Here is a 43,076-nt window from a genome sequence, read left to right on the forward strand (position 1 = left end):
ATAATTTAAGGATAGATTTTTTGACTCATAGTAGTCTTTGATTTGTTCTGCAATAAATTTCATATCAAATTGATATGGCAATCCTTGATGATGTTTTGGATGTAATTTCAGTAAGTGCATATAGTTAACATGTTGAGTAACATCACTATCTATATGTGTTTTTCCAAAATCATAAAATGAATTCTCTATCTCTGAATATGAAGCATAGGCGCATTTATATTTTCTATTTTCCAAAAAACCAGAAATATTAAATCGCTTCTCATTATCATCAAATCCGTATATAAATATTGAATGCGGGAATGTGAACTTTTGATAAGCTGGCGAACCAGGAATATAATATTCATTTACGTGTAGCCATATATAATTATCTTGTCGGATTTGATCTTTTAAAAATTCAACTATATCAGGAATGAACTTCAATATCGTTGATCTTAGTAATCTTTGAGTATCCGTAAAGCACGGATGAAAATGATGTTCAGGGGATTGTGCATAATAATCTAAAAAGCAATCTTTCTCGGATTCCATTAAACACATATTTAAATAATTGCTATAAATCCATGGAAGGCAGTTCTCATTATTCGATATAATAGAAAAATAATAAGCATGCTGCGGGTAATTAGAAACCATAGGATAATGTATCGGAAGCTCTTTTTTATTCACAAAATCATTCCTTTTTTTAAGATTTATTAAGTGATATTATATGGGCATTTACACAATTTATATATTGATTAATAATTCCCATAAATAAAACTTATTGCCCTCCAAATTCTAACATCTAAGATATATGTGTTCCATATGATAACGTTAGTCATTCATATGATTATATTAGGATTTAATTCTTATTATGTAAAAATCGAACAAATATTCTCATCATTTTCAATACATTCATTCTGAGAAATAGATATGCCGTGATGAAGACATTTGACCACGGGTTATTATCAGATATTTCTTCACCAAATAAAACAAACCATATTACACTCTGAATCAACGCGTAACATGGTTTGTTTTTTTGTTTGATTGTTGTGCCACGAATGTTTGATGGACTCAAGCTTTTCACGAATCATTTGGACCTCGACAAGCCAAGCGGACTCTTCATCTCATCTCTGTCAGAAATGTCATTTATACAATTATCATCGCTTCGTCTTATAAAACTCATGATACAGCTTCATCAGCGCCCGCTTTTCGATCCGGGACACATAGCTGCGGCTGATGCCCAACTCCTTGGCTATCTCCCGCTGAGTCCGCTCTTCCCCACCTGTATCCAGGCCGAAGAGCCCAACCATCACTTCCTTTTCCCGGTCATCCAAAATGTCGAGATTGCAGTAGATTTTGCTCTTCTCGATTTTCAGATCGACTTCCTTAACAATATCATCTGCGTCGGAGCCAAGGATATCGATCAGCGTGATCTCATTGCCCTCCTTGTTCGTCTCAATCCGGTCATGCAGGTATACATCCTTTTTGGTCTTTTTAAGCGATCTCGAATGCAACAGGATTTCATCTTTTATACAACGGGCGGCAAAACTAACTAACTTTGTTCCTTTATTTGGTTGGTACCTTTCAATAGCCTTGATTAATCCGATTGTCCCTATGGAGATCAAATTCTCCAGATCTCATCATTATTGTCGAATTTTCAGAGGTTGTATATGATGTAGTCTAAATAGTACTATCGCAGTGAACAGTAGACATACAAACAAAAGCAACCGCTTTTCGGTGCAGTCCCTATACTTATACTTTTTGTAGAATACCTTATATAAAGTATTCTTCAGAGCACAATATAATAATTTGCCCTCTCCTCTTCTCATGTATTTTTATGAGTTGGTTTAATACAAAAATTCGCTGAACCATATCTTCTGTAAATAGAAATTGTCTATTAAAATAATTTATTTGATTCTAAGTTTTAAGACACGTTCTAATATGGTCCTTGATACTTTTCGTTCTTTTCGTATATACGGAGCAGTTGAACATGAAAATCAAATATTACTTTATAAGTCGCCAGCATAACGCCCCCTAATTGCAATTCCTGTTATTTCTGAATCCAATTTCTAAAAAAATAAAAGCAACTCGTCCGTAGACAAAGTCGCTTACTAAACGTTCTTTTATTAACGGATGCTACTTTGTAATTTTGAATTTAGCGCTTCGCCTTATAAAACTCATGATACAGCTTCATGAGCGCCCTTTTCTCAATCCGCGACACATAGCTCCGCGAAATCCCCAGCTCCTTCGCAATCTCCCGCTGCGTCCGCTCTTCCCCGCCGGTGTCCAGGCCGAAGCGGCCGACGACTACCTCTTTCTCCCGGTCATCCAGTATGTCGAGATTGCGGTAAATCTTGCTCTTTTCGATCTTCAAATCCACTTCCTTAACGATATCATCTGCGTCAGAACCAAGGATATCGATCAGCGTGATCTCATTGCCTTCCTTGTCCGTCCCGATCGGATCATGCAGGGATACATCCTTTTTGGTCTTTTTAAGCGATCTCAAATGCATGAGGATTTCGTTCTCTATACAACGGGCAGCAAAAGTAGCGAGCTTCGTGCCTTTGTTCGGCCGGTAGCTCTCGATGGCCTTGATCAACCCGATGGTGCCGATGGAGATGAGATCCTCCATGTCTTCCCCTGTGTTGTCGAATTTTTTTACTATGTGGGCGACTAGGCGCAAGTTGTGTTCAATTAACAAGTTACGGGCCTTGGCGTCTCCCTCAGCCATCATCCCTAAGTATTTGCTTTCATCCTGCTCCGAGAGAGGCTGGGGAAAAGCATTATTCCTTACGTAGGATACCAGCAGTGTCAGTTCTTTGATCAGCAGCGCTATCGTGCTTATTATTCCTGGCAACTTGGCGACACCTCCCGTACATGTACAATGAAACCGATCAGTAGTGAAAGCAACGGGTTCATGGTCTTTTTATTGTATGTGGGTAGATGCCCAGAAGTGCATGTACGTTGAAATAGGTACGGGCTGTAAAGGGCTCCCGATCTCAAGCCATATGATTTGTTGTACTCTTTTGTTGACCAAGCTGAGTCCGGACTGTAAAATTCCCCCTCTTCGGCTTGGTGCAGCGGTATTAGCACTTCCATAGATCCCTGCTCAAGTCATTGCTTCGGGTCATCAATAGATATTCATGTGATTATTCCTTAATAGTTTACATAGTTAATTCTTTAAATTAATCCTATCAGCAAAGATCATCTTTATAATTAACTTCACATAAGCAAGCCTTACATACAAACAATGCTGTACTGGAGTATACAATGAATCTTTTAGCTAAGAGGAGAGAAGAACATGTTCAAGAAGAATATTCACCGAAGGTTGTCATTCATATCGAAAAGAGCAACGATGTTCCTGCTGCTCATCACTGTTATCATAAGTACCCTTCAACCCGCAGGCATCATTGCCGCTGACGCCCCCCTCCCCCATTCGATCGTTATCGAAGATTTTGAGAATAACCTAAGTGATAATGTGCTGGTTCAAAAAAGAAATTTCTCAGGTGCCATGAGCCTGGAAGCGGATCCCCGGCATGTCCGTTCAGGGAATAATTCTGTACGATTGGATTATGACTACATAGGTGTTAAGGAAAACCCTTCCTATGTGTATGTTGGACCTAAAGCTCCTTATCCCATTACCGGACTTCCCCAAAAAATTGGGATGTGGGTGTACGGGAACAACGATGGACATCTTATTTTCAGCAAGTTCAGAGATGGCAACGGAAAGTCCTTTGAGGTTGAATATCTGGACGAGAATGTTGGCGTGAACTGGAAGGGCTGGAAATACATCGAGGGAAATATCCCGCAGGACAAAGTTGGACCGATCCAGCTGGAAATATACATGCGGATTGAGCAATCCATTTTCGACAAGAAAAATAAAGGTACCGTATGGGTAGACGATCTACGCTTGGTCTATGAGCAGGACCCTGCTGAAGATATGGGCGTCCCGGTACTCGGCATGGTGTCCCCGGCGAATGAAGCTGTTATTGATACGCGTTCACCACATATTCAGCTTACGGCTACCGATTCTCAATCGGGCATTGACCCCGGCTCTGTTGCCTTAAATCTGGATGGACATCCTGTGAAGAGCGAGTATGAAGCGGCTACAGGCATGATCTCCTATCAGCCTTCCTCTCCATTGGCAGGGGGTTATCACACCGTTCAGTCAGCTGTATATGACAGATCCGGCAATCCCGCCGAGCTTGTGAGCTCCTTTTTCATTCCAGACGGCATTCAATATCATCTGGACGCCCCCTCGGAAGTCATCAGCAACAAAACGTTCCAATTGAAGCTCCAGATCAACAATGCGGCTGACTTATCGGATGCCTATGCCCAGCTTAAATACGATCCGCAGACCCTGGAAATCACCTCTGCTGAACCTAAAGTACAAGCATCACTCGTTACGCAGAATGAGACTGACCCTGTAAAAGGCCAATACCAGCTGTCGCTTGCCGGACTTAGCAAACCATCGTTACCGGCTGACGGTACCGTTGCGCTATTGAATATAGCTGTAAAGCCTAGTGCCAAAATGGAGCGCGGCGAGATATTCAAATCGATCGAGATGAGCGACGGCAGTTTTCGAATGACCGCAGGGGAGGCTGTCTATGCACTGGCTGCACCCCACAAGTATACGATCGGGTTCCCTTATATCCTCACTGTAAAAGGGAGCTCACTCCATACGAAAAGTACGCTTCGTGTCACGGATGATGCAGGCGTGCCGGTCGAAGGGGTCTCGATTATCGCGTCCGATCCGCTTCTTCCCCAGTATTTTGCGGAAGTGCCATCTGTACCGTCTGATGTCTATGCGGATGCTGACCCGGGATCGGCCAAGCTCGCTTCCGCCACTCCGGGTGAACAATTCTTCTCGACTGGAGTGACCCGTGGAGATTATACCGCCATCCGGCTACCGGACGGCAAAGCAACGGGCTGGATTTCAAGTGCAGCGGTTCAAGTGAAGCTCCTGAAGGATGGATGGGGCCTAACCAATGCGAAGGGTGAAGTCCAGACGTCTCTGACTACCTTGGCCTTAACGAACCTTAGTCTCCAGGCAGTGAATGGGGATAAAGTCAGCAAGGTGTTCTCACTTTCTGTTGTGCCACAACTGGGGTCAGAGGAGCCTGAATATGTGCGGACCTATGTTACAGAGGATTTGAAAACCACCCAAAGCATCGTCTGGAGAACCGCCCCGCGAGTGGAGAACGGTGTCATTCAATATGCAAAAGCCAGTGACTTCACAGGTTTTGATCAGCCGAATGTCAAGGAGCAGGCTACTGCACCGCAGCTGCTGTTAGCTCCTGACCGTGTGGGAGAAACGTTGTTCCACAAAGGAATGCTGCAGAGCCTGTCACCGGGTACAAAATACATTTACCGCGTGGGAACTCCGGGGTTGTGGAGTACTCAGCATACCTTTACGACAGAGTCAGCAAACCCGGAAGCCTTTTCCTTCTTGTTTGTAACTGATTCTCACACCAATACCGAAGAAGCCTATCATATTCATCAGAATCTGATGAGCAGTGCCTTTACCCATTATCCGGATACACGGTTTGTCATGCACGGAGGGGATATTGTCGATGATGGCGGGATTATGAACGAATGGGAACAGGATATGAAGGCTTCACAGCTATACAGCAGCAGTATTCCTTCTGCCTACACCATGGGGAATCATGATGTGAAGAATGGCGGAAAGGACGTATTTATTAACGCTTTGGGTCAGCCGGGTAACGGAATGGACGGGCAACAGCATTTGAATTATTCGTACGATTATGAGGATACACATTTTGTAATGCTGAATTCGGAAGCTGATGAAATAGACATGCAGAAGCAAGCAGAATGGCTGCGGAAGAACATAAATGCCAGCTCCGCGAAATGGAAGGTCGCCATGTTCCACCGGCCTGCCTATCATACGGAGGATGGTCGCGGACCGGAACTAGTCACCAAATATCTGGCTCCTGTCCTTGAGGAGCTTGGGGTAGACCTGGTGCTGGTGGGCCACGATCATGCACTCGCTTGGACCTATCCTATGAAGAATGCCCAGCCCAAGAAGGATGGCAGCCCAGGCACCGTGTATCTGTCTGGCGGTTCCTCCGGCTGGAAGTTCTACGATGCGGTCAAGTTTGATTACCTGGAGTATCTATATGATGATAATTTCCCGGTCTACTCCGCCATCTCGATCGACAAAGACCGGATTTTGATTGAAGCAAGAACGACCGATGGCCAAAAGCTGCAAAGCTTGACTATTGAAAAGGCAAGAACCGTTGACCCTAATCCTGAACCGGAACCGGAGCCAAGCACAAAACCAAGCCCGAACCCAACTCCTGCTCCAAGCACAGACCCAAGTCCGGTACCAAGTCCGAACCCTAGCTCAACTCCTGGTACAGGGACAGGGCCAAACCCTGGCACGGTGCCAAGTGCAGTGCCTACAGCAACACCTGCAGTTGTTCCTTCAGATAAACCTGCACCGGTTAAGACGCCACCATCCGCTGTTTTTGCTGAGGGAGTAAGTGCTCAAGCCCTAAAAGAGACACTGAAGAGCATCATTGCTGCGAAAGACAGGGACATTCCCGTACCAGCCCTTAAGGATATAGCTGACCTGTGGAGCACCCGCACAATCACGACTTTCCTTAAGTTGAACATCATCAAAGGGTATGACGATGGCTCTTTCAAACCGAACCAAACCATCACCAGAGGGGAATTTGCCACAATCCTTACCAAAGCCTTTGGTTTGGTGAAGTCGGATACCTCCCTTCCATTAAGTGACGTTAATACCCATTGGGCCCAAGAGGCCATTGCCGTGTTAGCCTCCAATGGTGTCATTGCCGGTTACCCGGATGGAACCTTTAGGCCCGACCGGGAAATCAGCCGTTCCGAGATCGTTACCATCCTGTCCAGGATTGTGAACTTTAATAGCATCACACCGGTAAAAGGGGGCATCGCCTTCAGTGATACGGCAGGTGCATGGAACAAGGAGCAGATTGCCAAAGCTGCCGAAATCGGTCTGATTAGTGGTAGAGGCAACGGCAAATTTGCCCCGGCTCAATCATCGACCAGAGCAGAGGCCTTGACCATTATCATGAATGCCCTGTGCCTGGATCCGGAAATCAAAGCATTGATGGATCAGATCTCGAAATAAATCTGCGTAGAACCTGTATACATGATCAAAAGACCTTTGTCTCCCGAAATCTGGAGATAAAGGTCTTTATTTATTCAGACTTCGGTTACGGTCCATCTACAAATCCGCTATTCATCCGACTCTATTTCCCGGGGACGGAGAGTACTCCACTGTGACGGGTGACAGGCTCGCTTCATCCTTTACTTTTTCCTGTTGAATATTAATGGGTGGCTGTGACTTACCTGTACTGCATGTAGTGAAAAGTTTGTCTAACTTCGCCCAATGTTCCGGTGATGTATCTCCCTCGTAGGACCAATGTGCCTGATGAGCGCTAACCGGGGTCGACGGCTCCTGTTTGCTTGCTGCTTCGCTATTCTGCGTGTTATCACCGCACTCATGCAGATTCTTCTTTCTAATCTTTTGTGGAAATCTATTATATTTCAACCTTGGCCTGGCGGCGCGCCTCATAGGCTTCCGAATACAATGCATATACAGGTCTCATGTACAGCTTGCCGATCACAAAATAAAGAATAGCCAGCACGGCAAGAAATCCATAGACTACGCCCCGTTCCTGCCCGTGCACAAAATACAAGATGTCGAAATTATCCGTCATGTTGAGATTGAACGTTACCTTTAGTGAATCCATCAGCATCATGCCGAACAGCCAGTAAAAACCCGTACAGAGCAGGATATGCACTGCCGTTCCCCACACGCGATAAGCAAAAGAGAGCTTCAGGAATCCCGTGCTGAACAGATAGCTGACGATACTTAATGCAAAGACCAGCAGCATCAGGACCAGACTCTTTTGAGGGTGGAGCGAGTAGACAAGGACACTGGTAAGAATCAAAAAGATCAGGACATCAGCTGTTACTTTTTTCACAAATTCTTTCACACCGTTTACGCGAAGACGGCCATTAACGGGCATCCACACGAACTCCAAAATATAAATAACAAGCATCAAGCCGCCGAACCAGGCCAATACACTGGAAACCGGCAATACGTCCAAATATCCCACGGTTATGATCACCCCAAATTTTTCCTTCATTATAACATGTGTGGATTATTATATACATGATTATCCAATTCATATAGCATCGAACCAGACTAGACAAACATAATATCCACAAAAAAAAGAAGAGTACCCGCTCCTTCCTACAGAGCCAGTGCCTCTTCCGTAATCTGTCTGATATCAATTGAAGATATCGTTTCTTCGTTTACCATGTCAGGCAGAATCTCCGCCAGAAAGTATTCGACACATTTCAAATCGATGTTCTTGATCTTGATCAGGGCATTGCGGTACATCACCACAAATTCCTTCTCCGTGTTCCCTCTTTGCAGTTCGGCAAAAGCCTCATACACCTGGTCCATCTTGTCGGCCACCTCCAGAATCAGCCCTTCGAGCGACTCATCCTTGCCTTCACGCAATTGGTGGTAGAAGATGCTTTTGAACTCCTCCGGAATATGCTCCTTAATGAAATTATCGATCATCCCCTCCTCCACCTGCTGGATTAAGGACCGCAGTTGCAGCGATGAGTGTTTCACCGGGGTTTTGATATCGCCAATAAAAATCTCACCGTAATCATGGCTGCTCGTAATTTCATATAGCTTCTTCCAGTCAATAACTGCACCATTTTTCTCCTCGATGTCGGCCAGTGTTTTGGCGTACTGCACGACCTTCCAGGAATGTGCCGCTACGCTGTGCTCCTCGAATTTGAATTTGCCGGGGCAGCGGATAATACGTTCCAGTTCGTTCAGCGAGCGGAAATATTTATGAATTCCCATGCCAGTCCTCCCTTGTCTTGATGTTGATATGATCCGGTATTGTCTAGCTAGTATAAGCATTCAATGTTAATTCCAAATAAACAAGCTGACAGGTTATGTTAAAAAACGGGATAACTCTGGCCCTATCCTTTCACAGGACACCCCTTCCCCGCCTTACTGCCGATACCATCCCCGACTAAGGTCGAGACTAAAGAACAGTCTTCAGGCTGTTTTGCAGCATCATCAATAGCTATACAATAAACACATAGACAACGGCTAAGACGAACTGCTAACCCGGTTCAACCCATAGGAGAGGAAGAGATTATATTATGAAAAAATTGTATCGTTCCGAAAGAGACAAGAAGATTAGCGGCATCTGCGGAGGTTTAGCCCGTTCCCTGAACATTGACAGTACCATCATCCGGCTGTTCGTTGTCGCCACTGCCCTATTCAGCTTCGGCACTGTAGCGTTCCTGTACATTCTGGCCAGCATCGTGGTACCTAAAGAGAACTATAACAGCTACCCTGAAGGTTATGAGTATTACTAATTCAGAGCCGCCACACCAGCGCCAACATATATGAAAATAAAAGGAGAAATGAACATGAGTATTTTTCAAAGAATTACAACCCTGACCAAAGCAGCCATCCACGAAGGACTGAATAAATTGGAGGACCCGGTACTTTTGACCGGACAGTATTTGCGGGATCTGGAGGAAAAAATAGCCGGTGCCGAAACCAGACAGCGTGAGTTCAAAGCCGCAGCAAATGTTCTGGAGCGCCGCATTTACGAAAACCAGGTATTGGCCGATCGAAGCGAGGCGGAAGCCGTGCAAGCCATGAGCGAAGGGAATGAGCCTGCCGCCAGAGCAGCGGTCATGGCAAAACTGCGCTACGCCGAAAGTATTCAGGAATGCAACGCAGGACTGGAAGAAACCCGCGAAGCCCTCGTAGTTCTGGAGAGCACTCTGCTGAATGCCAAGGAAGAGCATAAACGGCTAAAGGCCAAAAGAGCTGAGCTGGCTGCCCGTGCCCGTAAAGCGGCCGAGCTGAAGCGTTCCGCCGAAAGCACCAGTTATACTGCCCACGCAGGTAACCCTGGACAGATCCTGAATCCCGGCGCTGCCACCCGCGGCTTCGACCGCATGGAGGACAAAATCAGCGAATGGGAAGCATCTGCCGAAAGCTCCGGGCATTATTCCGCAGGCATCGCTGAATCCCCGCTGAACAGCGCCGTTGAAGCCGAGCTGGAACGCCTCCGTAGCCGCAAGGCCGGTGAGAGTAAATAATTCGGGCTTGTTCTAACGGCCCTATGACTGAGACAGCTCTATTCATTCTTATAATCACAAAAAGTAGGCAAAGCAGCGATTCTCCCGTGATAGGAGGATCGCTGCTTTGCATGTTGGGACACCCCATGACTTGCATTCCTCCTGCTCTGCAGTCACACCTGCCGCGCAGGTTCCGAAGCTTTCGCATAGCGGTTGGCCGGAACAGGAAGACCCAGATTTCCCCGCAGGGTGTCACTTTCATATTCGGTACGAAACAATCCTCGTTCCTGAAGAATCGGAACCACATGATCCACGAATTCTTCCACCCCGCTTGGAACTGCAGCAGCGATCATAAATCCATCCGCCGCTCCGCCTTCGAACCAGGCTTGAATCTGATCGGCAACCTGCGCCGGCGTACCGATGAAGCTGCTGCGCGGAGTTGCAGCCTGCAGAGCGACCTCCCGCAGGGTCAGGCCTTTTTCCCTGGCATTTTTCTTGATTTTATCCGTGCCGCTCTGGAAGCTGTTCCTTCCCAAATCTCCAAGCTCCGGAAAAGGCTCATCCAGCGGATATTGCGAGAAATCATGATGCTCGAAGAATCTCCCCAGATAGTTCAGCGCGTTCTCAATCGTTACCAGTCCGGCAACCTCCTGATATTTGCGCTCCGCTTCCTCCGGCGTCTCGCCAAGAATGGGACCAATCCCTGGAAAAATAAGCACCTCATCCGGATTTCGGCCAAATGAGGCTACCCGCTCCTTCACATCCCGGTAGAATTCCCGCGCTTCCTCTAGCGTGTCATGCCCCGTAAAGACAGCGTCCGCCTCCTTCGAGGCGTAATTTTTACCAACCTCCGAAGACCCTGCCTGGAAAATAATCGGCTGCCCTTGTTTGGAGCGGGCGATGTTCAGCGGCCCCTTAACGGAGAAGAATTCTCCTTCATGGTCCAGTGTATGCATTTTTTTCGGATCAAAAAAGACTCCGGTCTCCTTATTGCGGACAAATGCATCCTCCTCCCACGAATCCCACAAGCCCCGCGCCACCTCCAAATATTCGGCAGCAATCCGGTAGCGCTTGCCATGATCCGGATGCTCCTTTTTGCCATAGTTCAAGGCGGAGCCTTCCAGTGGAGAAGTCACCACATTCCACCCTGCACGTCCGCCACTGATCACATCCAGCGATCCGAACTGCCGGGCTACGGTAAATGGCTCACTATAGGAGGTGGACAATGTGCCAACCAGGCCGATTTTGCTGCTGACTCCCGCAAGTGCGCTAAGAATCGTCAACGGTTCAAAACGGTTCAGGAAATGCGGAATGGATTTCTCATTAATATATAATCCGTCCGCTATGAAGATTAGATCCAGCTTGCCTTCCTCAGCCTTCTGTACCCACTGCTTATACAGCTCAAAGTTTACACTGGCATCCGGCTTGGCATCCTGATGGCGCCACATAGAGGTGCTTCCCCCAACCCCGTGCAGCAGCGCACCCAGCTTTAATTGTTTTGGTTTCGTCATGTTCATTCCTCCTAATAGTTTTGTGGAGCATTACTTCATGAGATACTTCGCAATAAAACTGGCATCGGAAGCATACGCTTAGTTTTGTGAGCCTATCTACCAGGTTAATGGAACACGGCAGCTCCCTGCTTGATCCGTTCAATCTGAGCAAGATGAGTCTGCACATGGGCTGTAAAGCTGCGGACAATATCCGTAACGCTGACAACCTCGCCTTTAAAATTAATCCCGCTTTTCTCCCACTCCCCGGCGCTTAGCCGGTTGAACAGCAGGCCATTGTAGTGAAGCAGACTGCGGAACAGCTCCAGACTGTCAGCAGCATGGCCTGAATTGGAGTGCTGCCCGCTAACCCAAGCGTCCTGATGAAATGCCGGGAGCTGCACCTCAGTGCCGGCCAGAATGTCACGGATGCGGAAGGAAACGACAATGCTGTGATCAGCCAAATGTGCCAGCACCTCGGTGACACTCCAACTGGCCGGTGCGGCTTTCCACTGTAGCTGTTCCTCCGTCAGACCTTCCAGTGCTTGTGCCAACTGGTCATACGTATTCAGATAATCCCGGATTTGCTCACTGCTCATTCAATCCCCTCCAAAGGAAGTCCAGACTGCGGCTGGACCGGTGATGAATCAAAGCGGGACAAGGAAAATGGCTTGATATTCACTGTTGAAGCTCCGCCCGTCGCCAGGTCCGCCAATATTTCTCCTACAACGCTGGAAAATTTAAAGCCATGCCCTGAGAATCCCCCGGCCAGCAGCACATTGTCATGAGCCGGATGACGGTCGATGATGAAATCCTCATCGGGTGTATGCTCATATTTGCAGACTGCCCCTTTAAGCAGACGTCCGGCTGCGCCGGGCATATAAGTCTCCAGCACCTGCCGGAGATCCTTTTCATCACTTTCCTCACTGCCAAAAGGCGCAAGCGTCTCTCCCGGCTTCCACTCCCGGCCTGTATCATGGCGGCCAATTTTCAGCCCGGCCCCCCCTATACCGGGAAAGCCGTAATAACTACCTTCCCTGGTACCCAGCGTAAAGCCCGGAAAGTTCCCGGCATCAAAGGCCGGAGTGCTCTGAAACCAGCCGACCACCTTGCGGATCGCATGGATCGGCAAGGCAGCAAATGCCGACAAGGACCCAAACCAGGCTCCGGCGCTGAGAATAGCCGCTGCTCCATAATAATCACCACTGCGGGTGTGCACGGTGACGCTATCTTCACGTGCCGTCACATTCAGCACAGATGTATTTGTCAGCAGTTGCGCTCCATGAACCAGTGCCAGCTTCCGGTAAGCAGCGATACATTTCTCGCTGTAGAGATAACCAGCATCCGGCTCGAACATCGCTTCGAAATGTTCAGGAAGATTCAGAGCGGGCCAGCGGCGGCATATTTCATCAGCATCCATCTGCTCTACCCGAACCTTTCGCTTCTCCGCTTCCGCAAGCCGGCCAGCGAAGGAATATACATTACTGTCTGCCAGATTCAATACCCCTGAGGGTACAAGCAGCGCTGTGCCACTCTCTTCCTCGGCTTCTTTCCACAGCACTTGTGCCCGCAAAGCCATGTCAATATAAGTCGGATCACCACTGTATGCATGTCTGATCAGCCGGGTCTCCCCGTGATGGCTTCCCTCTGTATGCGGCGGATCAAAAGCATCGATCAGCAGCGTTTTTACGCCCCGTCTGGCCAGATGATATCCTGCACTCATGCCCATCGAGCCGGCACCAACGACAATCACGTCATAACTGCGGGAATAGGCTATGATGCTTCACCCTCTTCCGTAGAGAAGCGTTCCAACACCCTAACAGCCAGATCAGCAAAGAATGCGGCTCCCACTGGCAGTGCCGATTCATCCAGATCAAAGGAGGGATGATGCCACTCCCGGCTTCCGGAAGTACCCACGAAGACGAACAATCCGGGAACCACACGCTGATAAAAAGCAAAATCCTCCCCCGCCGGCGAAGGCTGAGGCTTCACACGGTGAAATCCGAGTGCATCGGCTGTTTCTTCTCCGAGCCTGGCCAGACCGGGATCGTTATTCACTGGCGGAGGACCGCCTAGCCACCGCACTGTCGCTTCCGCCCCTAAAGCGGCGGCCACTCCGACCACCACCTGCTCAAACCGTTCAAGAACCCTGCTCCGCACAGCTTCATCAAAAGTGCGAATCGTCCCCTCCAGCACCGCTGTCTCAGGAATAATGTTCCAGGAACTGCCGCTGTGTACTTTCGTAACACTGACCACCGCACTTTGCAGCGCGCTGACATTGCGGCTGACAATGCTCTGGAGCGCGGTAATGATATGCGAAGCGGCTACGATAGGGTCGGTCCCTGCCTCCGGCACCGCCGCGTGTGATCCGGCTCCCCGTATCTCCACCACAAAACCATCTGCTGCAGCCATTAACGGACCACCGGTAATTCCAATCGTTCCTACTGGTAAGTCCGGCTTATTATGCATGCCGATGACTGCACGGATGTTTTCCAACGCTCCGCTGTCTATGATCTGCTGTGCGCCTTTCGCCTTTTCCTCAGCCGGCTGAAACAGAAACCGTACCGTCCCTTTTAGCTGACTTTCCTGCCGCTTCAAGTGTTGGACCGCTCCAATCAGTGCTGCCGTATGAAAGTCATGACCACAGGCATGCATTTTGCCGGGATACAGCGAAGTATAGGGCAGACCGGTTTCTTCCTGAATCGGTAACGCATCAATGTCGGCACGCAGAGCAATCACCGGTCCCCCCTGCTGTCCGCCCACTTCTGCGATAACTCCTGTTTTCAGCCCGTAGTCCGTGATGGTCGCTCCGGCCTGTTCCAGCAGCGCTGCGATATATGCTGTCGTATGATACTCTTCATTCGAAAGCTCCGGGTGCCGGTGCAAATGCCGGCGGATTCCAATCAATGTCTCCTTAAACGCCTCCGGACTGAACTCCACCGTTTGATTCGTCATACCGGACTCCCTCCTCAAAGTGTTGTAAGGACCTCAGCAAATGCTTCCCTTAACAATTCAAAGGAACGGACCCGTTTGTCAAAAGGCTGCACATTGGTTGTGACAATAAACTCTTCGACACCGGAAGCCTTAGCTAACGCCAGCAGCTGCTCGCGGACGGATTCCTTTGTGCCTTTGGTAATCTCCGGCTCCCGCTCTTCCAGCGTATAAGCTTCCTCGCTCTGCCGAGTGAATTCCTCGGCCTGCTCGCGGGTTGCAACCGTCAGCGTCTTGCCGCTGGCCAGATGAATCCGGATCAGCTTGTGCGCTCCAGCCAGCTCCCGGGCCTCCTCTTCCGATTCTGCGACCAGTACGGCAAGTGCAAGTATCGCTTGCGGTTCCTTACCTTGCGAGATGTCAAATCGGCTCTGGTAGACACGAATGGCTTCCACAGCCACTGCCTGATCCCCGCCTATGAACAAAGAGAACACATATGGCAGCCCCAGCTCAGCGGCGATTTCGGCACTCGCTACACTGGCACCTAACACATAAAGCTCAGGCGGAGTACCTGGAATCGGACCCGCCTTCAACCCAAACAGCGGATGATCCGCCTCCAGCCGGTTATGCACATATTTCTCAAGCTCAATAATTTTGTCCGTCAAGGAAGCCGCTTCTTCTCCCCCCTGCCGCAGCGCTTGAGTGCTTCGGGGTAAACCTCCGGGTGCGCGCCCGACCCCGAGATCCACCCGGCCCGGAGCAAGCGTTGCCAGCACGTTGAAATTCTCCGCTACCTTATATGGACTATAGTGCTGTAGCATGATGCCGCCAGAGCCGATTCGGATGCGCTCTGTCTTGGCCAGCAGATGCGAGATCAGCACCTCCGGGGAGGAACCCGCCACCTGTTCGGAGTCATGATGCTCCGAAACCCAGAATCGGTGGAAGCCTAGACGCTCGGATAACTGCGCCAGCTTGACCGTATGCTGAAAGGCTTCTTCCGGCGTTTCACCGGGATAAATTGGACTTTGATCCAGTACGCTTATTGTAATAGCCATAGGGTTGCCTCCTAAATGGAATAGTTCAGCTCCGGCGTGATCCGCTTCAGAAACTGCTTGGTTCGTTCTTCCCGTGGATGGTTGAACACCTCCGCAGGTGTCCCCTCTTCGACAATAACTCCGCCATCCATAAACACCACGTGATTCGCCACATCACGGGCAAAGCCCATTTCATGCGTCACCACAATCATCGTGATGCCTTCCTTGGCAATTTTACGGATGACGGCCAGTACCTCGCCTACCAGCTCCGGGTCCAGTGCAGACGTAGGCTCGTCGAACAGAATCACTTCCGGCTCCAGCGCCAGCGCACGGGCGATGCCGACCCGCTGCTGCTGGCCCCCGGAGAGCTGGCTCGGATACGCATCCAGTTTGGCACCGAGACCGACCTTTTCCAGCAGCGCTATGCTTCGGTTACGCGCTTCCTCCTTCGGAAGCTTTTTTACAACCAACAGCCCTTCCATCACATTCTCAAGCGCCGTTTTATGCCGGAACAGATTGTACTGCTGGAACACCATCGCTGTTTTTTGCCGCAGCTGATGAATCTCCTTTTTGCGGGCATGCTTGCAGTTCAACCGGAAATCACCAATCGAGATCTCTCCGTCGCCGGGCTTTTCCAGATAATTCACGCAGCGCAGCAGGGTGGTCTTTCCTGAGCCGCTGGGTCCGAGGATAACGACCACCTCGCCTTTGGTAACGGTTAGATCAATATTGTTCAGCACCTGATGGCGGCCGAAGGACTTGGATAGATGCTCAATCTTAATCATACGACTCCCCCCCGATTGTATAGGTTGATCCGTTTCTCGATCAGGGCAGTGGCCCGTTCAATCAGGAGCGTAAGCCCCCAGAAGATAAGCGCAGCCGCCAGATAGGCCTCAAAAAACTTCCAGTTCGTCGAAGCCACAATCTGGGCCTTGGCGTTGATGTCCACGACCGATACGGTAAAAGCAAGAGTTGATCCGTGCAGCATCCCAATGACGGAATTGGACAGATTCGGCAGACTAGCCCCCAGCGCCTGGGGGAAGACAATCCGCCGCAGCGCCTGGGGTGTGGTCATGCCCACAGAGTAGGCAGCTTCGATCTGGCCGCGGTCGACAGCAAGCAGACCGGAGCGTACCACCTCAGACATATAAGCTCCTGCCGTTATCGAAAAAGAAATATAGGCAAAACCGATCATTGGAATCGATACCGACCGGAAGGCCCAGTCAAAATGGAGAGCCAGCCCGTCAATCATCACTGGCAGCCCGAAATAGATCAGCAGCAGATGGGTAAGCATCGGAGTCCCGCGGATAAAAGTGACATACCCTACCGCCAGGGGATACAAAAGTGGGACTTTGTAAATCCGGATTAGAGCCACGGCCACCCCGATCACGAACCCGGCCACAACAGAGACCAATGTAATGTACAGCGTGGTAGGGATTGCACTCAGCATTTGTACGAACGCCGTCCATATAAACGAAGGGTCCAGCTTCACAATCCGCCACCTCCTTTACCCGGTCCCAGCTCTGCAATGATCCGCCGGTAAGAACCGTTTTTTTGCAGTCTGAACATTCTTTTAGCGGGACTGCTCCGTTCCTCATGACGCAAGAGGCGCCGCTCCGCCACCAGCAGCAGCTTCTCAATCGTAAAACTGATCACCAGATAGATAAGGGCGAGCGCAATATAGGTCTCAATAAAATGCTGGCTGATGCTGCCGAGTGTCTGTGCCTTTCCCGTCATCTCCATCACCCCTAGGGTAAAGGCCAGTGAGGTATCTTTCAGCAGCGCGATGACCAGATTGGAGAATACAGGAATGGCAATTCCTAACGCCTGAGGCAGCACAATTCGTGAGAAAGCCTGAAAGGATGTCATTCCTGTCGCATATGCCGCTTCGACCTGCCCTCTGTCCACAGCCGTTACAGAAGCGCGGATCATCTCGGACATGAAGGCTCCCGTATGCAGCCCGTAGGTCAGAATCACAAAGAACAGTACAGGCGTCCGCGTCACATCTACAGAAACAAGCTTCAAAATTTCCGGCAGGCCGTAATAGAACAAGAACAGCTGGATTAAAATCGGGGTCCCCCGGAAAAATGAGATATAGATCTCCGCGCAGGTCTTCAGGACCGGCACCTTGTACAGGCGGGGGAGGGCAATAAGGAATCCGACAAGGACACCCGACAGCAAAGAGCAGGCGACAATCAAAAGCGTGGTACCCAGCGTAGTCAACAGCTTGGGCAAAAATGAGAATACATAGCTGATATCAAACGGTGCACCCATACAGCACCCCCTTCCCCCGATCTATGGTTCTGTTCACTTCACCGATGCATCAGTAACATCCGCTCCCAGCCATTCTGTGCTCAGCTTGCCAAGCGTACCGTCTGCCTTCAATTCCTTGATAGCTCCGTCAATGGCATCTGAGAGCTTTTGCGATTCAGCTTCATTTTTGCGGAAGACATACAGAATGTCTGCGGAGGACAGTTCATCGCCTACAGCCTTTAGCTTGCCTTGTGGATCAATGACCGGCAGTACAAAATCTGCAGCGAGCGTTGCATTCACCCGTCCCGAGCTAATTTGACTTACCGTATCATTGGCGGCTCCGTTCTGATAGACGATCGTAATCGCATTGTCATGCTCCTTGTTGTAGTTCTCCAGAATGGTGGACTGCGCACTGGTCGCACTGGTCAACACCTTTTTACCTTTCAGATCATCCAGCGACTGAATCGGATCGTTATTGTCCTTGGCAACAATAATGCGGTTTCTCCAATGGGCGTAGGCCTCTTTGTTAAAGGAGTACTTTTGCTCCCTCTCCGGGTTTTTCTCCATGACGTGAGCGACCAGATCAATTTTTTTGGTGTCCAGACTCAGCAGCAAATTGCTGAAATCCATCGTCTGCAGTTCAAATTCGTACTCCGGCAGACGATTGTCAACTTCCTTGATCAGTTCCACATCAAAGCCTGTTAGCTTGCCGTTCTCATCGATGTAGCATACCTTGGGAAAACCAGTTCCTGTACCGACGACAATCTTGGTCACTTGGGCTGGCTTTTCTGTTGCGGCAGAAGGTTCTGCCTTAGTTTGTGGTGCTGCTTCAGCTACATTGTTGCCCTTATTGCTGCTCGCACTATTATTACCGCAGCCTGCAATCGCAAGCGTCAAAATCAAAGCATAGGCTAGCGAGATTGTCTTCTTCGTCTTCTTCATCTTTTATATCCCCTTTAAATGGAAGTTGTTGGATCTGCAAGCTTCTTTCTCATTAGAACCATAATCCCGTCGCCATTGCCGGGGTCCAGCTCCACAAATTTTTCGTACCCCCGCCGTTCATACATTGAAACCAGCCAGGGATGTTTTTGCGCTGTTGCCAAAGTTACAGCAGATGCTCCCAGCTTGCCGAGGATGATATTCTCCTCCACCCAATCCAGCAGCTTGCCGCCATACCCTTTTCCGCGGGAGTCCGGATTGACCGCAAACCACTTGACAAAAGGAAGCTCAGTAAGCGTCTTGATCTCCTCGCCCTTGGAAAGCGTGACCGTCGCCTGCACACTGTTGTCAATTTCAAGTACATAACACTCGTTACTGGCTATATTATCTTCGATCAGGGCCACATCGGCTGTAGCTGCCGGCCAATGCAGCCCGAGTTCACGAATCATGGCATAGGCGCGATATGTAATATCCTGCAATCGCTGTGCATCTTTAAGCTCTGCAAGCCGGTAGACCTCCCCCATCTCCAATCCCTCCAGCAAATCATATTATATAATCCCTATAGAATTAGTGGTGATTATATGCAATTAACTTTATCACTGCATGCAACCATGCGCTAATAGAGTTTTTTAATCCATTTATACAATAAGTCGATTAGGCGTTTTGCCCGGCACGATCTCCAGCAGGCTTTCAACAAATCCGGCATGCTCCCCATTCAGAGAGATCAGGCTGGTCCGTAAAGAGATGCCCTCCGTCTCAGCAATATCCACCCGAATTAAGGTTCCGGCTTTTACTTCATCCTGAACACTCAGGGCCGGGAGAAAGCAAATACCCGCTTTTCTGATCACCAGCTTCTTGGCTGTCTCCAGATTATCTACCTGATACACAATATTCGGCGGCTGCTCCATGCTCTCCAATACGCGGTGGAGCCGCAACCAATCCAAAGAACCGCATTCAAAGAAAACAAGCGTCTCCTCGCGAATACTCTGAATGGAAGTGCGGCCCGGCCCGGATTGTGCCAGAGGATGTCCCTCGTACACATATAAGGAGATGGGGTCTTCACAGAATGGATAGGCCTGGATCGCCGGATTCACTACTTTACGGATAAAGGCAAGGTCAATATCCTTCGCTTTCAGCTTGTCAATCAAAGCTTCGGTGGGCGCTGTTGTCAGTTTGAGCGTCAGGTTGGGATAAGCGCTCTTCAAATGCAGCAGAAGATGCGGCATCAGATAATTGGAGACCGATACCGTACTCCCGATTCTCAGCTCATCCGGAACAAGTCCTTTCGATTGGATTTGATGTTTGCCTGATTGGTAGACCTGCAGAATTTGCTGAGCGTAGGGGAGGAACTGCCTGCCTTTTTCTGTGAGATGAATCTGCTTGCCGAGCCGGTCAAACACTCTACAATCCAGCTCCCGTTCGAGCGACTGAATACGGGCAGTCACTGTAGGCTGGGAAATATACAGGACATCTGCCGCCTTATTGAAGCTCCCATAGTGGTTGATATATACAAAGGCCTCAATATTTTCGATGTTCAATTGCCTTCCCCTCCATCTCACTCATATAATATTTACTTTTCCAATCGATTAACAAGGAATTAAAGCAGTACTTACCTATAGATTTAGTTTATATCTTATTCACAGCTCCTTTTCTTGTCAACTAATCACGCTTATAGATAGAACTTTTCTATCCTTTTATCAGAAATGTTAAATCCCTCTTATATTCATCGGATTTGTCGATTATAATGAAGGTCATTCATTCGGATTAGGAACAGGAGGCATACGATGTCCAGCTTCAAAGAGATCCATATCCGCAACGCAGCGGATTCAGACCGTGATGCCATTGCCGAACTACTGCTGGAGGCCTATGGTCAATATGCTGCCGAACTGCCTGAGCCCTTTTGGGCTGAATACCGTCATTCCATTCTTGATTCTGTAGATGGAACTGCTCCATATGCGCGGATCATCGCTGAGATGGACAACCGGATTATCGGAAGTGTGCTGCTCTTCCTCTCCTCTGAGAAAGCGTATGGGAGACCTGAGCTGGGCATCCATTCCCCGATTATCCGTCTACTGGCCGTCTCACCGGGTGTCCGGGGCCGCGGGATTGCAGCACTACTCATCCGCGAAGCAGCCAGAATATCCAAGGAGCTTGGAGCCGCTACCCTGAATCTCCACACCTCGGATATGATGGCTTCAGCGATCAGGCTCTACGAAAGACTAGGTTTCCAGCGGGCCTATGACACCGATATTATGAACGGAAATACCCTGGTCAAGGGCTATTGCCTTGATCTGGAAACCTTCTCCAGTTCTTATAGATAAGGGATACCCTATTAACTTACCTTTGTAAATTGAATAGATTGTAATTGCTCATCCGCTCCTTTAAAATTAACCTTATATGATGAATAAGGGGCTTTACCTATGAATTTTACAGCGATTGACTTTGAAACTGCCAACTCCAGCCGCTCCAGCGCCTGCGCTTTGGGGCTTGTTCAAGTGAGAGAAGGCGCAGTGAGCGCCGAGCATGTATGGCTGATTGATCCGCAGCAGCGGTTCGATGGCATGAATATTGCGATTCACGGGATCACCCCCTCAATGGTTGAGGGTAAGCCTACGTTTGACGAGCTGTGGCCAACACTTGAACCGCTGCTGCAGGGAGAGGTTGTGGTAGCGCATAACGCTGCCTTTGATATGAGTGTCCTGCGTTATTGTCTGGACCGCTCGGCCTTCAGCTATCCGGATTTTCAATACATGTGCACCTACCTGCTTGGCAAAAAGATGCTGCAGGAGCTACCCTCCCATAAACTGAATGTGATGTCCCAGTATTTCGGGATCAGCCTGAAGCATCACGATGCACTGGATGATGCCAGGGCTGCAGCTGCCATTCTGCTCAAGCTGATGGAACGCGGGCAGCATACTGATCCCTTACATCTGGCCGGGAGTCAAGGCTATAAGGCTGGAACGATGTATGCCGGCGGCTATACCCCTTTCAAGTCTCCGCCTAAGAAAGCTGCCAAGAAACCTTCAGCCAAAAAATCTGCTACCACCAAACCTTCCGGTGCTCCGGGTCTTTCATCCTCTTCTGTTTCCCTGGGCCGGAAAGATTTCGGCGGTTCATCTAACTTTAGCAATTTCTTTTAAATTCTGCCCGGACGCCAGCGCTTCCCCCAGCACACAGAACCCCCGATCCATGTAGCGGATCGGGGGTTCTGCCTGCTATACAACCCTATCTATATCCATTGAACTTGAAGTCCTACTAAAGTGGGGAAGTAACGGAGGGGAATTTTGGAACTGGAGGAGCGAACGCGTCCGCCTTTATATTTGGCTTTCTACCGCGTCCAGCGGTTTCAATCAGGAAATCCAAATATAACAGCGGCCGGAAGTCCAAACATTCTCTGCAGTTACGTTCCATCCCGCGTTAGTATAATTTCAGTTCAGCTTATCTAGATCTTCAACCGATACACAGCCTTATTCTCCAGCCCCCGGATGAATGGCGTCCATTCCTCAGTCTCCGGTGTCGTATCCAGCGCGTCTTCCACCATCTGCAGCTTCGCATCCATCGCATCAATATGATGAAGAGCCACGGCCTCTGCCGTCTGCGGCTGAACCGGGCTTCCCCACTCACCCAGGTTATGGTGGGATAATACCAGATGCTGTAAGCCGAGCACTTTTTCCGATTCCAAATCAATACCTGAGCGGATCGCTGCCTCAGTGATCCAATTAGAAGCCATAGAGATATGACCGATCAGCTTACCCTGCACACTGTAGTCAGACACAATCCCGAACTGCGAGATCATTTCCTCGGGCTTGGCGATATCATGCAGAATAATCCCCGCCTTCATCAGGTCGGGATTCAGGAACGGCCGCTGCTTGCAGAGGAACTCCCCGATTTCCAGCATCCGCACCATATGATAAGCAAGACCGGCAAAATAAGCGTGATGATGGGTTTTGGCAGCCGGATAATGCATTAATTTCTCTTCCACTTTACCCACACAAAACGATACAATGGTCGCAATCTCCGTGTCGGTGATGCTATTCATCACTCCCTTGATGGTATGAATCAGATCCACCGGACGAATGGGTGCGGACCTTATAAAATCAGTCAGTGAAACATTATCCGAATCACTTGCCAGTCTGATCTTGGTAACCTTCACTTGAAGCTTTTCGCGGTAGGTATGCGCAACCCCGCGTACCTTCACAAGTGCCATCGGGAAAAAGGTCTCTTTATCCGTTGTGCTTACATCCCAAAATTTGGCCGAGATTTGACCGCTGGAATCTCCCAGAACAATATCAAAATAATCCTTTGGAGGAGTACCGTTTGTTTGTTTGATTACCAGCTCCCGTAGCAGATAAAAGCCGACAAATTCATCCTGCGGAGATAGCTGTTTAATAAGTGTCATTTTGGAGCCTCCCATTACTAACAGGACCTTAGCCTGTTGTGTATATTAAACTTTAGACATTCACCTCCAAAATCCCTCTAATTACTATACGATTCCTAATTGGATTTATGCTCTCGTCCCACTACATGCCGTTCTTCATCGATAAAAAAAGGGGTTATCCCAGGCCAATTGCAAATGACCAAGGATAACCCCTTCAATGCTTATTAGGAAATTACTTGCCTGCGGTTTCCAGAGCGGCTTTGATCGCTTCTACCACTTTGGCGGAAACTGCCTTCTCATCATCGTTGGAACCGAATGCAGCCGCACGATATCCGTACTTGTGCAGACCAGAACCGGACGAGGTAGTCTCAATTTCCGCTTTTACAGCCTTTTCAGCGTCAGTCAATTGATTGAGTCCCTTTACTTTGCCTGCATAGTCCAGGAAGTAGAGAACCATGTTCACAGGAACACCGTTTTTGACATAGACCATAACATTTACCGACTTGTCAGTACTTACACCAATGAAGGTTCCGTCAAAGTAAGCTGCTTTGTTCGCTTCAGTAACTTCGGCTTTGCCGTAAGCTCTGTCCACAGCAGCCTTTAGTGCCTTGCTGCTGCTGGTTGCGCCAGATATTGCATCTACTTGCTGAACGCCTTCTCTGGTGCCTGCGGCAAGGAAGCTGGCTGTCAGCTGAGGAAGGGCTTTTTGTACTTCAACATAAGCGTTTTTACCCAGGTCAACCATATTCATGCCTACACGGGTAAGCGTTACATTTACGATTTTACCATTACGCAGGGTAACATCAGCTTTGTTGGTTCCTTTATCATAAGCATCACCGTAGGCGGTGAATGTACCGTCTTTATAAGTGCCTTGAACTTTGGAAGCATTGGTCAAAGCGTCAACCAGAGCTGCCTTTGCTGCTGCAGACAAGGTTTCTTGACCGTTTACATAATCCATTTCTACGCCTTTGTCCAGCATAGCTGCTGTAAGTTGGTTCACCAGCGTTTTTTGTTCTGGAGTCAGCTTGTCGTCAGCAATCAGCTTGCCGTCGGTTCCAAACAAGCTCATTTTAATACCAGTTACCTGGTCTGCTGCTACATCAACAAGCAGCAGGACTTTGGAAGCATTGTCTACACCGGCAAATTTTCCGTCAAAATACTGGCCGGCTGTTGGAACTTTCAGAGCCTTTTCAAAAGCTCTTTCTACAGCCTGATTCCAGCCGTGGCTGCTTTCGGTAGCGCCGGAAATGCCGTCTACTTTCTCATCATAATTAGCGATATAAGAACCATTAGCAAGTAATTTTGCAGTCATTGGTGCATTGGCGTTTACCACTTCGGCATAGGCAGTTGCACCTCTGTCGATCAGGTTGGTGCCCAGTCTGTACAGCTTTACATCTACCAGCTTGCCGTTGCGGATAATCACATCTGCTCTTTCTACGCCTACGCTTCTTGCAGTACCGTAAGAAGAATAGAATCCGTCAATGTAAGCGGAAGTGTTGTTGATGGTAGCGTTTTGTTCAGCATCCCAGAAAGCCTTGATAGCAGCCTTGGATTCTGCTTCGTAGCCGGCAACTGGCTGAGCGGAAGAACCGTTAGCGAGCAGTACAGGTGTAATTGCCGTAATCGCAGCAGTCTGTTCTGCAGTGTACGCCTTCTCATCCACGAAACTTCCATTGGCATTCAGCGGATACAGCTTAACAGCAGTAAGCTTGTTCGCATCGTAGCTGGCGAATACTGCGTATTTGCCTTCTGGATCCACACCCATGTGGTCTCCGGCAAAATAAGTAGCATCAGCAGGTTTTACCTTAAGCGATCTTTCAAACGCTCTGTCTACCGCCAGCTTCCAGCCGTTGCTGGAGCGTGTTGCGCCGGAAACAGCATCAACTGCTGCTGCACTGTCTCTGGTTTGACCAAGCAGTCTTTCTTTCATCAAACCGTAAGCCACCCATACGCCGCTGTAATTGTCGCGTGCATTGACATCGATGATTTTCGGATTGGTTCTCATAAGCTCGATAGCCGTAATCTTGCCATCTTTGATTGTTATTTTAGCGCCTTCAGTACCTTTGGAGTAAGCGTTACCATAAGCAACGTACACTCCATCCTGATACACAGCTTGTTTTACTGTTACAGGTTTAGCAGTTGCTACCGGTTTGGCTGTAGTAACTGGTTTAGCTGTAGCAACTGGTTTGGCCGTGGCAGCTGGTTTGGCTGTAGCAACTGGTTTGGCTGTCACTTTTGGCGTTGCTGCCGGTTTGGCTGTAACTGGCTTAGCTGTCGCTTTTGGTGTTGCAGCCGGTTTAGCTGTCGCTTTTGGCGTTGGTTTCGCTGTTGCTTTCGGTGTTGGCTTAGCCGTTGGCTTTGGCGCAGCGGCTGGTTTGGCTGTAGCTGCCGGTGCTTCTTCCGATGCTGCTGAAACCGCATCCACCTTCAGGTTCAGAGCTGGTGCATTAATCGTGTACGCAAGTGGTGCGAGCAGCAAAGCTGCGGTGACTGTCAAAGAAATTAGCTTTTTCAATGAGTATTCTCCTTTACCATATCCCCAGTAGTATGTAGCATTTCAAATACAAGCTTTACCATGCTTATCGTCTCTTCTGTTCTTATGAGGTTCCTCCTTTGTCTTCATAAGACATAAGAGCCCATCCCCCCTCTCCAGTTCGTGCGCGACCCATCCCGTGTACGAAAGAATGCATCCATTTTATATGGTCTATACAAAAGGTGAATTAATTCACATAAAAGGATTCAAGCCTGCCAGCGGTAATTTCTGGCTTGATGGTATCAAATTTATCCTTTGATTCTCTGTATACAAAATCACATACCCTATAAGAAACATCACTATTTCGAAATTAATTCAAAATAGGTACTTTTATTTCCTCTCATTTTCTCCCATTTACTCCTGGTTATGATAATCATGTGATTCTTTATATTGTATTCTCAATAATGGATGTGATATTTTAAAACGATGTCTATTGAATAGAAAAGAGTCCTAACCTTGCTGTCCCCCCTCCTGCCGGAGTCATTCTCGCTCAAATTGGAACAGTCCCCAATGCCAAGGCCGTCCGGCCCTATCTGCAAACAATGTATAAGCTGGCCATCGAAGGCCGGGAGCTGCTCGAAGAAGGCGGCGGGCAATCAGACACCTCATTGCAAGACTGGATCTGAAAGTCCCCTTCATATGCTTAGAAAATAATACAAGCCGCCTATCCGCATCAAAACATGCGAGTAGAGCGGCTTGTCAGCCTGATTCCGTAAGGACTCTATGAATGAAAGTTCGACTCATGCAGTCAACTGTTTGTATTTGGAAGTCAATTCCTCAAACCATTGCTTATCCTGTAACGACAGTGCAAAATCGATTAATTCGGCGATTTCTCCCGGCTGCAATTCAGGTGAATCGTTGAAACTCACCTCTGCCCATGCCACAGCCTCTCCGTCAGCACCTTCTGCAAAATCATAAGAAAAACGAAGCTTGATATCACTCTCCAAAAATTCGTTCCTCAGGAAGTACAGCACCTCACACATCAGAACCGGCCGGGTATGGTTGTCAAAGATACACTCCATAACCTTGGCCCAGTAGTGCTGGTTGCTGAGATGCAGCTTGTCATTGGTTAACAGATACTGCTCACCTTGAAAATCATTAACGAACCTCAGTTCAAGCGGCTCCATCTTAAAAATCGCCGCGATTTGCTTTCTGGTGATATTCACGATGTCCTGCGTATCCAATCTCATCATTTCATACACCCCGTTCCTCATATTTGGGCTTTCCGTACCTTGTCATCATCACAATAAGGCAATAATTTTAATTAATTTAAAAGTATTATCGTCTATTTTCTGCTGTTTGTTAATGTTTTTTATGAAAATTTTAAAAAAACATGTTTCTTAATGTGATGAAATGGTTAATTTATATGTTTTGATTACAATATCGTTACTTTTACAGCCCAAGGAGTCTAAAAGTACTACATCAAGCGATTATTTCCATAGTAAAAATGGGGTATCCCAGTCAAATGAATGACTGTAGACACCCCATCGCTCGAACTGGCTATTTTGAACTATACAAACAAGGAAACGAGTTGAATTCCCTCTTCCGGCGAAATGCGGACCAAGCCTTTATCGGAGATGCGCAGGGTCGGGATCACCGCCAGCGCAAGCAAGGACAAGGTCATAAAGGCATAGTTCAACGTACACCCCGAATCATAAAGCGCCTTGCTGATCGCCGCAGATTGTGCCGCTGCAATTTCGAACGGCTCTACGGACATCAGTCCGGCAATAGCCAGCGGAAAAAGCGTGGTTCCGGTGGCTGTGATTACAGCCACACCGCCCTGAGCTTCAGCTACCGCCCCCGCCGCTGTCGCCATCAGTTCATCATCATTGCCAATCACCAGCACATTGTGGCTGTCATGGGCCACGGTCATGGCTATGGCCGCAGGCTCATGGAAGCCGATTCCTGCTACAACACCAACCGATTTGTTGCCGGTTCCTCTGTGGCGCTCAAAGACAGCTATTTTGCAAAGACCGTTCTCCACTTGCAGTCTTCCTGCTTCTACGGGCAACTGCAGAATAAGCTCCTCTGTCTCCACATGGTTCTCAATAACACGGATGACCCGTGTTGACAGATTACCAGACTCAATGGGCGCATGGATCACAAAATCCTCAGCCACTGGGAGCTGCGGCAAATGAACTGAAGTCAGCACTTCATCAGGATACGTATACGTCTCGAGGGGAGCAGTAATGAACCCATTCTCGGCCACTACAACGCCTGCCGCTATAGTCATCACTACATGAACATCCGCCAGATTGCCATCCAGCAAAATCATATCGGCACAGGACCCCGGTGTAATCGAGCCGATATCACGGGCAACTCCAAAGCGCTCAGCAGTGTTGATCGTCGCCATTTGAAAGGCGGTCACCGGCTTCACCCCTTGAGAGATGGCATGGCGCACCACAAAATCCATATGACCTTCGTCACGCAAGGATTCCGAGCTGCGGTCATCGGTCACGAGCAGCATCCGGCGCGGGTCCAGCCCATGCTCCGTGTGTGCGGTAATCGTCTTCGCCACATCATGCCAGGCGGAGCCGCGGCGCATTTTGGCATACATGCCCAGACGGACGCGTTCGATTACATCCTCGGCCGTGACACACTCATGATCGCCGGTTACGCCAGCGGCCGCGTACACCGGAAGCCTCCAATCATTCGAAGGCCAGGTGAAATGCCCATCTACCACCCGGCCTGCGCGCAATGTCGCCTGGATTTCCCCTAGCATTTTTGCATCCCCGTAAACCACACCGGGGAAGTTCATCACTTCGCCCAGCGCAATAACGTCGTCGCCCCAAGTATAGGCTTCCGCTACCTCGACCGGTCCTATGGAAGCACCGGTCGTTTCAAATTCCGCACCCGCCGATGGCACACAGGAGGCTACCTGCATATATGCAGCGAGCGGTGTTCCGCGCATCTCCTCCAGCATCAGCTGAATACCCTTCAGTCCGAACACGTTGGCAATCTCATGCGCGTCGAAGAATCCGCCTGTAGTACCAAGCGGCAACACCGCGCGGGCAAATTCCGTCACCGTCAGCTGCGTGCTCTCAATATGACAGTGTCCGTCCAGCAGACCCGGAGCCAGATATCTACCGGCGGCTTCAATGACCCGAGTGTTTTCGCCGATCATGTGTGAGACGTCCTTGCCTACATATGCGATACGTCCGCCCTGAACGGCGACAGACATCCCCTCCAGAATTTCACCAGAGCATACATTGACGAGGGTGCTTCCAGTAACAACCAGGGTAGCCGGCAGATCGCCTCGCGCGGTGGCCACAAGATCCGGGACACAATCGGCAAGCGGTTTTCTTTTATATAACATATACTTCTCTCCTCCCGTGGGCATGTACAAACAGCATTATACCGGATAGGATAGCTTTATTCCGCATTTGCTTCATATACATCTAATGCCGCCTGAACGCCAAGCCCGCAAGGAGCTGCATAGCCGTACCGCAACAGGGCAGCCTCCAGCGCGCCCAGCACACGCAGTACATTATTCTCACGGCAGCTGAAGCCCATGGTGCCAATGCGCCAAATCAGCCCTTTTAATGGACCGAAAGAGCTGGCAATCTCAATGCCAAAGCGGCTAAGCAGCATCTCCCGCACCGACTCGCCGTCCACCCCTTCCGGAATGAGTACACAGGTCACAACCGTCAGCTTGCTCTCCGGGTCCCCGTACAGCTCTAGGCCCATCGCCGTAAGTCCAGCGACCAGAGCCCGTTCGTGCAAGGCATGCCGGGTATGCCGCTCCCGAAGCCCTTCTTCCAGTACGAGCCGCACTCCCTCCCGCAGTGCGTAGAGCATGGAGGTCATTTCAGTATGGTGATTCAGCCTCTGTTCGCTCCAGTAATCCTGCAGCATGCCCAGATCAAAATAATTGCTGCGAACCACTGGCAGCTCACTGCGCTGAACTCCGCCTGTGCGCAATCCGCGTTCTACCTGTTTACGCTTCATAAGTTTGGCTTCGGCGCGCTCATTATAGGTTACCGGCGCCATGCCTGAAGGAATGGACAGGCATTTCTGAGTGCCGCCGATAACGGCATCCAGCATCCAGGCATCCGTCTCCACCGGCACTCCGCCAATAGTCGCCACAGCATCCACAATCAGCAGCGCATCGTGCTCACGGCAGGCCCGCCCAATCCCGGCCAGCGGCTGCACCCGTCCAGTCGAGGTCTCGCCATGAACCATGGCAACCACGTCAGGTTGGAAGCTCTTGATCGCGGTGATGACTTCTTCCGGCGTAAATACACTGCCCCAGGTTTTCTCGATCGTGAATACCTCGGCACCGCAGCGTTCGGCGATCTCATGCAGCAGATGGCCGAACCGCCCATAGATCGGAATCAGCACACGGTCACCCGGAGCGATCAGGCTGACCATTACCGCTTCAATACCGGAGCGAGAGGTACCGTCTACGGGATAAGCCCATTTATTCTCCGTTGCGAACAGCTCGCGCAACATCCCCATCGTCTCATTCATAATGTCTGTAAATTCAGGATCGAATTGTCCGAGTACCGGAAAAGACATCGCCCGCAGCACGCGCGGATCGACTTCCACCGGTCCGGGGGTCATAATGCACCGCAGGGATGGCGACAAATCTTCGTACCGCTTCATGATCATCTCTCCCTCTATAGGTTCAGCTTTCCTCATAGGCAAGCTTATATAATAATGCTGTCAGAACATCCAGCCCAGCCGCCAGCTCTTCCGGTGAGGAGTATTCTTCCGGAGAATGGCTGATCCCCGCCCGGCTGGGGACAAAAATCATCGCCGCCGGACACCTTGGTGCGAACAGCTGGGCATCATGCCCCGCTCCGCTCACCATACTGCGGAAGCTTCTCCCCTGCTCCTGGCAGATGTGTTCAAGGGCTTCACAGAGCGCCGGGTTCATCGGCGCGGGAGACGTAGCCAGCGTCTGCTCAAGCTCAAGCTTAAGCCCGCGCCGGGCCGCAATCTCTCCGAACTTTGTCATGACCCGGGAACAGAAGCTCTCCAGCCGCTCTGCCTCACTGTGGCGGATATCCAGCGTGAACTGCACTTCGCCCGGGATCACATTCGAGGTTCCCGGAAAAACTTCCAGCCTGCCGGTAGTGGCTACCAGCGGCTCTCCCGCTTCCACAGCAAACTGCTCAAGCGCAGACAGCATCTCCGCTGTACCGGCAAGCGCATCCTGGCGCAGCCCCATCGGCGTTGTTCCGGCATGATTCGCGGTTCCAATGACTCTGGCAGTGAATCGTCTTTGGCCAACAATCGCCTGCACCACCCCGATTTGCTGAGCGGACTGCTCCAGAATGATTCCCTGCTCGATATGCAGTTCGACATACATCCCGATGTCGTCTCTTCGGGCGGAATTCATAAGGCGGTCACCCTGATCATCATGATCAGTCCGGCTCCCCTGGTTTGGTAGGCCGCAGGACTCCATCGCCGCCATGAGTGTAATCCCCTCCAGATCAGAAACAGACTCTGCCACGCTTCCGTTATATAGGCCCGTCACATTCCCGGAACCCCAGAACGTCAGCGGAAAGCGGCTCCCCTCCTCCTCACAGAACGCAGCAACCTCCAGCGTCCGCAGCGGCGGCCCAAAAGTTACTGCCAAATAGTGCATCGCGGTGACAGCAGCCGCTACTCCATACGCTCCGTCATATTTGCCTCCGTTCACCACGGTGTCGATATGGGAGCCGGTAAGGATGACTTTATCGGAATCCTGTGATCCGCTCAGCCGTCCAAAGACATTACCTACTGGATCCGTATGAACCTCCAGGCCGACCACAGCCATTTTTTCCTGCAAAAAATGCTGTGCCCTGCTCCACTCCGGCGTATATAACAGGCGGGTAACACCCGGCCCCGGAGTGCTGAACGCTGCCAATTCCTCGAGCAGCTCCAGCATATCCGTAGCCGGTGCGTGCAGGAACGGCCTCTTCATAGAGCTGGCTGCGCATAATTAATTTGCAACCATTCCCCTTTGTCCGGCGAGACCACACCTTGTTCAGCGGTATATACCACATTCCCCCGGCAGATCGTGGCTGTAACCTTGCAGGATAAAGTCATTCCGGTATAGGGGCTGTGCTTGTGCCGATAGAACAGATCCTCTGCAGCCAGTGTGTAATCGGCCGTTGGGTTCAGAAGCACCAGATCGGCATCCAGCCCCAGCGCGATAGAGCCTTTGCGGTGGTCAAGTCCGAATCGCCGCGCCGGCTTCTCCGACAATAAAGCCGAGACTAGGGTGACCGGCAGTCCGCGCACATGAACTCCTTCATGGAACATCAGCTCCAGGCTGCTCTGGGCCCCCGAGATCCCGCCCCAGGCTTCAAAAAACGTTAAATCAGGATTCAGCTTAAGCTCAGGCGGACAAGGCGAATGATCGGAGGCGATCAGATCGATTTTGCCCTCAGCCAGCACCTCCCACAGCTTTTGCTGCTCTTCAAGGCTTCGGAGCGGCGGAGCGCATTTGGCTACAGGCCCCAGCTGTTCCATGCTGTCTTCACTCAGCATCAGATAATGCGGACAGGTTTCCGCCGTCACATCCAGTCCGCGCTGCTTCGCAGCATGGATCATCTCAATCGCGGCAGCCGTGCTGATATGCACGAAATGCAGCCGGCAGCCGGTGCGTTCACTGTACAGCAGCGCCCGTGATACTGCCTCAAGCTCCGCAATCGCAGGGCGGGAAGCCGCGAAGTCCCGCGCTCCGGTCTTACCGCTGCGTACGGCATCCGCCGATAACACGGCCGTAATATCTTCACTCTCCGCATGCAGGGCGAGAATACCGCCGAGTGCAGCGATTTTTTGCATTCCCAAATACAGCGTCTCGTCATCCACCTCACGGAAACGCCCTTCTCCTTCACCGCCAGGATTAGAGATAAAGGCCTTGAAGCCAGTCACGCCGGCCTTCGCCAGATCCTCTAAATCCTCCAGATTCCCTGGAACAAGACCGCCCCACAATACATAATCCACTGCAGAATTCCGGGAGGCAGCTTCTGTCTTGAGCTGAAGTGCAGCCTGATTTACCGTAGGCGGATTCCCATTCAGCGGCATATCCGCATAGCAGGTACACCCCCCTGCTGCTAACGCTGCCGAACCGGAACGAAATCCCTCCCAGTGGCCAAACGCCGGTTCATTAAAGTGTACATGCATATCGATCATTCCCGGCAGTACATAGTGCCCCTCCGCATCTATGAGCGTGGTATCTGCCGCCGCCCGAAGCCCTTGGCCCAGTGCAGCGATCTTTCCGTCCTTAACCCCAACATCCAGCTTCCGTACTTCTCCGGGCAGCACGACATCTCCATTTTTGATAATAAGCTCGTATGATTCCTCCATGAATCGGTCACCTCCGGTCATTAACTCTTGCTCTATTTAGCTGCCCCGGTATGTACTGTAGCCTCCGGGAGCAACAAGCAGCGGAACATGGTAATGATCTTCTGTCTTGGTGATATTGAACCGGATCGGGACCTGTTCCAGAAAAAAAACTCCTTCCAGTCCGTTACCTCGAAAGTAATCTCCAGCCATGAACAACAGCTCATAGCAGCCCGTGACTAGTTCCACTCCTTCCAGCAGCGGAGCATCCAGTCTGCCGTCATGGTTTGTAGTTGCCTCACGCAACAGCTTGCCTGGGCCTTCCGCAAGGCTCCAAAGTTGCAGTTTCATCCCCGCGGCCGGCAATCCACGTGACAGATCCAGCACATGAGTTGTCAGACGCCCGCTCATGCTCCAGACCCTCTTTTCCAGCTATGTCTATCTATCAAGCGGACGCTCACAGACTGCTGAACCGTTCCCGCATTCATTTCCAAATCATCAGCAATCCCAAGTCTGCATCCCGGATTCCCCAATTCACAGGCTATACCTACTATCCCCGCTCCAGTCATGGTAGAGCACCTCCGCTGGTTCTATTGGTCCTATATCTTCTGTTTCAATTCACTCTCGCTTTATAGCTCCGTCGTCTTCTCTTGGATCAGATCATTCAGCCGAAAAGCGGTGATTTTGCCAATCTCAGTAAGCGCCTGCTCCCACTCTTCCTCCAGTGTCCGGTTCACACGTTCTTCAATAGACTGGATGATATCATCCTTATTCTTGCCGCGCACAGCCAGGATAAATGGAAAGCGGAATTGTTTCGTATATGCGGCATTCAGCGCGGTGAGCCTGGTGAATTCCTCCAGAGTCAGGCGGTCCAATCCAGCCCCCTGCTGCTCCGCTGCCGATAACGGACTGACCTGAAGCCGGGTCGCCAAATCCGGATGTGCGCGCAAAAGTTCCTCTACCTGTTCTTGCTCCGCATTACGTGCCGTATGCACCATAATCTTGTGCAATTCTGCGATGGAGTGAAACGGAATATGCGCATACGCCCCCTCCGCTACCCAAGGCGAATGTTCGAAGATTCCTCCAAGATTCACTACAAATTCCGCTTCGCTCATACGGTTTATCTCTTCCAGTGTCAAAAATATAGGCGGTGTCATCGTCACAGGCTTTCCTTCTTTCTCCAGTTAACTCTTTCCCGATTGTTTTTAATTTTAACTTAGATGCTCGAATTGCATAAAATGGGCGTGAGATTCAGAACCGCTGCTCTCGAATGAACGGAGTTCCCAGTGATTCCGGTGTGCCGGAGGGCTTGTTGCGGTTGCGGTAGCCGAGGTACATAAGTACCAGAATCGTTACAACGTATGGAATCATTTTGAGGAAATAGGGTGGAATCGTACTGCCGAGCAACTGCATGCGAAATCCTAGTGAATCAAGTGCTCCGAATAAATAGGCACAGAACAATGCGCGAAGCGGATTCCATCTGGCGAAAATCACCAGACCGACAGCGATCCAGCCCCGGCCTGCCGTAAGCCCTTCATTCCATGTCGGTGCGTAAGACAACACCATGTCGGCACCCGCAAGACCAATCAGCACAGTTCCGGCAGTGACATAGCTGTAACGGATCAGCTGTACGCGGATGCCCATAACGTCAGCTGTCGCCGGGCTGTCTCCAACGGCCCGCAAATGCAGACCCCAGGAGGTGTGGTGAATCAGCAGATGCAGCGCGAGCACCAGCAGTAAGCTGAACCAGGTCAGATCATCCATCCGGCCGAAGATATCACCGACTACCGGAATCGACTTCACCCAGCCCAGATCCAGCTTGGGCGAAGTACCCGGCAGCGGAATGCCACTGATGGACTTGCCCAGATAAGCACTTAGACCACTGCCGAACAAGGTCATCGCCAGGCCGGACATGGTCTGGTTGGCGCGCAGTGTGACACACAGGAAGGAATGAACGATGCCAAGAACAGCAGTGATAGCCATGGCCGCAAGGAGAGCCAGCAGTAGATTTTCTGTGCGGATATAGACGATACAGGTGGTGACCGCCCCCATCAGCATCAATCCTTCCGCACCCAGTTGGATAATGCCCGCCCGTTCATTCAGGATACCCCCGAGTGTAGCCAGCAGCAGTGGTGTTCCGGCGGATATGGCGGCGATTAATAACTGTGTAGTGAAATCCATGGGTAAACTCCCTTCTCTAAGAGGATGCTGCTATGCGCTCCGGCGGATGCGGAAACGGTGAATCATATCCCCGGCAATCAGAAAAAACAGGATTGCCCCCTGCAGCATTTCCGAAATGGACGAAGGCAGACCAATGGTCTGCACACTGTAGCCGCCGACAATAAGGCCACCGAACAGGATCGAGGTGATGATCAGACCGAGCGGATTCAGCTTGGCAAGCCAGGCGACAATAATAGCGGTGTAGCCGTAACCCGGCGAGATTCCCTGCATCAGCTTGTGCGTGACGCCGGACACCTCGGCCATGCCTGCAATGCCAGCCAGACCGCCGCTGATCAGCATGACAATAATAATATGCTTCTTGATGTGAATCCCCGCATAGCGGGCAGCCGTCGGATTGGCACCAATGAGGCGCAGCTCATAGCCCCAACGGGTAAATTTGATCATCAGATAATAGATGGCTACCGCCACCAGACCAAAGATCAGCCCGATATGCAGTCTCGTGGTTCCCAGCACCGGCAGCGACTGGGCGGCGGTGAACATCGGTGAACCCGGAAAATTGAAGCCCTTAGGATCTTTCCATGGACCAAACACTACATAATCCAGCGCAAGCAGTGCTATATAATTCAGCATCAGAGAGGTGATCAGCTCGTTGACGCCGAAATGGGTCCGTGGAATCGCGGTCATGAGTCCCCAGAGAGCTCCGGCGGCTGTTCCGAATACAAGCATCAGTGTAATAGACCAGAAGGAAGACAGATCGGGAAAATAGATGGTTACCGCCGTAGCAGCCATTGCCCCAACAGTAAGCTGTCCCTCCGCGCCGATATTCCATACGGAGATGCGGTATGCAACAGCAATCCCCAGTCCGCACAGCAGCAACGGTATCGCTTTAACCATTGTTTCGGTGAAGCCATAGGAGGTGCCGAAAGCCCCGCGGAACATTTTTTCGTATACAGTAATCGGGCTCATGCCGTTAGCGGCGATGAACACCGCACAGAGCAGAAGCGCCAGAATGATAGACAGAACTGGTGACCACCACGGGGAACGCGTTCGGCTTGCATCATACTCCAGACGCATGGGGAACCGTTTGCCGGGTTTGGCCGGAACGGAGTTCATCAGTACGGCGTCACTTGTATTTTTGGGACTCATATAGCGCTTGCCTCCTTGTTCTGGATTCCGGCCATGAGCAGGCCAATGTGCTCCCGGTCCGCATGCTCATGATCACTCTCACCTATGATCGAACCGTTGTACATCACCAGAATCCGGTCAGACAGCTGTAGCAGTTCATCCAGATCCTCGGATATCAGCAGCACTCCGCTGCCCGTACTGCGCAGCTCCATCAATAAGTCATGCACACCGGCAGTAGCGCCTACATCCAGCCCCTGGGTTGGATGGACTGCTACCATCAGCTTCGGCTGGTGGCTTACCTCACGGGCGAATAACAGCTTCTGCTGGTTGCCGCCTGACAGCTGCTGTACCGGGGTATCCAGCTCAGGCGTCTTGACATTGAAGCGTTCGACCAGTGCCTGTGACCAGGAACGGTTTTTAGCCGCCTTCAGAAATCCGAATTTGGAGTGTTCGTCACTGCGGTAAGACTTGAACAGCAGATTATCTACAGAGCCCAGCCGTCCGGCCAGGCCGCTCTTCATCCGGTTCTCCGGCACATGGGAGATACCCGAATCAATAGCGCCGCGCACCGAAGCCGATTTGACAGGCTGGCCGTCAAATTCGATGTCGCCGTTCTTCCAGGTTCGAAGCCCTGTCAGTACTTCTGCCAATTCCTTCTGACCATTGCCGGCAACCCCGGCAACTCCTACAATCTCACCTTCGCATACCTTGAGGGACAGGCCGTCCAGCACCTTGCGGCCGTGATCGGCAATGACATCCAGATTATTAACCACCAGCAGAGGCTCCCCAACGGAAGCTTCGCGCTCCTGGCGGGTGATTTCAACCTCGCGTCTAACCATCAGGCGGGCCAGCTCCAGCTCATCCGTCTCTGCCGTGGCCAACGTTGCAATCATTCTTCCTTTGCGCATGACGGAGATACGGTCAGAAGAAGCCATAACCTCCTTCATTTTATGCGTAGTCATGATGACTGTCTTACCGGCCTGCTTCATGACCTGCAGGGTCGCAAACAGCTGCTCCACCTCACCCGGAGTCAGCACCGAGGTGGGTTCATCCAGAATGATGATATCTGCGCCACGGTAGAGCGTCTTGACGATCTCCACCCGCTGCTGCTCGCCGACGGACAGCTGCCAGATTGGACGATCTACCGGGAACTTGAGACCGAACCGCTCCGCCAGGCCTTCAATTTCCCTGTGTTTATTCTTAATCCACTTGTTGCCTCGCCAGAAAGACGACTTTTCGCCAAGCACGATATTTTCCGCTGCCGTGAGACTTTGCACCAGTCTGAAGTTTTGAAATACCATGCCGACGCCAAGACGTGCAGCATCTTTGGGGGAACGGATTTTGACCGGCAGGCCATGAACGAGAATCTCGCCTTCATCCGCTCTGTATACCCCTGAGAGCATACTCATGACCGTGCTTTTACCTGCTCCGTTCTCACCAAGCAACGCGTGAATCTCACCCGCATTTGCCGAAAAATCGACTTGATCGCTTGCCGTTACAGAACCGAATTTCTTCACGATCCCGCGCATCTCAACCGAAGGGTCCTGCATGATGGGACGCTCCTTTCCTTATAGTTGTAGTACGGGTGGGGAAGACTCCGCTGTACGGAGCCCGCCCCACCCATAAGGCCTTGCACTATTCACTTGGTTGCAGCGCTTATTTCGGGATGGTGCCTTCAATGCCTTTGGCCAGCCAGTTCATGGACAGAACTTCTTCAAGGGTCAGCTTTTGGCCTTCCTGTACCTGAACCTTGCCCTGGTTGTCAGTGATAGGGCCGGTGAATACATCCAGCTCTCCGCTAATGATTTTGGCCTTGGCATCTTCTACAAGCTTCTTCACATCATCCGGAACCTTGCTGCCGAACGGTGCAATGTCAATCATTCCGTCAGCCAAATCCCCAGAGTACTGTTCGTTCTTCCAGGTTCCGTCCATTACGGACTGAACAGCCTTCACATAATAAGGTCCCCAGTTCCATACAGGGTTGGTCAGATAGCTATCCGGAGCGTATTTGCCCATGTCGGAGTCATTCCCCCCGGCAAAAGCACCGCGTTCTGCTGCAGCCTGCAGGGTTGCAGGGGAGTCCTGGTAAGCGAGCAGTACATCTGCGCCTTTATCCAAAAGACTGATTGCCGCCTGCCGTTCCGTTGCAGGATCATACCAGGTATTCGTCCAAACCACGTCCACCTTAATATCAGGGTTGACGCTCTGAGCGCCCAGTGTAAAGGCGTTGAGGTTATAGATAACCTCACTAATCGGGAAGGCTCCTACATAGCCAAGGTGATTTTTCTTGGTCATTTTACCGGCTGCAATACCTGCCAGGTAGCTCCCTTGATAGTTTTTGCCGAAATAGGTTCCCATGTTGGCGGCTGTTTTGTAGCCGGAAGCATGCATGAATTTTACGTTTGGAAATTTATTGGCTACGTTAAGGGTATAGTCCATATACCCGAAGCTCGTTGTAAATACGATATCATGACTCTGGGCAAGCTCAGTGATGATGCGTTCGGCATCGGCGCTTTCCGGAACATTTTCTACAGTGTCCGCTTTTATGCCGAGCTCCTTCTCCATATACTGACGGCCCTGGTCATGCTGGTAGGTATATCCGCCATCACCCGGAGGTCCAATGTAGACAAAGGCAACCGTCGGCTTCTTCGCTGCCGGCTCTGTTGTTGCCGCCGCCTCTGTTGTTGTGCCCGCATTCGCTGCTGCCGGCGCTTTCGTGCTGCTGGTGTTGTTGCCAGAATTATTGTTGCTTCCACACCCTGCCAAAACCACCGCCAACAGGAACATTAATGCGAAGCTGAAAGTAACCGCTTGACCCCTTCTTTTCATAATTCTCCTCCTCCAGTAAATCTCTCATAATAGCTCAAGCCATTAATGTATCTCTACTATACTGAGACACAGCATCCACGTAAATTTATATAACATACGTTTGTGCCATTTTATAAGAACTGAAGTTTTTTTTGTGCCGAACGCACTATGATACCTCGAATCATCTTTAGAATATGTGATAATTCATAACATGAAACTTGGAATTAGTGTTTTTCATGTCATTCCCTCTTGTATCAAGCCGGTTTATGTATCACCTGTTTAAAACCGCCAGGGTGAATACCTCAACCTTGCTCTAACATGCTGCGGAAAAGAAACACGAGCTTGAGGCGCATGAGATCATTGATCTTTTTGAAATCCACGTCCAGCAGTTCACTAAGCTTCTCAATCCGGTAGGTGGCGGTATTACGGTGAATAAACAGTTTCTTCGCGGTCTCATTCACATGCCCGTCATTATCCAGATAGACCTCCAGGGTACGCAGCATCTCCTTAACGTACTCCGGTTCCCGGCTCTGAAGGCCGCGCAGACTGCTGGTGCAGTATTTCTCCATGGTTTCTGCCGGTATCCGGCGCAGCAGCAGGCTCAGTTCAAGCTGACGGTAATGCACAACATTTCCGTGCCCTCCCCAGTGTTGGGACATCCCCATACATTCCTTGATCTCGGCAAAGGCCTCCCTCAGACCTTCCGGCTTCATCTTGGAGCTGCTGAGTGCAGCACGGGGTGAATAGCCTTTATCAAATTTCAAATTATCGAAACAAGTGTTCACCCATTCCCGAAATTGTTCCGGGCTGTGCGGACCCGCCGGATACAGCGATAACAGACCGTCGTCTATCATTACGTGGATGCCATTCAGCCCATGCAGCTCCGGCTGCTCCAGATATTCTTCCTTCAAGCGAAGCAGTTCTCCGAGGCGGGCTTCTCCTGAAGCGGCAGTATTGGTAAGCATCAATTGAAACGGAGCCTGCAGCAGCTCCACCTCCAGCTTGGCTGCAGCCTTGGCCAATTCACCACAGGACATTCCGCCGCTTAGGAAGCGCCGTAAAAGTCCGCTGAACTCCCTGTGTTCGGCATGCTCGAAATAATCTTCATAACCGGAATGAATACGGTAGGATATCAGTTCGCCCCCCTGAACAAACAAGCTTTCTTCCACAGGCAGCAATAAAGGGTCAATGGAGCAGTATAAAAGATAACCGGAGCACTTGTCGCCCTGCAATAAGGGGATCCGGAACCCGGTTTTGTCACCGATGCGGAAGCGCTGGTTCCGGTTCTGCCAAGGCCAGCCTTCCAGCAGCTTCGGCGCTGTGTTGTCCGAATTATTGAACACCACATCTCCACGGGCGCTGATGACAGCCAGCGGAGTCTCAATCACTTCCGATACCGATTCGAACAGCGGGCGGCTGCGGCCGGACCGCAAAGCAAAACGCATTAGCTTACGCTGCTTATCCATGATGCTCTGAAGCACACTGGTACTGCGCGTAAGCTCGGCACGGAACAGTCCGTTCATCTGATCGGAGAAAGTAAACTGGAACGGCAGCTCAATCAGCGGAAAATTCAGCGTCTCCGCTTCCGCAATCAGCTTCTCCGGGACTGCGTCCCAGAATCGGCCCAGCTTGATGCCAAGGCCCGCGGAGCCGCGCCGGTTCAGGGTCTGAAGCAACGCCGATGCATCCTCCAAACTGTCCTTAATTAGGTAAGCTGTCGTAAGCAGCATTTCCCCTTCTTTGATCCAATCGGAAATATCCGGGGCATCCATCACATTGATCGATTTGATAATTCGGTGTTTGCCCTTCGAGCCAGCAATCAGCCTCGCTTCGGACAAAGGATAAATGGACAACGCTTCTTCGACCGTAAGATGCATGGCCACCCCTCCTTATATTAAATTCATGTATTGGAAATCCCTTCGTTCTCAATGTTATGTTATGTAACATTATAGATAAAGAGACCTATGATGGGAAGAGGAAAATGCGGATATTCAATAATTGTGTGAGGTAATATCACACTACCACACAGTCCTAACGATCGGACTCATAACAAAAAGCCGAAATAATACAGAAACGGATCCCCCCTTTAGTAAGGACGGCATCCGTTTCTGCGTGCGTTATTCATAGTAAACCAAGGGAATGCCTATACTTGGTCACCGAACAACATCACCCTGACGGTAAATACACTTTCTAGCCAGCGGTTACTCTTCCGCTGGTTCTCCTTTTCTCGCCAAACAGTTTTTGCCTTGTCTCATCCGCTAAACTCCTGACAATAAAAAAACTCCCGATTCGTAGGGTATACGAACCAGGAGTTCTGTCGTCTTCAAAGAACTGTTCATTTCCACATACGCCAGACCCATGAGAGCAGCCGCAGATCCTGACCATGACCGCTTATCACGGATAAGCCCAGCGGCAGGCCGCCGGGTCCCGGCACCGGCAGCGTCACTTGCGGCAATCCGGCTAAGCCGGCGATACAGCTGAGCATCATCGCGCCGCTGCGGTTCTGCTCCAGCTGCGCCAGATCCCCGCCGCGCAGCGGGGCGGGGCCGGGCACGGTTGGGAGGACGATGCAACCGTCCTCTCCAAGCAATTGCCGCAGCCGGGCTGCTATCTCCGCGCGCACCGCCTGTGCGCGGCTGTGATCCTGCCCGGCCAGGCCTGCCGCCCACGCGAAGCGGGCGGCAATATCCGGGCCAAAGAGCGGCTGCGCATGCTCGATCCATGCCCCGTGGGTCGCCCATATCTCGGCGCCCTGCAGTTCCCTGAAGACATCCATCCATGTCTTCAGTCCCTCCGGCGCGATCTCCGTCACGCCGGACTGTCTTGCACCGGCCTGCAGCTGACGCAGGCCTTGCTTGAGGCTGGCCGCGCTGTCTGCACCGGCCAGCGCCCAAGCCTCCGGCGCGATGTGCAGCATGTCCATCGCGCCTTCCCCGCTGCCCGGAGCTGCTGCTCCGAGCAGGACCTCGCCCGCCCGCTGAAGCAGCTCCGGGCTGTCGGCGATCCAGCCTACGGTGTCGAAGCCCGGCGCGAGCGGAATCACGCCTTCCATCTCCACGGCACCATGCGTCGGGCGGAAGCCGTACACGCCGCAGTACGCTGAAGGCACGCGAATGGAACCGCCCGTATCTGTTCCCAGGGCAAAATCCACATAGCCCGAGGCCACCGCTACCGCCGAACCACTGGAAGAGCCGCCAGGGATTCGGCCTTCGGCACGCGGATTAACCGGTGTCCCATAGTGGTAATTCTCCCCGCCGAGGCTGTACATCAGCTCATCGGTATGCGTGGCCCCCCGCAGGCTAGCCCCGGACTGCAGCAGCCTGCGGACCGCTGACGCATGGGCAGCTGACGGCGGATGGCTGCGCAGCCAATCCGGATTGCCGGCAGAAGAACGATGCCCGGCCACTGCAAATACATCTTTTACAGCAAAGCTAAGTCCAGCCAGCTTGCCGCTTGCCGAACCCGTTACCTCAAGCCCCGGGTCTATAAATGCACCATTCTGATTATCCAGGCCCATCTGTCCCCCTCCTCTCCTCCCGGACAACCCGGGCAATCTCTACCGGTGCATGTAAGCCCCTCTCTTCTAGCCTTTAACACCTTTATCCCCTAGCCTCTACAGATTGAACTTGGAAACTTGATGAAGGGGGGCGTTATCCTTTAGTGGAAAAAGGATCACTAATTTAACTCTTTCGGCTAATGGAAGAGCCTATGTGGGAAAAACGGTTCAACCCCATAAAGTTGGACACTACCACGTTCATTCTTGCAAAATCGCACTAAAGTGCAATGGTCTTGGGAGATAGTAATTTTGCCTGTACCATTCGCAGATATTCCTGTGGCGGCCAGTCGTTTAGACTGCCGTGGATCCGGACGGTATTGTAATACCGAATGAAACGGTCTACTTCGGTAAAGGCTTCTTCCGTACTTTCAAAACAATGACGTTGGTAGCATTCCCGTTCCAAAATACTGTGAAACGACTCAATAAAGGCATTTTTGTTCGGCGTTCGTGGCGGGATGCGCTC

36 protein-coding genes and 1 pseudogene are annotated in these 43,076 nt (G+C 50.8%); 5 read left to right on the forward strand and 32 right to left on the reverse strand.

Features of this window, described 5'->3' with window-relative positions:
- The 3 genes and pseudogenes from A3844_RS23935 to sigK all read right to left on the reverse strand — a co-directional run.
- On the reverse strand, positions 1–660 hold a 660-nt coding region (locus A3844_RS23935), incomplete at its 3' end, for a cysteine peptidase family C39 domain-containing protein (protein WP_143192147.1).
- Positions 661–1,130: 470 nt separating this feature from the next.
- Positions 1,131–1,610 (reverse strand): annotated as a pseudogene (locus A3844_RS23940) (sigma-70 family RNA polymerase sigma factor); the annotation flags it as partial.
- Between the two features lie 518 nt (positions 1,611–2,128).
- Positions 2,129–2,830 carry an RNA polymerase sporulation sigma factor SigK gene (gene sigK / locus A3844_RS23945; protein ID WP_054939435.1) on the reverse strand — a complete coding sequence of 234 codons (702 nt, stop codon included), beginning with the start codon at positions 2,828–2,830 and terminating at the stop codon, positions 2,129–2,131.
- 444 nt (positions 2,831–3,274) lie between these two features.
- On the opposite strand from sigK, the gene A3844_RS23950 reads away from it, so the two are divergent.
- Positions 3,275–7,105, forward strand: a complete 3,831-nt coding sequence (locus tag A3844_RS23950) for an S-layer homology domain-containing protein (protein WP_074108681.1) — start codon at positions 3,275–3,277, stop codon at positions 7,103–7,105.
- A gap of 412 nt (positions 7,106–7,517) precedes the next feature.
- Here A3844_RS23950 and A3844_RS23960 read toward each other — a convergent pair whose 3' ends face one another.
- Both A3844_RS23960 and A3844_RS23965 read right to left on the reverse strand, forming a co-directional pair.
- Positions 7,518–8,111, reverse strand: coding sequence for a hypothetical protein (locus tag A3844_RS23960; protein ID WP_074108683.1), 594 nt, complete (start codon positions 8,109–8,111; stop codon positions 7,518–7,520).
- 125 nt (positions 8,112–8,236) lie between these two features.
- Positions 8,237–8,866, reverse strand: coding sequence for a YfbR-like 5'-deoxynucleotidase (locus A3844_RS23965; protein WP_074085790.1), 630 nt, complete (start codon positions 8,864–8,866; stop codon positions 8,237–8,239).
- Positions 8,867–9,174: 308 nt separating this feature from the next.
- On the opposite strand from A3844_RS23965, the gene A3844_RS23970 reads away from it, so the two are divergent.
- Together A3844_RS23970 and A3844_RS23975 are read left to right on the forward strand one after the other, a co-directional pair.
- Complete coding sequence (locus A3844_RS23970) at positions 9,175–9,393, forward strand: PspC domain-containing protein (protein ID WP_074085791.1); 219 nt, start codon at positions 9,175–9,177, stop codon at positions 9,391–9,393.
- A gap of 54 nt (positions 9,394–9,447) precedes the next feature.
- Positions 9,448–10,131: a PspA/IM30 family protein gene (locus A3844_RS23975; protein WP_074085792.1), complete on the forward strand. Its 684-nt coding sequence runs from the start codon at positions 9,448–9,450 to the stop codon at positions 10,129–10,131.
- 152 nt (positions 10,132–10,283) lie between these two features.
- Here the strand turns inward: A3844_RS23975 and A3844_RS23980 are convergent, their stop codons facing one another.
- The 11 genes from A3844_RS23980 to A3844_RS24030 all read right to left on the reverse strand — a co-directional run bounded on the left by A3844_RS23980 (position 10,284) and on the right by A3844_RS24030 (position 20,292).
- Positions 10,284–11,621, reverse strand: a complete 1,338-nt coding sequence (locus A3844_RS23980; RefSeq protein WP_074108684.1) for an LLM class flavin-dependent oxidoreductase — start codon at positions 11,619–11,621, stop codon at positions 10,284–10,286.
- A gap of 104 nt (positions 11,622–11,725) precedes the next feature.
- A complete protein-coding gene (locus A3844_RS23985) occupies positions 11,726–12,196 on the reverse strand; it encodes a DinB family protein (RefSeq protein ID WP_074108685.1) in 471 nt (156 codons plus the stop codon).
- Complete coding sequence (gene solA / locus A3844_RS23990; RefSeq protein ID WP_074108686.1) at positions 12,193–13,374, reverse strand: N-methyl-L-tryptophan oxidase; 1,182 nt, start codon at positions 13,372–13,374, stop codon at positions 12,193–12,195. Before solA ends, A3844_RS23985 begins: the two co-directional genes overlap by 4 nt.
- Positions 13,371–14,552, reverse strand: coding sequence for an amidohydrolase (locus A3844_RS23995; protein ID WP_074108687.1), 1,182 nt, complete (start codon positions 14,550–14,552; stop codon positions 13,371–13,373). Before A3844_RS23995 ends, solA begins: the two co-directional genes overlap by 4 nt.
- A gap of 14 nt (positions 14,553–14,566) precedes the next feature.
- Complete coding sequence (locus A3844_RS24000; RefSeq protein ID WP_074108688.1) at positions 14,567–15,583, reverse strand: LLM class flavin-dependent oxidoreductase; 1,017 nt, start codon at positions 15,581–15,583, stop codon at positions 14,567–14,569.
- Positions 15,584–15,594: 11 nt separating this feature from the next.
- Complete coding sequence (locus A3844_RS24005) at positions 15,595–16,347, reverse strand: amino acid ABC transporter ATP-binding protein (protein WP_074108689.1); 753 nt, start codon at positions 16,345–16,347, stop codon at positions 15,595–15,597.
- Positions 16,344–17,054 carry an amino acid ABC transporter permease gene (locus A3844_RS24010; protein WP_074108690.1) on the reverse strand — a complete coding sequence of 237 codons (711 nt, stop codon included), beginning with the start codon at positions 17,052–17,054 and terminating at the stop codon, positions 16,344–16,346. The genes A3844_RS24005 and A3844_RS24010 overlap by 4 nt, the downstream gene beginning before the upstream one ends.
- Positions 17,051–17,836, reverse strand: a complete 786-nt coding sequence (locus A3844_RS24015) for an amino acid ABC transporter permease (protein WP_074108691.1) — start codon at positions 17,834–17,836, stop codon at positions 17,051–17,053. The genes A3844_RS24010 and A3844_RS24015 overlap by 4 nt, the downstream gene beginning before the upstream one ends.
- A 33-nt stretch (positions 17,837–17,869) precedes the next feature.
- The gene (locus A3844_RS24020; protein WP_074085800.1) at positions 17,870–18,757 is read right to left on the reverse strand and encodes a transporter substrate-binding domain-containing protein; all 888 of its coding nucleotides are present in this window, start codon (positions 18,755–18,757) and stop codon (positions 17,870–17,872) included.
- A 14-nt stretch (positions 18,758–18,771) separates the two neighbouring features.
- A complete protein-coding gene (locus A3844_RS24025; protein WP_074085801.1) occupies positions 18,772–19,278 on the reverse strand; it encodes a GNAT family N-acetyltransferase in 507 nt (168 codons plus the stop codon).
- Positions 19,279–19,392: 114 nt separating this feature from the next.
- On the reverse strand, positions 19,393–20,292 hold the full coding sequence (locus A3844_RS24030) for a LysR family transcriptional regulator (RefSeq protein WP_074108692.1): 900 nt from the start codon (positions 20,290–20,292) through the stop codon (positions 19,393–19,395).
- Between the two features lie 246 nt (positions 20,293–20,538).
- Between A3844_RS24030 and A3844_RS24035 the strand changes: the two genes are divergently transcribed.
- Together A3844_RS24035 and A3844_RS24040 are read left to right on the forward strand one after the other, a co-directional pair.
- Positions 20,539–21,075, forward strand: a complete 537-nt coding sequence (locus A3844_RS24035; protein WP_074108693.1) for a GNAT family N-acetyltransferase — start codon at positions 20,539–20,541, stop codon at positions 21,073–21,075.
- A gap of 99 nt (positions 21,076–21,174) precedes the next feature.
- Positions 21,175–21,894, forward strand: a complete 720-nt coding sequence (locus tag A3844_RS24040) for a 3'-5' exonuclease (RefSeq protein ID WP_074108694.1) — start codon at positions 21,175–21,177, stop codon at positions 21,892–21,894.
- A 302-nt stretch (positions 21,895–22,196) separates the two neighbouring features.
- On the opposite strand, the gene A3844_RS24045 is transcribed toward A3844_RS24040, so the two are convergent.
- From A3844_RS24045 to A3844_RS24125, 16 genes are all read right to left on the reverse strand, one after another.
- Complete coding sequence (locus A3844_RS24045) at positions 22,197–23,153, reverse strand: 3'-5' exoribonuclease YhaM family protein (RefSeq protein WP_074085805.1); 957 nt, start codon at positions 23,151–23,153, stop codon at positions 22,197–22,199.
- Between the two features lie 211 nt (positions 23,154–23,364).
- Positions 23,365–25,647 carry an FMN-binding protein gene (locus A3844_RS24050; protein ID WP_074108695.1) on the reverse strand — a complete coding sequence of 761 codons (2,283 nt, stop codon included), beginning with the start codon at positions 25,645–25,647 and terminating at the stop codon, positions 23,365–23,367.
- Between the two features lie 758 nt (positions 25,648–26,405).
- Positions 26,406–26,858, reverse strand: a complete 453-nt coding sequence (locus A3844_RS24060) for an IDEAL domain-containing protein (protein WP_074085896.1) — start codon at positions 26,856–26,858, stop codon at positions 26,406–26,408.
- A 317-nt stretch (positions 26,859–27,175) separates the two neighbouring features.
- Entirely contained in the window at positions 27,176–28,981 is a 1,806-nt protein-coding gene (locus A3844_RS24065) for an adenine deaminase (RefSeq protein ID WP_074108696.1), read from the reverse strand.
- 56 nt (positions 28,982–29,037) lie between these two features.
- Positions 29,038–30,270, reverse strand: a complete 1,233-nt coding sequence (locus A3844_RS24070; protein ID WP_074108697.1) for a pyridoxal-phosphate-dependent aminotransferase family protein — start codon at positions 30,268–30,270, stop codon at positions 29,038–29,040.
- A gap of 22 nt (positions 30,271–30,292) precedes the next feature.
- Entirely contained in the window at positions 30,293–31,576 is a 1,284-nt protein-coding gene (locus A3844_RS24075) for a M20 family metallo-hydrolase (protein ID WP_074108698.1), read from the reverse strand.
- Complete coding sequence (locus tag A3844_RS24080; protein ID WP_074108699.1) at positions 31,573–32,967, reverse strand: allantoinase; 1,395 nt, start codon at positions 32,965–32,967, stop codon at positions 31,573–31,575. Before A3844_RS24080 ends, A3844_RS24075 begins: the two co-directional genes overlap by 4 nt.
- Before the next feature lie 36 nt (positions 32,968–33,003).
- Positions 33,004–33,354, reverse strand: a complete 351-nt coding sequence (uraH, locus tag A3844_RS24085; RefSeq protein ID WP_074085812.1) for a hydroxyisourate hydrolase — start codon at positions 33,352–33,354, stop codon at positions 33,004–33,006.
- Positions 33,355–33,572: 218 nt separating this feature from the next.
- Positions 33,573–34,058, reverse strand: coding sequence for a 2-oxo-4-hydroxy-4-carboxy-5-ureidoimidazoline decarboxylase (gene uraD / locus A3844_RS24090; RefSeq protein WP_244169839.1), 486 nt, complete (start codon positions 34,056–34,058; stop codon positions 33,573–33,575).
- A 136-nt stretch (positions 34,059–34,194) separates the two neighbouring features.
- Entirely contained in the window at positions 34,195–35,124 is a 930-nt protein-coding gene (locus A3844_RS24095) for an ABC transporter permease (protein ID WP_074102147.1), read from the reverse strand.
- Positions 35,125–35,154: 30 nt separating this feature from the next.
- Positions 35,155–36,270, reverse strand: coding sequence for an ABC transporter permease (locus A3844_RS24100; protein WP_074108700.1), 1,116 nt, complete (start codon positions 36,268–36,270; stop codon positions 35,155–35,157).
- Entirely contained in the window at positions 36,267–37,799 is a 1,533-nt protein-coding gene (locus A3844_RS24105; RefSeq protein ID WP_074108701.1) for an ABC transporter ATP-binding protein, read from the reverse strand. Before A3844_RS24105 ends, A3844_RS24100 begins: the two co-directional genes overlap by 4 nt.
- Before the next feature lie 106 nt (positions 37,800–37,905).
- On the reverse strand, positions 37,906–39,078 hold the full coding sequence (locus A3844_RS24110; RefSeq protein ID WP_074108702.1) for a BMP family ABC transporter substrate-binding protein: 1,173 nt from the start codon (positions 39,076–39,078) through the stop codon (positions 37,906–37,908).
- 281 nt (positions 39,079–39,359) lie between these two features.
- Positions 39,360–40,934, reverse strand: a complete 1,575-nt coding sequence (locus A3844_RS24115) for a PucR family transcriptional regulator (protein ID WP_074108703.1) — start codon at positions 40,932–40,934, stop codon at positions 39,360–39,362.
- A gap of 458 nt (positions 40,935–41,392) precedes the next feature.
- Positions 41,393–42,574: an amidase gene (locus A3844_RS24120; protein WP_083606999.1), complete on the reverse strand. Its 1,182-nt coding sequence runs from the start codon at positions 42,572–42,574 to the stop codon at positions 41,393–41,395.
- Positions 42,575–42,830: 256 nt separating this feature from the next.
- A partial coding sequence (locus A3844_RS24125; RefSeq protein WP_143192150.1) for an integrase core domain-containing protein occupies positions 42,831–43,076 on the reverse strand: 246 nt, incomplete at its 5' end.

Source organism: Paenibacillus helianthi, from assembly GCF_001909055.1.
Classification (GTDB): domain Bacteria; phylum Bacillota; class Bacilli; order Paenibacillales; family Paenibacillaceae; genus Paenibacillus_AQ; species Paenibacillus_AQ helianthi.

Coding starts and splice junctions, on each gene's coding strand:
- A3844_RS23950 (WP_074108681.1), top strand. CDS start 3,275: ATGTTCAAGAAGAATATTCACCGAAGGTTGTCATTCATATCGAAAAGA.
- A3844_RS23965 (WP_074085790.1), bottom strand. CDS start 8,866: ATGGGAATTCATAAATATTTCCGCTCGCTGAACGAACTGGAACGTATT.
- A3844_RS23970 (WP_074085791.1), top strand. CDS start 9,175: ATGAAAAAATTGTATCGTTCCGAAAGAGACAAGAAGATTAGCGGCATC.
- A3844_RS23975 (WP_074085792.1), top strand. CDS start 9,448: ATGAGTATTTTTCAAAGAATTACAACCCTGACCAAAGCAGCCATCCAC.
- A3844_RS23980 (WP_074108684.1), bottom strand. CDS start 11,621: ATGACGAAACCAAAACAATTAAAGCTGGGTGCGCTGCTGCACGGGGTT.
- A3844_RS23985 (WP_074108685.1), bottom strand. CDS start 12,196: ATGAGCAGTGAGCAAATCCGGGATTATCTGAATACGTATGACCAGTTG.
- A3844_RS23995 (WP_074108687.1), bottom strand. CDS start 14,552: ATGACGAATCAAACGGTGGAGTTCAGTCCGGAGGCGTTTAAGGAGACA.
- A3844_RS24000 (WP_074108688.1), bottom strand. CDS start 15,583: ATGGCTATTACAATAAGCGTACTGGATCAAAGTCCAATTTATCCCGGT.
- A3844_RS24005 (WP_074108689.1), bottom strand. CDS start 16,347: ATGATTAAGATTGAGCATCTATCCAAGTCCTTCGGCCGCCATCAGGTG.
- A3844_RS24015 (WP_074108691.1), bottom strand. CDS start 17,836: ATGGGTGCACCGTTTGATATCAGCTATGTATTCTCATTTTTGCCCAAG.
- A3844_RS24020 (WP_074085800.1), bottom strand. CDS start 18,757: ATGAAGAAGACGAAGAAGACAATCTCGCTAGCCTATGCTTTGATTTTG.
- A3844_RS24025 (WP_074085801.1), bottom strand. CDS start 19,278: ATGGGGGAGGTCTACCGGCTTGCAGAGCTTAAAGATGCACAGCGATTG.
- A3844_RS24035 (WP_074108693.1), top strand. CDS start 20,539: ATGTCCAGCTTCAAAGAGATCCATATCCGCAACGCAGCGGATTCAGAC.
- A3844_RS24040 (WP_074108694.1), top strand. CDS start 21,175: ATGAATTTTACAGCGATTGACTTTGAAACTGCCAACTCCAGCCGCTCC.
- A3844_RS24045 (WP_074085805.1), bottom strand. CDS start 23,153: ATGACACTTATTAAACAGCTATCTCCGCAGGATGAATTTGTCGGCTTT.
- A3844_RS24060 (WP_074085896.1), bottom strand. CDS start 26,858: ATGATGAGATTGGATACGCAGGACATCGTGAATATCACCAGAAAGCAA.
- A3844_RS24065 (WP_074108696.1), bottom strand. CDS start 28,981: ATGTTATATAAAAGAAAACCGCTTGCCGATTGTGTCCCGGATCTTGTG.
- A3844_RS24070 (WP_074108697.1), bottom strand. CDS start 30,270: ATGAAGCGGTACGAAGATTTGTCGCCATCCCTGCGGTGCATTATGACC.
- A3844_RS24075 (WP_074108698.1), bottom strand. CDS start 31,576: ATGAAGAGGCCGTTCCTGCACGCACCGGCTACGGATATGCTGGAGCTG.
- A3844_RS24080 (WP_074108699.1), bottom strand. CDS start 32,967: ATGGAGGAATCATACGAGCTTATTATCAAAAATGGAGATGTCGTGCTG.
- uraH (WP_074085812.1), bottom strand. CDS start 33,354: ATGAGCGGGCGTCTGACAACTCATGTGCTGGATCTGTCACGTGGATTG.
- uraD (WP_244169839.1), bottom strand. CDS start 34,058: ATGAGCGAAGCGGAATTTGTAGTGAATCTTGGAGGAATCTTCGAACAT.
- A3844_RS24095 (WP_074102147.1), bottom strand. CDS start 35,124: ATGGATTTCACTACACAGTTATTAATCGCCGCCATATCCGCCGGAACA.
- A3844_RS24100 (WP_074108700.1), bottom strand. CDS start 36,270: ATGAGTCCCAAAAATACAAGTGACGCCGTACTGATGAACTCCGTTCCG.
- A3844_RS24105 (WP_074108701.1), bottom strand. CDS start 37,799: ATGCAGGACCCTTCGGTTGAGATGCGCGGGATCGTGAAGAAATTCGGT.
- A3844_RS24110 (WP_074108702.1), bottom strand. CDS start 39,078: ATGAAAAGAAGGGGTCAAGCGGTTACTTTCAGCTTCGCATTAATGTTC.
- A3844_RS24115 (WP_074108703.1), bottom strand. CDS start 40,934: ATGCATCTTACGGTCGAAGAAGCGTTGTCCATTTATCCTTTGTCCGAA.
- A3844_RS24120 (WP_083606999.1), bottom strand. CDS start 42,574: ATGGGCCTGGATAATCAGAATGGTGCATTTATAGACCCGGGGCTTGAG.